The sequence below is a fragment of the Bradyrhizobium sp. USDA 3311 genome, from assembly GCF_054062495.1.
In genome coordinates this window covers 7,386,898-7,444,266 of the sequence record NZ_JBSSFI010000001.1, presented here as the reverse complement: position 1 = coordinate 7,444,266, position 57,369 = coordinate 7,386,898, and the positions used below count along the sequence as shown (strand labels likewise).

At 65.8% G+C, this 57,369-nt stretch carries 53 protein-coding genes and 1 pseudogene (2 of these 54 cut by a window edge); 41 read left to right on the top strand and 13 right to left on the bottom strand.

Features of this window, described 5'->3' with window-relative positions; genetic code table 11:
• The 3 genes in view from ACVWW6_RS35710 to ACVWW6_RS35700 are tightly spaced (at most 15 nt apart) and all read right to left on the bottom strand, a layout consistent with a single transcriptional unit that may run on beyond the window.
• Positions 1-467: the 5' end (the start) of an acyl-CoA dehydrogenase family protein gene (locus tag ACVWW6_RS35710; RefSeq protein WP_028172101.1), read on the bottom strand. 676 nt of this gene lie to the left of the window's left edge; the window shows 467 of its 1,143 coding nt (coding positions 1-467); its start codon is at positions 465-467; its stop codon lies beyond the left edge, outside the window.
• Between the two features lie 15 nt (positions 468-482).
• Positions 483-851: a tautomerase family protein gene (locus ACVWW6_RS35705; protein WP_011086084.1), complete on the bottom strand. Its 369-nt coding sequence runs from the start codon at positions 849-851 to the stop codon at positions 483-485.
• A gap of 3 nt (positions 852-854) precedes the next feature.
• On the bottom strand, positions 855-1,940 hold the full coding sequence (locus tag ACVWW6_RS35700) for a LacI family DNA-binding transcriptional regulator (RefSeq protein WP_456682382.1): 1,086 nt from the start codon (positions 1,938-1,940) through the stop codon (positions 855-857).
• A gap of 184 nt (positions 1,941-2,124) precedes the next feature.
• Between ACVWW6_RS35700 and dapA the strand changes: the two genes are divergently transcribed.
• The 11 genes from dapA to ACVWW6_RS35645 all read left to right on the top strand — a co-directional run bounded on the left by dapA (position 2,125) and on the right by ACVWW6_RS35645 (position 10,972).
• Positions 2,125-3,033 (top strand): 4-hydroxy-tetrahydrodipicolinate synthase, encoded by a 909-nt coding sequence (dapA, locus tag ACVWW6_RS35695; protein ID WP_271556134.1) that lies wholly within the window; start codon positions 2,125-2,127, stop codon positions 3,031-3,033.
• A 14-nt stretch (positions 3,034-3,047) separates the two neighbouring features.
• Entirely contained in the window at positions 3,048-4,238 is a 1,191-nt protein-coding gene (locus tag ACVWW6_RS35690; RefSeq protein ID WP_456682381.1) for a CaiB/BaiF CoA transferase family protein, read from the top strand.
• Entirely contained in the window at positions 4,235-5,398 is a 1,164-nt protein-coding gene (locus ACVWW6_RS35685) for an acyl-CoA dehydrogenase family protein (protein ID WP_456682380.1), read from the top strand. Before ACVWW6_RS35690 ends, ACVWW6_RS35685 begins: the two co-directional genes overlap by 4 nt.
• Positions 5,399-5,409: 11 nt before the next feature.
• The gene (locus ACVWW6_RS35680) at positions 5,410-5,817 is read left to right on the top strand and encodes a MaoC/PaaZ C-terminal domain-containing protein (protein ID WP_028172095.1); all 408 of its coding nucleotides are present in this window, start codon (positions 5,410-5,412) and stop codon (positions 5,815-5,817) included.
• A gap of 3 nt (positions 5,818-5,820) precedes the next feature.
• On the top strand, positions 5,821-6,252 hold the full coding sequence (locus ACVWW6_RS35675; RefSeq protein ID WP_011086090.1) for a MaoC family dehydratase: 432 nt from the start codon (positions 5,821-5,823) through the stop codon (positions 6,250-6,252).
• An 8-nt stretch (positions 6,253-6,260) separates the two neighbouring features.
• Positions 6,261-7,202, top strand: a complete 942-nt coding sequence (locus tag ACVWW6_RS35670; protein WP_370204067.1) for a dihydrodipicolinate synthase family protein — start codon at positions 6,261-6,263, stop codon at positions 7,200-7,202.
• 11 nt (positions 7,203-7,213) lie between these two features.
• Positions 7,214-7,516 (top strand): hypothetical protein, encoded by a 303-nt coding sequence (locus tag ACVWW6_RS35665; protein ID WP_404523053.1) that lies wholly within the window; start codon positions 7,214-7,216, stop codon positions 7,514-7,516.
• 121 nt (positions 7,517-7,637) lie between these two features.
• Positions 7,638-8,474 carry an ABC transporter substrate-binding protein gene (locus ACVWW6_RS35660; RefSeq protein WP_060911315.1) on the top strand — a complete coding sequence of 279 codons (837 nt, stop codon included), beginning with the start codon at positions 7,638-7,640 and terminating at the stop codon, positions 8,472-8,474.
• 19 nt (positions 8,475-8,493) lie between these two features.
• A complete protein-coding gene (locus tag ACVWW6_RS35655) occupies positions 8,494-9,225 on the top strand; it encodes an amino acid ABC transporter permease (protein WP_304567904.1) in 732 nt (243 codons plus the stop codon).
• On the top strand, positions 9,222-10,013 hold the full coding sequence (locus ACVWW6_RS35650; protein WP_456682379.1) for an amino acid ABC transporter ATP-binding protein: 792 nt from the start codon (positions 9,222-9,224) through the stop codon (positions 10,011-10,013). Before ACVWW6_RS35655 ends, ACVWW6_RS35650 begins: the two co-directional genes overlap by 4 nt.
• A 26-nt stretch (positions 10,014-10,039) precedes the next feature.
• Positions 10,040-10,972: a dihydrodipicolinate synthase family protein gene (locus ACVWW6_RS35645; RefSeq protein WP_456682378.1), complete on the top strand. Its 933-nt coding sequence runs from the start codon at positions 10,040-10,042 to the stop codon at positions 10,970-10,972.
• Between the two features lie 210 nt (positions 10,973-11,182).
• Here the strand turns inward: ACVWW6_RS35645 and ACVWW6_RS35640 are convergent, their stop codons facing one another.
• Genes ACVWW6_RS35640 through ACVWW6_RS35615 form a run of 6 tightly spaced genes read right to left on the bottom strand, consistent with a single transcriptional unit; the run spans position 11,183 to position 16,749 of the window.
• On the bottom strand, positions 11,183-12,487 hold the full coding sequence (locus tag ACVWW6_RS35640) for an LLM class flavin-dependent oxidoreductase (RefSeq protein ID WP_456682377.1): 1,305 nt from the start codon (positions 12,485-12,487) through the stop codon (positions 11,183-11,185).
• A 4-nt stretch (positions 12,488-12,491) separates the two neighbouring features.
• Entirely contained in the window at positions 12,492-13,250 is a 759-nt protein-coding gene (locus tag ACVWW6_RS35635) for an ABC transporter permease (RefSeq protein WP_456682376.1), read from the bottom strand.
• Positions 13,247-14,062 (bottom strand): ABC transporter permease, encoded by an 816-nt coding sequence (locus ACVWW6_RS35630; protein WP_456682375.1) that lies wholly within the window; start codon positions 14,060-14,062, stop codon positions 13,247-13,249. Before ACVWW6_RS35630 ends, ACVWW6_RS35635 begins: the two co-directional genes overlap by 4 nt.
• Positions 14,059-15,075, bottom strand: a complete 1,017-nt coding sequence (locus ACVWW6_RS35625; RefSeq protein ID WP_456682374.1) for an ABC transporter substrate-binding protein — start codon at positions 15,073-15,075, stop codon at positions 14,059-14,061. Before ACVWW6_RS35625 ends, ACVWW6_RS35630 begins: the two co-directional genes overlap by 4 nt.
• 22 nt (positions 15,076-15,097) lie before the next feature.
• The gene (locus ACVWW6_RS35620; RefSeq protein WP_456682373.1) at positions 15,098-15,889 is read right to left on the bottom strand and encodes a class II aldolase/adducin family protein; all 792 of its coding nucleotides are present in this window, start codon (positions 15,887-15,889) and stop codon (positions 15,098-15,100) included.
• On the bottom strand, positions 15,886-16,749 hold the full coding sequence (locus tag ACVWW6_RS35615; RefSeq protein WP_011086102.1) for an ABC transporter ATP-binding protein: 864 nt from the start codon (positions 16,747-16,749) through the stop codon (positions 15,886-15,888). Before ACVWW6_RS35615 ends, ACVWW6_RS35620 begins: the two co-directional genes overlap by 4 nt.
• A 17-nt stretch (positions 16,750-16,766) precedes the next feature.
• Between ACVWW6_RS35615 and ACVWW6_RS35610 the strand changes: the two genes are divergently transcribed.
• The 13 genes from ACVWW6_RS35610 to ACVWW6_RS35550 all read left to right on the top strand — a co-directional run bounded on the left by ACVWW6_RS35610 (position 16,767) and on the right by ACVWW6_RS35550 (position 32,693).
• Positions 16,767-17,690 carry a GntR family transcriptional regulator gene (locus ACVWW6_RS35610; RefSeq protein ID WP_456682372.1) on the top strand — a complete coding sequence of 308 codons (924 nt, stop codon included), beginning with the start codon at positions 16,767-16,769 and terminating at the stop codon, positions 17,688-17,690.
• A gap of 68 nt (positions 17,691-17,758) precedes the next feature.
• Positions 17,759-18,538, top strand: coding sequence for an SDR family oxidoreductase (locus ACVWW6_RS35605; RefSeq protein ID WP_011086104.1), 780 nt, complete (start codon positions 17,759-17,761; stop codon positions 18,536-18,538).
• Between the two features lie 7 nt (positions 18,539-18,545).
• Entirely contained in the window at positions 18,546-19,691 is a 1,146-nt protein-coding gene (locus ACVWW6_RS35600) for a pyridoxal phosphate-dependent aminotransferase (RefSeq protein ID WP_028172081.1), read from the top strand.
• Between the two features lie 11 nt (positions 19,692-19,702).
• On the top strand, positions 19,703-20,584 hold the full coding sequence (locus ACVWW6_RS35595) for an alpha/beta fold hydrolase (RefSeq protein WP_456682371.1): 882 nt from the start codon (positions 19,703-19,705) through the stop codon (positions 20,582-20,584).
• Positions 20,585-20,588: 4 nt separating this feature from the next.
• Positions 20,589-21,842 carry a Zn-dependent hydrolase gene (locus tag ACVWW6_RS35590; protein ID WP_456682370.1) on the top strand — a complete coding sequence of 418 codons (1,254 nt, stop codon included), beginning with the start codon at positions 20,589-20,591 and terminating at the stop codon, positions 21,840-21,842.
• 8 nt (positions 21,843-21,850) lie between these two features.
• A complete protein-coding gene (locus ACVWW6_RS35585) occupies positions 21,851-22,381 on the top strand; it encodes a flavin reductase (protein ID WP_456682369.1) in 531 nt (176 codons plus the stop codon).
• Positions 22,368-23,993, top strand: a complete 1,626-nt coding sequence (pdxR, locus tag ACVWW6_RS35580; protein ID WP_456682368.1) for a MocR-like pyridoxine biosynthesis transcription factor PdxR — start codon at positions 22,368-22,370, stop codon at positions 23,991-23,993. Before ACVWW6_RS35585 ends, pdxR begins: the two co-directional genes overlap by 14 nt.
• 409 nt (positions 23,994-24,402) lie before the next feature.
• Positions 24,403-26,412 (top strand): hydantoinase/oxoprolinase family protein, encoded by a 2,010-nt coding sequence (locus tag ACVWW6_RS35575; RefSeq protein WP_456682367.1) that lies wholly within the window; start codon positions 24,403-24,405, stop codon positions 26,410-26,412.
• Entirely contained in the window at positions 26,409-27,989 is a 1,581-nt protein-coding gene (locus ACVWW6_RS35570) for a hydantoinase B/oxoprolinase family protein (RefSeq protein WP_456682366.1), read from the top strand. Before ACVWW6_RS35575 ends, ACVWW6_RS35570 begins: the two co-directional genes overlap by 4 nt.
• Before the next feature lie 11 nt (positions 27,990-28,000).
• Positions 28,001-29,296 (top strand): class-III pyridoxal-phosphate-dependent aminotransferase, encoded by a 1,296-nt coding sequence (locus ACVWW6_RS35565; protein WP_456682365.1) that lies wholly within the window; start codon positions 28,001-28,003, stop codon positions 29,294-29,296.
• A complete protein-coding gene (locus ACVWW6_RS35560; protein ID WP_456682364.1) occupies positions 29,293-30,975 on the top strand; it encodes a long-chain fatty acid--CoA ligase in 1,683 nt (560 codons plus the stop codon). The genes ACVWW6_RS35565 and ACVWW6_RS35560 overlap by 4 nt, the downstream gene beginning before the upstream one ends.
• A 111-nt stretch (positions 30,976-31,086) precedes the next feature.
• Positions 31,087-32,019, top strand: a complete 933-nt coding sequence (locus tag ACVWW6_RS35555; RefSeq protein WP_456682363.1) for an N-carbamoyl-D-amino-acid hydrolase — start codon at positions 31,087-31,089, stop codon at positions 32,017-32,019.
• Between the two features lie 5 nt (positions 32,020-32,024).
• On the top strand, positions 32,025-32,693 hold the full coding sequence (locus ACVWW6_RS35550) for a flavin reductase family protein (protein ID WP_202633034.1): 669 nt from the start codon (positions 32,025-32,027) through the stop codon (positions 32,691-32,693).
• Here the strand turns inward: ACVWW6_RS35550 and ACVWW6_RS35545 are convergent.
• Positions 32,690-33,352 carry an aspartate/glutamate racemase family protein gene (locus ACVWW6_RS35545; protein ID WP_456682362.1) on the bottom strand — a complete coding sequence of 221 codons (663 nt, stop codon included), beginning with the start codon at positions 33,350-33,352 and terminating at the stop codon, positions 32,690-32,692. The genes ACVWW6_RS35550 and ACVWW6_RS35545 overlap by 4 nt on opposite strands.
• Positions 33,353-33,408: 56 nt before the next feature.
• Between ACVWW6_RS35545 and hydA the strand changes: the two genes are divergently transcribed.
• From hydA to ACVWW6_RS35480, 13 genes and pseudogenes are all read left to right on the top strand, one after another.
• The gene (hydA, locus tag ACVWW6_RS35540; RefSeq protein WP_456682361.1) at positions 33,409-34,878 is read left to right on the top strand and encodes a dihydropyrimidinase; all 1,470 of its coding nucleotides are present in this window, start codon (positions 33,409-33,411) and stop codon (positions 34,876-34,878) included.
• 16 nt (positions 34,879-34,894) lie between these two features.
• Positions 34,895-35,869 carry an NAD-dependent epimerase/dehydratase family protein gene (locus ACVWW6_RS35535; protein WP_456682360.1) on the top strand — a complete coding sequence of 325 codons (975 nt, stop codon included), beginning with the start codon at positions 34,895-34,897 and terminating at the stop codon, positions 35,867-35,869.
• Between the two features lies 1 nt (position 35,870).
• Positions 35,871-36,620 carry an SDR family oxidoreductase gene (locus ACVWW6_RS35530; RefSeq protein WP_456682359.1) on the top strand — a complete coding sequence of 250 codons (750 nt, stop codon included), beginning with the start codon at positions 35,871-35,873 and terminating at the stop codon, positions 36,618-36,620.
• Positions 36,617-38,053, top strand: a complete 1,437-nt coding sequence (locus ACVWW6_RS35525; protein ID WP_456682358.1) for an NAD(P)-binding domain-containing protein — start codon at positions 36,617-36,619, stop codon at positions 38,051-38,053. Before ACVWW6_RS35530 ends, ACVWW6_RS35525 begins: the two co-directional genes overlap by 4 nt.
• Positions 38,054-38,171: 118 nt before the next feature.
• The gene (locus tag ACVWW6_RS35520) at positions 38,172-39,791 is read left to right on the top strand and encodes an ABC transporter substrate-binding protein (protein WP_456682357.1); all 1,620 of its coding nucleotides are present in this window, start codon (positions 38,172-38,174) and stop codon (positions 39,789-39,791) included.
• Positions 39,792-39,819: 28 nt separating this feature from the next.
• Positions 39,820-40,854 (top strand): ABC transporter permease, encoded by a 1,035-nt coding sequence (locus ACVWW6_RS35515; RefSeq protein ID WP_456682356.1) that lies wholly within the window; start codon positions 39,820-39,822, stop codon positions 40,852-40,854.
• On the top strand, positions 40,851-41,699 hold the full coding sequence (locus ACVWW6_RS35510) for an ABC transporter permease (RefSeq protein ID WP_304552120.1): 849 nt from the start codon (positions 40,851-40,853) through the stop codon (positions 41,697-41,699). The genes ACVWW6_RS35515 and ACVWW6_RS35510 overlap by 4 nt, the downstream gene beginning before the upstream one ends.
• Positions 41,696-43,366: a nickel ABC transporter ATP-binding protein NikE gene (nikE, locus tag ACVWW6_RS35505; RefSeq protein ID WP_456682355.1), complete on the top strand. Its 1,671-nt coding sequence runs from the start codon at positions 41,696-41,698 to the stop codon at positions 43,364-43,366. Before ACVWW6_RS35510 ends, nikE begins: the two co-directional genes overlap by 4 nt.
• Before the next feature lie 142 nt (positions 43,367-43,508).
• Positions 43,509-45,113, top strand: a complete 1,605-nt coding sequence (locus tag ACVWW6_RS35500; protein WP_011086125.1) for an ABC transporter substrate-binding protein — start codon at positions 43,509-43,511, stop codon at positions 45,111-45,113.
• A gap of 17 nt (positions 45,114-45,130) precedes the next feature.
• Positions 45,131-46,072, top strand: a complete 942-nt coding sequence (locus ACVWW6_RS35495; protein ID WP_027548944.1) for an ABC transporter permease — start codon at positions 45,131-45,133, stop codon at positions 46,070-46,072.
• Positions 46,069-46,993: pseudogene (locus ACVWW6_RS35490) on the top strand (ABC transporter permease). The gene ACVWW6_RS35495 and the pseudogene ACVWW6_RS35490 overlap by 4 nt, the downstream one beginning before the upstream one ends.
• 19 nt (positions 46,994-47,012) lie before the next feature.
• A complete protein-coding gene (locus ACVWW6_RS35485) occupies positions 47,013-48,002 on the top strand; it encodes an ABC transporter ATP-binding protein (protein WP_060911336.1) in 990 nt (329 codons plus the stop codon).
• Positions 47,999-48,985, top strand: a complete 987-nt coding sequence (locus ACVWW6_RS35480; RefSeq protein WP_456682354.1) for an ABC transporter ATP-binding protein — start codon at positions 47,999-48,001, stop codon at positions 48,983-48,985. Before ACVWW6_RS35485 ends, ACVWW6_RS35480 begins: the two co-directional genes overlap by 4 nt.
• A 2-nt stretch (positions 48,986-48,987) precedes the next feature.
• Here the strand turns inward: ACVWW6_RS35480 and ACVWW6_RS35475 are convergent, their stop codons facing one another.
• The 3 genes from ACVWW6_RS35475 to ACVWW6_RS35465 form a co-directional block, all read right to left on the bottom strand.
• Positions 48,988-49,932 (bottom strand): acetamidase/formamidase family protein, encoded by a 945-nt coding sequence (locus tag ACVWW6_RS35475; protein WP_011086130.1) that lies wholly within the window; start codon positions 49,930-49,932, stop codon positions 48,988-48,990.
• Between the two features lie 4 nt (positions 49,933-49,936).
• Entirely contained in the window at positions 49,937-51,355 is a 1,419-nt protein-coding gene (locus ACVWW6_RS35470; RefSeq protein ID WP_456682353.1) for a cytosine permease, read from the bottom strand.
• 289 nt (positions 51,356-51,644) lie between these two features.
• Positions 51,645-52,139, bottom strand: a complete 495-nt coding sequence (locus ACVWW6_RS35465; RefSeq protein WP_456682352.1) for a MarR family winged helix-turn-helix transcriptional regulator — start codon at positions 52,137-52,139, stop codon at positions 51,645-51,647.
• A 181-nt stretch (positions 52,140-52,320) separates the two neighbouring features.
• Here ACVWW6_RS35465 and ACVWW6_RS35460 point away from each other — a divergent pair, with 181 nt between their 5' ends.
• The 4 genes in view from ACVWW6_RS35460 to ACVWW6_RS35445 are tightly spaced (at most 9 nt apart) and all read left to right on the top strand, a layout consistent with a single transcriptional unit that may run on beyond the window.
• Entirely contained in the window at positions 52,321-53,598 is a 1,278-nt protein-coding gene (locus ACVWW6_RS35460; RefSeq protein ID WP_456682351.1) for an amidohydrolase/deacetylase family metallohydrolase, read from the top strand.
• 9 nt (positions 53,599-53,607) lie between these two features.
• On the top strand, positions 53,608-56,001 hold the full coding sequence (locus ACVWW6_RS35455) for a xanthine dehydrogenase family protein molybdopterin-binding subunit (RefSeq protein ID WP_456682350.1): 2,394 nt from the start codon (positions 53,608-53,610) through the stop codon (positions 55,999-56,001).
• Positions 55,998-56,834 (top strand): FAD binding domain-containing protein, encoded by an 837-nt coding sequence (locus ACVWW6_RS35450; RefSeq protein WP_456682349.1) that lies wholly within the window; start codon positions 55,998-56,000, stop codon positions 56,832-56,834. The genes ACVWW6_RS35455 and ACVWW6_RS35450 overlap by 4 nt, the downstream gene beginning before the upstream one ends.
• Positions 56,831-57,369, top strand: the 5' portion of a protein-coding gene (locus ACVWW6_RS35445) for a xanthine dehydrogenase family Fe-S subunit (protein WP_456682348.1). The gene runs 667 nt beyond the window's last position; only the first 539 of its 1,206 coding nucleotides appear in the window; it begins with the start codon at positions 56,831-56,833; the stop codon falls past the right edge of the window. Before ACVWW6_RS35450 ends, ACVWW6_RS35445 begins: the two co-directional genes overlap by 4 nt.

Here is a 57,369-nt window from a genome sequence, read left to right as displayed (position 1 = left end):
GTCACCCAGGCCTTGGTGCCGTTGAGCCGCCAGCCGTTGCTCTCGCGCACCGCATGGGTGCGGATGCCGGCGACGTCGGAGCCGTGGTCGGGCTCCGAGACGGCGGTCGCAGGAATAATGTCGCCGCTGAGAATTTTCGGGATCAGTGCCTTGTGCGCGTCGGTGCCGTGATGGTCGAAGAACAGCACCGCCTCGACGGGGATCGCGAAGGCATTGGCGACTGCGCCGGAGCATCGCGCCAGCTCCTCCATCGCGATGCAGGCCGCGACTGCATCCAGGCCGGCGCCTCCGGCGCCCTCGCGCAGGCAGATGCCAAACAGGCCGAGATCGGCCATGCCCTTGTAGAGCGTGCGGTCGAAGCGGTCCTCGCGGTCGATCGTGGCGGCGCGCGGGAGGATCTCAGCCTCCGCGAATCGGCGCGCTGTCTCGCGCAGGGCTTTCTGGTCTTGAGAGTAGAAGCGGTCCATGGCGTGCGGCTCCCGTCAGTCGCTGGCGAGCTTGGAATCGTGGGAGACCTCGCTGCGGTCGCGATCGAGGAAATAGACCGCGACGTCATCGCCGGGCACGCCATAGGCGCTGCATACGCCGCGGGTCAGCGCGATGGCGGCGGCGCGGCGCTCGGCCTCGCTGCGGCGGAACGCATGCACCTTGAGCAGGATGCGCTGGCCGGTGGCCTGCGCGCCGAACGTGCCGGCATGGGCGTAGTCATCGGGCGCAATGTTCAGGAAATAGAGCGTGACCGTATCAGCGGTGACGCCGAACGCCGACATCAGGCCGTCGGTCACGGACTTCGCCAGCGCAGCCTTGCGCTGGTTTGGGGCTTGCGGGGCGAGCACTTCGACATAGGGCATCGATCAGACCTTCGCGGATTTGGCCGCAGATGATTTGGATGAAGATGATTTGGACTTCGCGGATCTCGCAGGGGGCGGGGCATCGAACTGGCGGCAGGAGTCGCGCTTGATCAGCCGGGCGCCGACGCGATATTCGCGAACGCCGTCATTGCCGTTGCCCTTCGCATCCATGCGTTGCAGCAACCGGTCGACGGCGAGATTGGCGAGATCGCGCGCGCCGTTATCGACGATGCTGATCGCGGGGCGATGCCATTCGAACCACGGCATGTCCTCGTAGCAGAGCAGCGAGAGGTCGTCGGGGATCGCGATGTTCCGCTCCGCGGTCACGCGCAGCACGCCGAGCGTTGCCTCGTGGTTGGCCACGAAGATCGCGCTCGGCGGGCGCGGGAGGTCCAGCAGCTTGCGGCAGCCCGTCGCACCGGTCTCGGGGACGAAATGGCCGGCATGAATCAATGTGTCGTCCCTGGCGATACCGGCCTCGCGTAGCGCGCGGACATAGCCGGACAGCCGCTCGCGGCCGGACGTCGTGTCCTGGCGGCCGACGATCAACCCGATGCGCTTGTGGCCAAGCTCGATCAGGTGGCGCGTGCCGAGATAGGCGCCCTGCGGATCGTCGGCGAGCACGGTCTCGAGATCGGTTGCGTCGTCGCGCCGCACCAGGCAGACGATCGGGACGTCCTTCGCCAACGCCTTGAGCTGCGGGCCGTTCTTGCCGGTGGGCACCACGATCAGCCCGTCGATACGATGGTCGACCAGCGTGGTGAGGGTGTCGCTCTCCTGCTGCGGATCGTCGCCGCCGATGCACAGAAGCATCTGATAACCCAGCGCCTTCAGGCGCGCCTGCACCACTTCGGCCATCACCTGGAACGAGGCGTTGGTGAGGTTGTGAACCAGAAGCGCGACGAGCCGCGATTGTCCGGTCTTCAGTCCGCGCGCGATGGGGTTCGGCCGATAGCCTAGCTCACGCGCGATGCGCGTCAGGCGCTGCTGCGTGCGCTCGCTGGTCAAGCCGGTTCCAGTCAGTGCGCGCGAGGCGGTACTGACCGAAACGCGGGCCGCCTGTGCCACATCTTTGAGCGTGACGGTCATCAAACCTGCCGATAGACTGCAATCGATTGCAGAAACGCTATGAGCTTATTCCACGCGGATCAAGCTCAAAAAATGGATGGTGTTGCCCAATGCAGAGCCATTTATGCAAACGATTGCATAAGGCGTGCGGATATTCCGCAGGCGGCACCCATCGCCTGAATTCACCCGAGCACCCGGCAGTTCCCTGATGAAGACGTTCCGCGGCACCTACACCGTCATGATCACCCCGTTCACGGCAGCGGGCGAGGTCGATGTCGCAGCCTTGCGCGCCTTCGTCGACTGGCAGATCGCGGAAGGCATTCATGGGCTGATCCCGCTCGGTTCGACCGGCGAATTCCTGTCTCTCGACGACGACGAGAAGGCGCTGGTGGCGGAGGTCGTCATCGGCCAGGCCGCGGGGCGCGTGCCCGTGCTGATCGGCACCGGTGCGGAGGATACGCGCGAGGTGGTTCGCCTCAGCCGCCGTGCCGAAAAGCTGGGCGCCGACGGCGTCATGATCATTCCGCCGTTCTATTCGACGCCGACCGATGACGAACTCGTCCATCACTACAAGACGGTGGCCGACGCGATCGCGCTGCCGATCATGGTCTACAACAACCCGGCGACCGCCAATGTCGATCTCAAGCCACAGCTCGTGGCACGCATCGCCGAGATCGACAACTGTCTCTATATCAAGGAGTCGACGCTGGAGGTGACGCGGGTGCGCGACATCATCCGGCTCTGCGGCGACAGGATGACCGTGTTCGGCGGCATCCTCGGCTTCGAATCCTTCGTCGAGGGCGCGCAAGGCTGGGTCGCGGTCGCCTCCAATGTCGTGCCGTCCGAGATGGCGCGCATCTTCAGCCTCGTCGCGGACGAGGGCGCCATCAAGGAGGCGCGCGAGCTCTATCTGAAATATCTGCCGGTGATCGAATTCGTCGGCGGTCAGGCCTATGTCGCCGGCAGCAAGGCGCTGCTCGGCCATATGGGCCTTGCGGTCGGCGGCCCGCGCCCGCCGCGACTGCCGTTGCCGGCCGCGCAGGACGCGGCTGCGCTGGCGCTGGTGAAGACGTTCGGTCTCGCGTGGCGCGGCGCGTCCATTGCAGCCGCTTAGACCTGGTGTGATCGATGAACCTGCTCGATGGCGTCAAAATCCTCAGCTTCAATCATTACCTCGCTGGCCCGCTGGCCGCGCAGACGCTCGCCGATCTCGGCGCCGACGTCATCGCGGTCGAGCCGATCGAGGGCGCGTTTCAGCGTAACTGGGCGGTGGCCAATCATTTCGTCGCGGGTGATAGCGTCAATCACCTGGCGACCGGGCGCAACAAGCGCAGTCTCGCGGTCGATCTCAAGCATCCCGACGGCATCGCCGCGGTGAAGAAGCTGGTCGCGACCGCCGACGTCGTGATGGAAAACTTCCGGCCGGGCACCATGGCCAAGCTCGGCCTCGGCTACGACACGCTCAAGGCGATCAACCCCGGCCTGATCTATGCGGTGGCGACCGGGTTCGGATCGGAAGGGCCCTACAAGGATCGTCCCGGCCAGGATCTGCTGCTTCAGGCGATGTCGGGCCTTGTGATGCGGACCGGACGTGCCGACGGCGAGCCGACCGCTGTTGGTGCGGTGATCGTCGATCAGCATGCGGCCTCGCTCTATGCCATGAGCATTCTCGCCGCACTGTTTGCCAGGACCAAGACGGGGACGGGGCAACTCGTCGAGGTCAACCTCTATCAGGCCGCCCTCGATCTCCAGGTCGAGCCGCTGACCGCCTGGCTCAATGGCGCGCCGTCGCCGACGCCACGCGGTCCGGCCGGAATTGCCGCCTGGTTCAGCCCCGGGCCTTACGGCATTCATGCGACGGCCGACGGCCATCTCGCGATCTCCATGGCGGCGCCCAACGCGCTTGCGGCAGGGCTTGACTGCGAAGAGTTGAAGCGGTTCGGCGAGGCCGACAGTTTTTCGAAGCGCGAGGAGATCACGCGGATCGTCGCGACGCGTCTGAAGCAGAAGTCGACGGCCGATTGGCTGCCCTCGCTCGAGGCGGCGCGGATCTGGCACGCGCCGGTACAGGATTATCGCGACCTCGAGGCCGATCCCCAGCTCAAGCATCTCGGCGTGTTCAAGAGCGCCGAGAGTGCCGGGGGCGCGCAATTCCGGATGGTGGCGCATCCCGCTCGCTATGACGGCCGGACGCCGGAGGTGCGGCTGGTGCCGCAGCGGCTAGGTGCGCAGACGCGCGAGGTGCTCGGCGAGATCGGCTACGGCGCTGCCGACATTGACGCGATGATCGCCGGCAAGGCGGTGGGAGTGGCGCGATGATCGACTTTTCAATCCCTGAGGATACGCGCCTGCTGGTCGACACCGTCCGCCGTTTCGTTGAAACAGAGGTGCAGCCGCTCGAAGACGTGGTGGAGCAGACGGCCAAGGTGCCGCCCGATGCGCTGGCGGTGACCAAGGCCAAGGCGCAGAAGCTCGGTCTTTATGCCATGAACATGCCGGCGGATGTCGGCGGCGGCGGGCTCTCCTGCGTCGAGCACTGCCTCGTCGAGGAAGAGTTCGGCAAGACCTCCGATGCATTGATCCGCCGCGTGTTCGGCCAGGTCTATCCGATGCTGATGGCCTGCAAGGGCGATCAGGTCGAGCGTTATCTGCTGCCGACGGTGAAGGGCGACAAGATCTGCGCCATGGCGATCACCGAGCCGGGCGCCGGCTCCGACGCCGCCTCGATCAGCACGACCGCTCATCTCGACGGCGACCAGTGGGTGCTGAACGGCACCAAGCATTTCATCAGCGACGGCGACATCGCCGATTACGTGATCCTGATGGCGCTGACCGACAAGGAGAAGCGCGCGCGGGGCGGCATCACGCTGTTTCTGGTCGATCGTGGCACGCCTGGCTTCAAGGTCGCGCGCACGCAGCCGATGATGGGCCACCGTGGCTATGGCCATGCCGAGCTGAGCTTCGAGGACTGCCGCATCCCGAAAGCGGCCGTGCTCGGCGAGGTCGGCGGCGGGTTCAAGCTGATCATGCAGAGCGTGCTCCAGATCCGTCTGGCTCATATTGGTGCCCGGGCGGTGGGCATGGCGCAGCGTGCGCTCGAGATGATGCGCAAGCATGCCGGCGAGCGGCGCCAGTTCGGCCAGCTCATCGGTGACTTCCAGATGGTGCAGAAACTGATCGCCGATTCCGCCACCGAGATCTTCGGTGTCAAGATGATGGTGATGAACGCCGCCTGGGACATCGATCAGGGCAAGGATGCGCGCGACAAGGTCTCGATGATCAAGGTCGCGGCCTCCGAGATGCAGGGCCGCGTCGTGGACCGCGCCATCCAGGTGTTCGGCGGCATGGGCTTCAGCAAGGACCTGCCGCTGGAGCGCATGTATCGCGACGCGCGCGTCACCCGCATCTATGACGGCACCTCCGAAATCCACCGCATGCTGGTCGCGCGCAGCACCATCAAGAACGGCTTGCAGCTCTAGGGAAACGACCGATGTCTCACGCACCTCTCAAGCCCGGCGCCGTCTTCGCCTTCCGCAAGACCATGACGGTCGCGGAGCAGGCGATGTTCACCGGCATCAGCGGCAATCTCGGCGGTCTCTATGTGGACGCCGTCCGCGCCAGGAAGGCCGGCGCCTCCAACATGGTCGCCTTCGAGCTCGCGGTCGGCGGCCTTGCCACGACCTGCCTCAGCCAGCTCGGCGGACCGACGCGGCGGATCGGCAGCATCGCGCTGAACTTCGCTGCGCCGGTGATTGTCGGCGAGTCCGTCGAGGCCAAGGCCGAGATCGTCTCGGTTGCCGGTGATGACGCGGTCTGCCGCGTCACCTGCACGCTGTCGCCCTCGGGGGCGACCGTGGTGGACGGCACCGCGACGCTGGTTCCGTTCGCGAAGGGCTGAGCCATGTACGAGCCGAAATCCTTCGACGATCTGAAGGTGAACGACAGGGTCAGCCTCAGCAAGACCATCACCGAGGCGGATGGTGCGCTCTATATTGCTGCGACCGGCGATTTCGGCCCTGTTCATGTCGACGAGGTCTACGCGGGCGCAACGCGCTTCGGCCGCAGGCTGGCGCCGGGGATCATGGTCGCGGGGCTCTGCACCAGCATCCTCACCAGCGAGCTGGTCGGCACGATCGGCGTCTCTGTCGAGGACCGGTTCTGGTTCACCGGCCCGGTGTTCTACGGCGACACGCTCACCTTCGACGTCTGGATCGCCGAGCAGCACGACGAGACCCGCACCATCATCTGGGAGGCGAGCGCCCGCAACGAGGGCGGCCTCGAAGTGCTGAAGGCGCGCGCGAGCCTGAAATTTCCACGGCGGAAACCGTCATGAGCAAGCCGATGAGGAAACCTGACCTGCGCGGCGTCACGGTCGCGACCGTGCTGCCCTTCAAGGACGACAGCTCGATCGACTGGGACGGCTACGCTCGCGTGCTCGACTATTGCGCCTGTCCGGACGGAATCGCGGCCGTGTTCGTCAACGGACATGCCGGCGAGGGCGGGTCGCTCTCGGACGACGAGCGGCAGGCGGTGATCGAGCGGACGCGCAAGCACATCGGCGGCAAGCCGCTGCTTTCAGGCATCATCGCGCATTCCACCGCGGAAGCGATCCATCAGGCGCAGCTCGCGGAAGCTGCTGGCGCCGATTGTGCCGTGTTGTTCCCGCCGGCGCCGCTTGGTGGCGGTGCATCGGCGACCTCGCGAGCACCGGTGGCCTTCGTGCAGGCGGTCAGTTCCGCTATCGGCATTCCAGTGTCGATCTTCCAATATCCACTGGCGTCCGGATTTGGCTACTCACCGGAGACGCTGGCGAAGATCGCAGCGCTCGACGGCGTCATCGCCATCAAGGAGGGCAGCGACAGCATCTTCGCCTATGACGAGAATCGCCGGGCGGTGAAGCGGGCCGATCCCTCCGTTGCGATCCTGCCGTCGAACTTCAACTGGTTCCTGCCGCAGCTCGCCATCGGCGGCGACGGCATTCTCTCGGGCCTTGTCAGCCTCGCGCCGGATCTGTTCGTCGCGCTTTGGCAGGCGGCGCTCGCCGACGATCTCACCGCGCTGCGCGCGGTCAACGAGCGGCTCTATCCAATCGTCCGCGCGATCTATGGCCCGGCGCCGATCATGGACATGCACACGCGCATGAAAGTCGGCCTCAAGGCGCTCGGCTTGATCGGTAACGCCGATCCGCGGCCGCCGCTGCTGCCGGTCGTTCCGGCGTTGTGCGAGGCCATCGCAACGACGGTCGGTGCAGCGCGCGCGACCGGCGACATTCGTCTGGCGTGAGGGACGAACCCGTGGCCGACGAAGCCTTCATTCACATCGTGCGGGTCGATATCGATCCCGAGCACGAGGCCGCGTTCAACGCCTGGTACGAGCAGAGGCATTTTCCTGATTTGCTCGCCTGTCCCGGCTGGCTATCCGCAAAGCGCTTCGTCTCGATCGGCGACGGACCGAAATACGCGGCCATGTACGAAGTCGCGGGACGATGGGCGTTCGAAACGCCGGAGTTCCTGAAGGTGAAGGGCTTCGGTCCGTTCGAATCCCTGGTGAAGAACTTCATGCGAATCCAGCTCAAGCCGATGTCGGGACCGGCTTGAGGGGGCGAAGACGATGCTGCCTGTCGTGTCGTGAGATCCGGCCGGCCGCATCCAACAAACATTGAGGGGAATCCCGGGCGAGGGACTGCATCGGTCATTGGCGTCTTACTGGAGGTATCACATGCTCTCGACACTGCTTCGCCTGAGTGCGGCTGCCGCACTCGCTCTTGCATCCACGGCTGCGCATGCGGCCTGTACGCCTGGGATCACCGACGACAATCTGATTGCGCCCGGGAAGTTGCAGCTCTCGATCAATCCGACCAACCCGCCGCAGCAATTCGTCGATAAGGACGGCCAGTTGCAGGGCCTCAACGTGGAACTCGCCGCCGAGCTCGGCAAGCGGTTGTGTCTTCCGGTCGAACTCGTCCGGATGGATTTTCCGGCGATGATACCGGCCATGGCCGCGGGCCGCATCGACGGCATCGACACTGGCATGTTCTGGACCGAGGAACGTTCGAAGCTGATGTACATGGTGCCGTACGCCATTCAGGCGATTTCGGTCGTGGTTGCGCCCGACAGCGGCACAAAAATTGCTACCGAAAATGATCTGATCGGAAAAACATCCGCCGTCGAGGTCAGCACCTACCAGATGAATTGGCTCAAGAAGCTCAGCGATGCGAGCGTGGCGAAGGGCGGCGCAGCCGTCGAGATGCGGACCTTCCCCACCGCCACCAACGTCGTCAGCGCGCTGCTTGCGGGGCAGGTGGACAACGCGCTGCTCGTCGACAGCGTGGCGCGTGATCTCACCGGCCGCGGTCGCGTGAAGGAAGTATTGAGCGGGCTCGGCACGGCGCGCACTACGCTCGGTTTCCGCAACAAGACGGTGGTCGACGCCGTCGTCAAGGCGCTGAACGCCATGCGCGCCGACGGCAGCTACCAGGCGCTGTTCGACAAGTTCGGCCTGACCAGCATGCCGGCCGATCAGCCGCTTGCGATCGCCGGCCCGGGTCCGGCCTGATACCTACGGAGACGAGCCGATGAGCCATTTCAGTCCGACGGCCGCCGTCAACTACTTCTTCAACTACTTCCTGATGAAGGGGGTGCTCGTCACCATCGGCCTGACGGTGGCGGCGGTCATCGGCGGATTGATCCTCGGCATGGGCATCGCTTTGATGCGCATGTCGTCCAACCCGGTGCTGTCGGGCGCGTCGCGCTTCTACATCTGGTTCTTCCGCGGCACGCCGCTGCTGATCCAGCTCGTGGTGATCTACAGCGGCTTGCCGCAGTTGGGGATCAAGTTCTCCGTGATCACCTGCGCGCTGGTCGGCCTGATCCTCAACGAGGCGGCCTACCTCGCCGAGATCGTGCGCAGCGGCTTCATGGCCGTTTCGGCGGGACAGCGCGAAGCCGCCTGGGCGCTCAGCCTTTCGCCCTGGGTGACGTTCCGCCGGGTGACCCTGCCGCAGGCGTTCCGGCTGATGATCCCGCCGCTCGGCAACTCCATCAACTCGCTCTTGAAGGCGACCTCGCTCGCCTCGGTGATCTCGGTCGAGGAGCTCATGCGCCGCAGCGACATGCTGATGCAGGAGCATTTCCAGATCCTCGAAGTCTATGCGGCGGCCACGGCCTATTACCTGATCCTCACCTCGGTCTGGGATGCGATTCAACGCCGGCTGGAGAAGCACTTTGGTCGGTCCAGCGCTGCGAAGTCGAGGCGGGTCGCGGCGAGGGCGCCGGTTGCGCAGGCGAGCGTGGAGGCCCGGGCATGAGCGAGATATCGATGAATGCGGCTGGCGGCGTCGAAGGTGCAACGCAGCTCCGCGATGTGCCTGCGGTTCGCATGGAGGCCGTCTACAAGCACTATGGCGACTTCACCGCGCTGGACCAGGTCGATCTCAGGGTCGCCAAGGGCGAGAAGATCGTGGTCTGCGGTCCCTCCGGCTCGGGCAAGTCGACGCTGATCCGCTGCATCAATCATATCGAGAAGCACGACGAGGGCCTGATCTACGTCAACGGCGTCGAGCTCGATCGCCAGCGCAAGAACATCGACGCGGTCAGGCGCGACACCGGCATGGTGTTCCAGAGTTTTAATCTGTTTCCGCACATGACCGTGCTGGAGAACTGCATCCTGGCCCCGATGACCGTGAACAGCATGAGCGAGGCAGAAGCCAAGGACCTCGCCATGCATTTCCTGACAAAAGTCCGGATTCCGGACCAGGCCGAAAAATTTCCCGGGCAGCTCTCGGGCGGCCAGCAGCAGCGCGTCGCGATCGCACGCGCGCTGTGCATGCGGCCGAAGATCATGCTGTTCGACGAGCCGACCTCCGCGCTGGACCCCGAGATGGTCAAGGAGGTGCTGGAGACCATGAAGAAGCTCGCGGAGGAGGGCATGACCATGCTGTGCGTGACGCACGAGATGGGCTTCGCCCGCGAGGTCGCCGACCGCATCGTGTTCATGAACGAGGGCAAGGTGGTGGAGCAGGCAGCACCGGAGGAGTTCTTCCAGCATCCGAAGTCCGAACGGGCGCGGACGTTCCTCGACCAGATCATTCACTAGCGGGCGCGGCGGCGGTGTCCGGCGAGATGACGCAAACATTCAGCGATCGCCTTCGCGGCATCCATGCCGCCACGATCGTGCCGATGACGCCCGATTTCGAGATCGATGAGACAAGACTGGCGGATCATGTGGCCTCGGTCGCGTCCGCGCCGGGCATCAATGGCCTCCTGGTCAACGGCCATGCCGGTGAGAATTTTGTGCTGTCGCTCGCCGAAAAACAGCGCGTGGTGGAGCTGGCGCGCGAGTACGCACCGAAAGACTGCCTGATCGTCTCTGGCGTCAATCACGAATCGAGCCTGGAGGCCGCGCGCGAGGCGGCTGTGCTGGAGCGGGCGGGCGCGGACGGGCTTCTGGTGTTTCCTCCCAACAGCTGGGCGCTCGCACACGCCGATGATTGTGTCATCGCACATCACCGCCATATCCGCGATGCCACCTCCGTGCCGCTGATGCTCTACGCCGCGCCGGTCGGTGCGGGTGCCATGGCTTATGCACCGTCGCTGCTGGAGCAACTGGTTGCCGACCCTCGCTTCGTTGCGATCAAGGAGGGCAGCTGGGAGGTCGCGACGTACGAACAGAATCTGCGACTGATCCACAAGCTGCGGGCGGAGTTCGTCGTGCTCGGCTCGGGAGATGAGCACCTGCTGACGAGCTATCTCGTCGGCTCGGCCGGCAGCCAGGTCAGCCTTGCCTGCGTCGTGCCGGAGCTTGTCGTCAGCCTCTGGAATGCGGCTGAAGCCGGTGACTGGGAGCAGGCGCGGGCCGCGCACGAGAAGCTCTATCCGCTTGCGGTCGCGATCTATCGCGATGCGCCGGGAGGACGCGCGACGGTGCGGCTCAAGGCCTGCCTGAAATTGCTTGGGCGTCTTTCATGCGACGCGGCGCGACCGCCGCAGCCACCGGCAACTTCAAATGAGTTGCGGGCACTCGAGCAAGCGCTGCGGAGCGCCGGCGCGCTCTGAAGCCTGATGGCTTTTGGTTGACACGATCTCGCGGCGGGATCGGTCACCTCTCCCGCTTGCGGGAGAGGTCGGCGCACTTGCGCCGGGTGAGGGTTCTATCCTCTTGGGGAATCCCACCGCGGAGACACCCTCTCCCCAACCCTCTCCCGCAAGCGGGAGAGGGAGCGTACCTGCCTCGCGGCTCGCAGTCAGACCTAACTTCATCATCTTCTAAGCCGCGAAGAACGGATTGGCCGGCCGCGCAAGGCCGAGGTGATCCCGCAGCGTCGTCCCCTCATAGTCCGCGCGGAACAGCCCGCGCTCCTGCAGGATGGGTACGACGAGCTCGACGAAATCCTCGAACCCTTCGTGGAAATAAGGCGGCATGACGTTGAAGCCGTCGGCGGCGTGCTCCTCGAACCATTGCTCGAGCGTGTCGGCGATGCGCTCGGCCGAGCCGCACAGCACCCAATGGCCGCGGGCGGCGGCGGTGAGGTTGTAGAGATCGCGCAGCGTCATGTTCTCGCGGCGGCCCTTGGCGAGCATGACGCTGGCGAAACTGTGATAGCTGTCGGACGGTGCGATGTCCGGGATCGGCCCGTCGAGATCGTAGGCCGACATGTCCCGGCCGAAGCGATCGGACAGGATCGCGAGCGCATTGCTGCCGCTGACAAAGCTCTGGAGCACGTTGAGCTTCTCGAACGCCTCCTTGTCGGTGCGGCCGACGACGGGCATCACGCCCGGCAGCACCGTGACGTCGTCGGCTTTGCGGCCGAACGCCGGCAGTCGCGTCTTCAGCGACGTGTAGCCGGCCTTGGCCTCCTCGATATCCTGCACCACCGAGAACACGATATCGGCGGTGCGCGCGGCGAGAGCCTGTCCGGCCTCGGAGCCGCCGGCCTGGAGCACCACGGGGCGACCTTGCGGGCTGCGGCCTATGTTGAGCGGGCCCTTCACCTTGAAGAACGCGCCGTCATGGTCGATCGGGCGGAGTTTTGCCGGATCGATGTAGAGGCCGCTGGCGCGGTCGGCGACGATGGCGTCATCCGCCCAGCCGTCCCACAGGCCCTTGACCACGTCGAGGAATTCGCCGGCCATCTCGTAGCGGCGGGCGTGGTCGGGATGGGTGGTGCCGAAATTCGCGGCGGTCGCCGGATTGGCCGTCGTCACCGCATTCCACGCCGCGCGGCCCCTGGAGATGTGGTCGAGCGAGGCGAACACGCGCGCGACCGAGAACGGATCGCTGTAGGTGGTCGAGACGGTCGCGCCGAGCCCGATATGGCTGGTCGAGGTCGCGAGCGCGGCGAGCATCGTCAGCGGCTCGAGCCGCAGCGTGTAGGAGGGATGGGCGGCGGCATCGGCATAGAGATTGTCGCCCATGAAGATCAGGTCGAACTTGCCGCGCTCGGCGGTGCGGCCGATCTGCTGGATCGCTGCAAAGTCCTGGAAGCTGTCGACCGCGCCCGGATAGCGCCAGCCGGCGACGTGGCTGCCGGTTCCCAGGATGAACAGGCCGAGATGCATCTGTCGTTTCATGGCGTCATGTCCAGAACAGGATCTTGCGTTCGAGGAAACCGATCAGGCCGAAGAAGGCGAGGCTCGCCGCCGATGCGACGAAGATCGCCGCCCAGACCTGGACGAAGTCGATCTGGAGCACGGCCTGGTAGATCACCCAGCCGAGCCCGCCATGTGCGCCGAGCATCTCGGTGACGATCGCCACGATCACGCTGCGCACCGTCGAGACGCGCATGCCGGCGAGCAGCAGCGGCAGGGCCGTCGGCAGGCGCAGGCGCCACAGCACACCGAAGCGGCTTGCGCCAAAACTCTTCATGAGATCGACGGCGCGGCGGTCGACACGGTCGAGCCCGGCCAGCATCGAGAGCAGGATGGTGAAGCTCACCGCCATCGCCACCATCACGATCTTCGAGCTGACGCCGATGCCGAACCAGAGCAGGATCAGCGGCGAATAGCCGACCACGGGCACCGAATTGATCGCGGTGGCCAGCGGCAGGATCGCGCTGCGAAGCGCCGGAACCAATGCGATTGTGACGGCGAGGCCGATACCGATCAGGCAGCCGAGCCCGTAGCCGACCAGCGCTTCGAGCAGGGTATAGCCGGCGGCGTCAATGAGGATGGCGCGCTTCGACCAGAGGCCGGCGAGGATGTCGCTGACGGCGGGCAGAACATAGGCCGGCAGATGCAGTCCGCGCGCCGTGCCTTCCCAACACGCGATCAGCAGGACGGCACCGAGAATACCGCGCTGGACGGCGAGCGAGGGGGAGGCGATCGCGCGGCTCATTGCTCGGCGTTCCAGAACACGAGGCGCCGCTCCACCGCGGCGACCACCGCATAGAAGCCGGTGCCGAGCAGCGCCGCGGCGAGCAGGGCGGCCCAGATCGCGACGACGTTCTCGGTGAACATGGCCTGGAGCAGCAGCACGCCGAGCCCGGTAGTGTCGCCGAACCATTCGCCGACGATGGCCCCGACGAGGCTCAGCGATGCAGCAAGGCGCAGCGCGACGAAGATCTGTGGCAGTGCGGTTGGAAGCTGCAAGCGGAGCAGGAGCTGGCGGTTGGAAGCGCCAAAGCTGTGCATCAAGGCGACCTGCTTGGGATCGACGGTTTCGAGGCCCAGCAGCGTGTTCACCGTCACCGGAAAGAAGGTCAAATAGAACGCGATGATCGCCTTGGCGAGCAGTGTATTGCCGAACCACAGCACCACCAGCGCCCCGAAGGCGATGACCGGAATGGTCTGCGACACCACGAAGATCGGAAAGATCATCTCGCGCAGCGCGCGGACGCGGAAGAACACGACGCCCATCAGCACGCCGAACGCGCCGCCGGAAGCAAAGCCGATCAGCGTCTCCGCCAGGGTGCGCAGGAAGCCATCGACATAGGCGCGAGGCGTCGCCGCGATCGCCATCAGGATCGTGCTAAGGCGCGGCAGGTAATAGGGCCGGATGCCGAACAGCAGCACCGCGCCTTCCCATATCACCGCGGCAATGGCGAGGCCAAGCAGCAGCCGGATCAGCTTGCGCAGCGAATCCGGCATCGTGAGCGACCGCGCAGTCGCGCGGCCGCTACCAATCGATGTCGCCGCAGGGCTGCTCACGGCAGCCGGTCCGCCAGCGGAACGCTCTGGATGAAACTTGCATCATACGCGGCGGCAAGATCCAGCGGCTTCGAGATGACGCCGTACTTCAGGAAGAAGTCGTGGGCGGTCTTGACCGCGTCGGCATCGATCCAGAACATGCCGTTCTTCGCCGCCGCGCCTGCGGTCATCAGGCGCTTCACTTCGGTGAGCATGAATTCCTGCTGCGCACGGTCGAGCGTCGGGGCTGCGGCCATCACGGTATCGACGGCACCCTTGGGATCGGAGAAGGCGTCCTTCCAGCCTTTGAGCGAAGCGCGCAGGAACGCCTTGACCAGCTCCGGCTTCTCCTTGGCGGTCGCCTCGGCCACGATCAGCGTGTCGCGCGGGAAGGTGATGCCGTAGTCCTCGGCGACGAAGGTCTTCAGGCTGTCCTTCGGCATGCGCGACTGGATGGTGTAGAACTCGTTGTAATAGGTCGCCGTGACCACATCGACGCTGCCGTCGACGAAGGGTGTCACCGAAACCTGCTGCGGCTGGATCTTCAACTCATCCGGCTTGATGCCTTCCTTGGCCAGCATGCCGTTCAGCACATGGTTGGCGCCGGTAAACCAGGTGGTGACGGTCTTGCCCTTGAAATCCTGGATCGTCTTCACTGGCCCGTCCTTGCGGGTGACGAAGATGAACGGGGTGATCTGGTGCGACACGCCGATGCAGACGATCGGCAGTCCCTTGTCACGCGCCGCGAACACGCTGTCGGTGCCGCCGGAGAGACCGAACGTGTCGGCGCCGGTCGCGACCAGGTTCTCGGTCAGCAGGTTGGGTCCGCCGGGATTGATGGTGAGGTCGATGCCCTCGGCCTTGTAGTAGCCCTTGGCCGCCGCAACGTAGAAGCCGGCGAACTGCGCCTGCGGCAGCCATTTCAGGCGCAGGCTGGCCTTCTGCAATTCGGCGGCGGGCGCGGCCGTGACAAGCGAGCCGGTCGCCAGTGCGATGGCGGAGAGGACGGAGAGGGCGTGGCGTCGGCTCAACATGGTCAAACTCCAGGCGGTGAAATCAATGGCGGTAGGACGGATCGGTGCGGTCGAGCTGGCGCATCAGCGCCGGCCATTCGCGTTCGCCGGGCACGAGGATGTCGCCCTGCAATTCCCAGAACTGACGCGCTGCTTTCTCGCAGACCTCGTGCGGGGGCATCACCAGCTTGGCGCCGGCTGCGGCCGCCGCCTGCATCTGGAGCTGGATCCGCGCGGCGCGTTCGAAATAATACAGCAGCATGAAGGCCTCGCCCGGCGTCCGTCCGACGGTGAGGATGCCGTGATTGCGCATCAGCATCACCTTGTGCGAGCCGAGGTCGCGCACCAGGCCAACCTGCTCGTCGAGGTCGATGGCGACGCCTTCGTAGTCGTGAAAGGCCTGGCGGTCGTAGAAGCGCATCGCGAACTGGCTGAGCGGCAACAGGCCTTTCTCTTGCCCTGAGACCGCGACGCTCGCGTCGGAATGGGTGTGCAGCACGCAGGCCGCGTCGTGGTTCGCGGTGTGGATCGCGGCATGGATGACGAAGGCCGCGACGTTGACCGCATGCGGCGTGTCGTCGAGCTTGTTGCCCTTGGTGTCGATCTTCACCAGGCTGGATGCCGTGATCTCGTCGAACAGCAGGCCGTAGGGATTGATGAGGAACTGGTCCTCGTGGCCGGGCACGCGCAAGGAGATGTGGTTGTAGATCAGGTCGTCCATCCCGAGCTTGGCGACCATGCGATAGCAGGCCGCGAGCTTGACCCGGGCATCCCACTCGGCCGGTTCGATGCCGCGCGGCGCGGCTTGCGGCTCTCTCGCTGACATCGCATTCACGGCGTCTTCTCCTGCGCGATGGAGGATTGGAACGACTTCATGCTTTCCTCCTCGATCGCATCGAGCAGCGTGCGCTTGAGGCGCACGAATTCGGGGGAGGTGACGATTTCGGGCCGGCGCGGGCGGGGCAGGTCGACGACCTGTTCGAGCTTCACCGAGCCGGGACGCGCGGTCATCACCAGCACGCGGTCGCCGAGGAAGATCGCCTCGTCGACGTCATGGGTGATGAAGAGAATGGTGCGGCGGTATTTCTGCCAGACGTCGAGCAGCCAGCGCTGCATCATCGCCCGCGTCAGCGCATCGAGCGCGCCGAACGGCTCGTCCAGCAGCATCAGGTCGCGTTCGAACAGGAAGGTGCGCATCAGGGCGACGCGCTGGCGCATGCCGCCCGACAATTGGTTGGGATATTGCTTCTCGAAGCCGGCGAGCCCGAACTCGGGCAGCATCTTCAGCGCCTTTGCGCGCGCCTGCTCGCGCGGCATGCCCTCGACCTCGAGCGCGAGGATGGCGTTGTCGACGACATTGCGCCAGGGAAACAGCAGGTCGCGCTGCGGCATGAAGGAGACGCGGCCGAGCAGGTCGGCGGCGTGGCAGCTCTTGCCTTCGAAGCGCAGGATGCCGCCGGCGTCGGGCTCTTCCAGGCCGGCGACAATATTAAAGAGGGTGCTCTTGCCGCAGCCGCTCGGGCCGACGACGGTGACGAACTCGCCGGGGGCGACGCTCGCCTGAAGTCCGGACAGTGCCGCAACGGAGCCGAAGGTCTTGTCGATCGCGCGCAGCTCGAGCAGCGGCCCAGGCTTCGGGTGAGCCTGCGGGGCCTCGATGGCCGGTCCGGGATCGGGGAGGCGGGCAGCCTGCACCGGGATGTCCTTGTATAATGGCGGCGGCCATTCGCATACGAAAGCGGACCGCGTCGAAATCTCTTAGCAACTCGTGTGCCAGTGCGATTTCGCGGCAAATCAGGCATAAGATTTGCGAGTTGGCAGGTGGATATCCCGGAGATGCACGCGTCTCCGCCAGAAAATCGGCCGGTTCACTGGAAGATTGGTGCCATTTTGTATACGTATATCGACATCGGAGAAACATGATGGCGGATATTGGTGCACATGCCGGAGGCAGGCGCGTGAAAAATGGGCACGAAACCCTGGCGGCAGGCCCCGGCATGACGCTCGCCGAGAGCCTGCGCCAGAAGCTCGAAGGGGCGATCGCGGCGGGGCATCTCGAGCCGGGCAGCCGGCTCGACGAGCAGGAGATCGCCCAGCGCTTCGGCGTCTCGCGCACGCCGGTGCGGGAGGCATTCCGTCTGATGGCCGCCAACAATCTGGTCGAACTGCGCGGCCGGCAAGGGGCGACGGTCCGCAGCATCAAGGCGCAGGCGCTGATCGAGATGTTCCAGGTCATGGCGGAGCTGGAAGGGCTCTGCGCGCGGCTCGCCGCGCGGCGCGTCTCCCAGGCCTGGGGGACTGAAATTGGCGAGATTCACCAGCGGCTTGTGGCGGCAGGTGAAACCGGCGACATCGATGTCTTCTACGACATCAATCAGGAATTTCACGAGGCGATCTACGAGGCCTCGCGCAACGCTTTCCTGGCCGAGCAGACCCGCAAGCTGCGCAACCAGGTGGCGGCCTATCGCCGCCGGGTGACGCGCATGCCGAACCGGATTGCCGACACCGTTCGCGAGCATGAGGCGATCATGCAGGCGATCCTGGCCCACGATCCCGAGCGGGCGCACAGCGCCATGCGTGATCACGTCAACCTGCTCGGCGACAACCTTCTGGACTTCCTCGCCGCCTTCGAATGACCCCCGATGTCGCTTGGTATGCAAATTGCTAGACCTTGTATATCTAGCTTGCATCCTGGAGACCCGGAGTGGACCTGAAGCTGACGAACAAGACCGCCCTGATCACCGGCGCGTCGAAAGGAATTGGACTTGCGGTGGCCGAACTCTTCGCCGCGGAGGGCTGTCACCTGCATCTGGCCGCCCGCAATGGCGAGGCGATGCTCCAGGCCAAGCGTGATCTGGAAGCCCGCTTTGGCGTGAAGATCACCATCCACGCGCTCGACCTGTCGAGCACGGCCGCGATGGAGAAGCTCGCGGCCGAGGTCGGCGACATCGACATCCTCGTCAACAATGCCGGCGACATCCCGGCCGGCTCGCTGGAAATCCTCGATGATGCTGCCTGGCGGCGCGGCTTCGATCTCAAGGTGTTCGGCTACATCACGCTGTCGCGTCTTTATTATCCGCGCATGAAGGGCAAGGACGGCGTCATCATCAACATCATCGGCAATTCCGGTGAGAACTGGGACGCGAGCTACATCGCCGGCTCGACCGGCAACGCGGCGCTGATGTCCTTCACCAAGGCGCTCGGCGGCCGCAGCCTCGATCACGGCGTGCGCGTCGTCGCGGTCAATCCGGGGCCGGTTGCCACCGACCGCATGCTCAAGATCATGAAGCGCAAGGCGATCGACATGCTCGGCGACGAAAGCCGCTGGGAGGAGCTGTTCGACAAATATCCCGGCAAGCGCCCCGCGACGTCGGAGGAGGTCGCCGATCTGGTCGCCTTCCTGTCCTCGCCGAGGTCCGGCTACATCACTGGCACCGTGGTGACGATCGACGGCGGCATCGCCGCACGCGGCTCGGTGATCTGAGGCCTCGATGTCGAAGCCTCAATCCGCGGCACTGCTCCGCAACCGCTATTTCGATGAGCTCTCGGCGACGCCCGGGCTCTACTGGCTCGGGCAGAACACCAACCATATCGAGAGCCACCCCGCCGTGCGCGAGGCGATGCTGCGCTCGATCGAGGCTGGCGAGTTCAATGCCTATGCCCCGCCGCTCGGCTTCGAGGCGCTGCGTGCCGCGATCGTCGCCGACCTCGGTGTGCCCGGCGCAGAGGCGCTGGTGACCGAGGGCGGCGTCAACGCGCTGGCGATGATCTGTCGCGCGCGCTGCAAGCCCGGCACGACGCTGGTGACGACCGATCCGACCTGGAAATGGCCGTGCCTGTTCGCGCGCCAGCAGGGCGCCGAGGTGATCGAGATTCCGATCTACGATCCGGCCTGCAACTACCGCCTGACGCCCGAGGCGTTGAAGGCGAATGTCGATGAGCGCACGGCGATCATTTATCTCGTCGATCCCAACAATCCGCTCGGCATTCGCTACACCCGCGAGGAGATCGAGAGCTTCGCGGCGATTGCGCGCGATTGCGGCGCGCTGCTGGTGCACGACTGCACCTACCGCGATTTCGCCGACGGCCACACCCCGGCGCTCCACGTGGCGCCGCAAGGCTCGGTGGTCTCGACCAGCTTTTCGAAATGGCTCGGGCTTGCCGGCCTGCGGATCGGCGCTCTGGTCGCAGCGCCTGACCTGTTCGAGGAACTGGCGCTGACATCCACGAGCGTGCTCGGTGCGAGCGTCATCGCCCAGCGTGCGGCGCAAGCGGGACTTTCCGTCAAGGCCGAATGGATGAAGAAGGTCCGCAGCACCGACCGGGCCAACAAGGCGATGATCCAGGAGGCGGCGGCCGCGATCGAAGGGCTGGCGCTGCCGATCATGCCCTCGCACGGAAACTTTCTCGTGCTGGAGACCATCGCGGCGGGCATCCGTCCCGAGGCGCTGGTCGAGTGCTATCGCCGGCAGGGCATCATGATCCGCCAGGGCACCTATCACACGCAGCGCTTCGGCGACCGCTTCGTCAAGATCAGCACCTCCGTGCCGCAGGCGTGGGTCGAAAAGCTCTGCACGCTGCTGCCGGACATGGTTGCGCAGGCGCGCACGCTCAACGACCTGCCGCCGCAATTCTAGGGAATATGCCGATGACGATGATCACCACCAAAGACGGTGTGAAGCTTCATGTGGAAGAGGCGGGCGAAGGCACGCCGATCCTCTTCATCCATGAATTCGGCGGCAATCACCAAAGCTGGGAGCCGCAGTTGCGCTATTTCAGCCGGCGCCATCGCTGCATCACCTACGCCGCGCGCGGCTATCCGCCGTCGGATGTGCCCGACAGCGTGGAGGCCTATTCGCAGGCGATCGCCGCTGACGATGCGGTCGCCGTGCTCGACGCGCTCCGAATCGAGAAGGCGCACATCGTCGGCCTGTCGATGGGCGGTTTCTGTACGGTGCATTTCGGCCTGCGCACGCCGGAGCGTGCCTTGTCGCTCACGGTGGCCGGCGCCGGCTATGGCTGCGAGAAGGAATTTGAGGACTATTTTCGCGGCGTCTCGCTCGAAGTTGCCGACAATTTCGAGAAGCAGGGCGCCAAGGAATTTTCGAAGATCTACGCGCTCGGCGCGAGCCGGGTGCAGTTCCAGAACAAGGATCCGCGCGGCTGGAAGGAATTCGCCGATTGCCTTGCTACCCATTCCGATCGCGGCGCCGCCAACACCATGCGCGGGGTCCAGGCACGGCGGCCGTCCTTCTACGATCTCGAAGACGGCCTGAAGAAGATGATGGTGCCGACGCTGGTCGTCGTCGGCGACGAGGACGATCATTGTCTCCAGCCCGGCATCTTCCTGAAGAAGACCATTCCGGCCTGCGGTCTCTCGGTCTTCCCCAAGACCGGCCACACGCTCAATCTCGAGGAGCCGGCGGCGTTCAACGCGCTGCTTGCCGAGTTCATCGCCCAGGTCGAGGCCGGGCGCTGGCTGCCGCGCGATCCGCGCGCGCTGCCGGGCCAGATCATGCGCACGAAGTAGGTCGATGGGATCGAGCACCTTGATCAACGCCGATCGGCTCTGGACGCGCCTGATGGCGCTCGCCGAGATCGGCGCGACGCCCGCCGGCGGGGTCAACCGCCAGGCACTGAGTGACGGCGAGATTGCCGCCTGGCGCCGTGTTATCGGCTGGGCGCGCGAGGCGGGCTTGACGCCGTCGACGGATGCCGCGGGAAACCTGTTCCTGACGCTGGCCGGGCGCGATCGCGCCGCGTCGCCGGTTCTGCTCGGCAGTCATCTCGACAGCCAGCCGACCGGCGGGAAATTCGACGGTGCGGCCGGTGTCATGGCGGCGCTGGAGGCGGCGGTCTCGCTCGCCGAGCAAAGTGACAGGCCGGCACGCGATGTCATCGTCGTCGCCTGGATGAACGAGGAAGGCTCGCGCTTCGCCCCGGGCATGATGGGTTCGGAGGCCTTTACCGGCGAACGCAATATGGATGCGATCCGCGCCGCGCGCGATGCCGACGGCATCAGCGTCGGCGAAGCGCTCGACCGCCTCCACCAGGCTTTCCCTGATGTGCCGCACAGGCCACTCGGCTTCGCGGCCGGAGCGTATCTCGAATTGCACATCGAGCAGGGACCATTGCTCGAGGCAGCCGACTGCGCGATCGGGGTCGTCACGGGCATCCAGGGCAAGAAGACGTTTCAGTTGGTGGTCGAGGGCGCCGAAGGACACGCCGGCACGCTGGCGCAGCAGGAGAGGCGGGATGCGCTCGCGGCCTTTGCGCGGATGGCGGCGGCGCTCCATGCCGAGATCGGCACGGTCGATGCCGACATCAAGTTCACCATCGGCCGTGTTGCCGTGGTTCCGAACGCGCCGTCGGTGGTGCCTTCGCGCGTCAGCTTCAGCATCGATCTGCGTCATCCTGATAATGCGGTGCTCGATCGGGCCGGCGCGCGGATCAACGCTCTTTGCCAGCAGAACGCCGCACCGTGCGCGGTCACGGTGACACCGCTCGTCGATGCACCGTCGAACGCCTTCGATCCGCGCCTGCGGGCAAGCATCGCAGAAGCGGCGCGCGCGCAGGGGCATCCCGCGATGGCCATCCTCTCGGCCGCCGGTCACGACGCCCGCCATCTTGCCAAGATCTGTCCCGCCGCGATGATCTTCATCCCGTGCCGCGACGGCGCAAGCCATGTCGAGCACGAATGGGCCGAGCCCGATCATGTTGCCGCCGGCGCCTCCGTGCTGGGCGAGGTGCTGCGCGGGCTCGCGTTTGTGCCCGGCATCGAGGGGTGAGGACGCCGATGCAGGACGTGGCCCCTCAGGATTACCGCGATACGATGGCCTGTGTCGGCGCGGCCGTCAACATCGTGACCACAGACGGCAGCGCGGGTCACGCCGGATTTACCGCATCCGCCATTTGCAGCGTTACCGACGATCCGCCGACGCTTCTGATCTGCATCAACCGCGGCTCCTCTGCCTACTCCAGCGTGACGCGCAACGAGGTGGTGTGCGTCAACGTGCTCTCGGCCCGGCATGAGCCGCTGTCCCGGCTGTTCGGCGGCAAGGTGCCCGCCGAGGAACGGTTTGCCGCGGCCGCGTGGTCGACACTCGTAACCGGTGCACCGGTGCTGGCCGACTGTTCCGCCGCGTTCGACTGCCGGATTGCCGATATCGTCAATGTCGGTACGCATGACGTGCTGTTCTGCCGCGTCGTGGCCCTGCAAAGATCCGGTTGCACCGACAATCTGATCTATTTCGGCCGCGCCTACCACACGGTCGGGGTGACCGATCCAGCCGAGGCTGGACCCGAATCCGCTCTTGACGCATCCTGAGGTGAGGCTGGCGATCGCCGGCCGTTCCAACAATCACCTCTGCGCGATGGACAAGAGCCGTCAACCGAACAAGCGCGTATCTCTCGCCGGGATGCACATCGACCGGACGTCGGCCGTGCCGCTGCACTTGCAGATCGCGGCCCACATCCGCGGCTGCATTCTGCGCGGCGTCTTTCCGGCCGGAACGCAATTTCTGGGCTCACGGGAGATCGCGCGGGAGCTGGGCTGCTCGCGCACGGTGGTGTTGACCGCGTGGGATCTGCTCTACGCCGAGGGCTATCTTGAATCGACGCCGCGCGGCAGCGTCATGGTGGCGTCAGTCGCAACACCGCATGCGGAGCCGCCGTCGGTGGCGTCGCCCGCGGCCGTGCCCGCCCATATGTCGAAGCGCTGGCAATCACTGCTGGCGTTCGACTACGAGACCAACTGGCCGTCGGAGTTCAGTCCCGGCGCACCTGATATCTCGACGTTCCCCTTCAAGGACTGGTCGCGCCTGCTGCGCCAGACCTGGCAAAATCCGAGGGAGCAGGAGTGCCTCGATCTCCCTCCCGAAGGCCATCCGCGCCTGCGCAGCGAGATCGCAAATTTCCTCGGCTCGGTGCGCGGGCTGGTCTGCTCGCCGGAGGAGGTCGTCGTCACGTCAGGCACATCGGGGGCGCTCGATTTCTGTAGCCGGATGATCCTCGATCCCGGCGACGAGGTCTGGGTCGAGGAGCCCGGCTTTGTCGAGGCCCGGTGGGCGCTCACGGCGGCCGGCGCAAAGCTCGTTCCGGTTCCGGTCGACGACAAGGGGCTGGTGGTCTCGGAAGGGATTCGACGCGCGCCGGGTGCCCGGCTGATCGTGGTCACGCCGTCGCATCAATATCCGCTCGGCGTCAGCATGGGCCTGGAGCGGCGTCTCGAGCTGCTCGACTGGGCCAACAAGAACGATGTCTGGGTGATCGAGGACGACTACAATTCGGAGTTCAGGCACCAGGACAGCATGATCGCCTCCTTGCGTTCGCTCGATCGCGAGGGGCGGGTGATTTATTTCGGCACCTTCTCGAAGATCATGATGCCGAACCTGCGGCTCGGCTACATCGTCGCCAACAGGCATTTCATCGATGGCTTCTCCAAGGGCCGCGCGCGGATCGACGTCCATACCTCCGGCGTCGGTCAGCTCGCGCTCGCCGAATTCATGCGGGAGGGGCATCTGCTGCGGCACCTGCGCGGGATGCGCCGGGCCTATGCCACCAGGCGCAAGGCGCTGATCGATGCGATCGCCACGCTGATGCCTGACGATCTGACCGTGTCCGCGGCGGTGACGGGACTGCATCTGGTGGCGCTGTTCACCGAGGCGATGCGGGCGCGGATGAGCGACCGCGAAGCGGCTGCAAGCCTGAAGCAGGCCGGCATCCATGTGCAGCCGCTGTCGCAGAATTTTCTGGAGCAGCCGACGTTGCAAGGCCTGGTGTTCGGATACGGGCGGCTGCGCGTCGAGGATGCATCTCCGCTGCTTGCGAGAATCGCGGCTTGCATCGGCAGCGGCTCCCGCAATGCATCATCCGATCCGGCAATATCGTCTCGTACTGTTCGTACAATAAAGAGAGGCAGAGCCGATCGTGGTGCATAGCTCATAGGCACCCGACGATCCCGCAGCGCCGTTCGATCGCCTGCAGATTAGACAGACGATTTCAGACGTTCGGATTGCAGCGCAGCAGGAGTTGCGATTTGCCCGGAGAATTCCGTGGTGCGCTGCACGTTTCTCGCGTGAGCCGGCCCGTGTTCGCGTGCTCTCTCTGCGGGCACGACTGCACCAAAACGTGCAGCAGGTGGCGTGGCGCACGGCGCCGGTCGCGCGCTGGTCTAGTGGTTTGCGACAACTCTGGCCCTATCCCGTGCCCATCGCTCTGTCGCACGCTCTCGGTCGGTGGCATGACAAGGGATGCATGATGAGCGCTCTGGTTTCGGCATTGGACGTTGCGATGAACGGCAAGGACCCGGCGTCCGGTTCGGACGTCACGCGTAGCTGATCCCTGCACATGAGGTCTTCTGAACATCACTGGGAAGTCGGCACCGATATCGGCGGCACCTTCACCGATATCATCGCGATCCGGCGCGACTCCGCGGAGGCGCGGATTGCGAAGGTGCCGTCGCGCCCGCAGGCGCCCGTTCAGGCGATGCTTGAGGCCATCGAGGCCGTCGGCCTGCGCAAGAGCGAGGTCAAGCGCTTCGTCCACGGCACCACCCGCGTGACCAACGCCATCGTCGAGGGCCGGCTGCCGAAGGTTGCGCTGGTCGCGACCGAAGGCTTTGCCGATGTGCTCGAGATCGCGCGCTATCGCCGCCGCGATCTCTATCGGCTCGACATTCCCCCGAAATCGCCGCCTCTGGTGCCGCCCGAACGATGCTTTGGACTCGCCGAGCGCCTCGATCACGAAGGCAGGGTGCTGAAGGCGCTTGAGGACGCCGAGATCGAGCGTCTGGTGGCCTGGCTCAAGCAGACCGGCGTTCAGAGCGTCGCGGTGGCCTTGCTGCACGCCTACGCCAATCCGGTGCATGAAAAGATTCTCGGCGAGCGGCTCAAGGACGTCGTCGCCCACGTCTCGCTCTCGCACGAGGTCAATCCGGAAGCCCGCGAATATGAGCGGACCTCGGCAACCGTGTTCAACGCGGCCGCGATGCCGATCGCGGTGGAATATCTCAGCGAGCTGGAGCAGCGGTTGCCGATCGGAGCCGGCCTGCAGGTGTTTCATTCGGCCGGCGCCATGATCCCGATCTCGGCGGTGAAACGGCGGCCACTCGTGATGGCGATGTCGGGTCCTGCGGCCGGCGTCTCGGCCTCGGTCAGTATCGCGCGCCAGCTCGGCACGTCGCGCATGCTGACCTTCGACATGGGCGGCACCACGACCGACGTGTGCCTGATCGTGGACGGCCAGGCCGAGATGACCGACGGCCGCATGCTCGGCGACAAGCCGCTGCGCCAGCCGATGCTCGCGGTTCATTCCATCGGCGCCGGCGGCGGATCGATCGTGCGCAACGGTCCCGGCGGCCTGACGGTCGGGCCGGAGAGCGCCGGCTCCGAGCCGGGGCCGGCCTGCTACGGCCGTGGCGGAGCCGAGCCCACCATCACCGACGCCAACGCCGTGCTCGGCTATCTCAATCCCGAGACCAAGCTTGGCGACCGCATCGGGATCGATATCAAGGCGGCCGCTGATGTCATCGCGCCGATCGCGCGTGCGTTGGGGATGAGCCTGACCGAGACGGCGCTCGGCATCATCAAGGTCGCGAACGCGACGATGGCGCGCGCGCTCCGCCGCGTCACGGTCGAGCGTGGCATCGACGGGCGCGATTGCACGCTGCTCGCCTTCGGCGGCGGCGGACCGATGCATGCTGCGGGTCTTGCCGATCTCTACGGGATTGCAGCGGTCGTCGTGCCGAGCGCATCGAGTGCGTTCTCGGCGCTGGGCTGTCTTACCGCCGATTTCAGCTTCCTCCAGCAGCAGACGCTGCGCGCCGCCCTCGACGGCATCGATCTCGCCCGCGTGTCGGAGCGGATCGGCACTCTGATTGACGATGCCTCCGCGCCGCTGATCGCCAATGGCGTTGCGCAGGCGGAGATCCAGGTCGAGCTGGTGGCCCTAATGCGCTACACTGCGCAGAATGATGCCATCCCGGTATCCTTCACGCTTCCGCTCGACGTCGCACAGTTGAAGAGAGACTTCCTGACGCGGCATCACGAGCTTTTCGGCTATGCGACCGGCGAGCCCTGCGTCATCGAGTCCGTGCGGGTGCAGGCGCGCCGTCCGTCGACGACCGTCGTCAGTCGGCCGGCGACAGCGGTGAGGGCCGTGTCCTCAGGTACGCGCATCTGCTCGTTCGACGGCTTCCACGAGATCGCGGCAGCAATCATCGACCGCGCTGCACTGACCGAAATCGTCAGCGGTCCGGCCATCATCGAAGACGCGTGGTCAACAGTGGTGGTTCCGCCCGGCTGGCAAGCGAGGCCAGACGCCGCCGGCAATCTGTTCCTGACGCGGAGGGCGGCATGAAGCTCGACCCGTTCGTCGTCGAAGTCATCAGGCACGGGCTTTCCGCCGCGGCCGAAGAGATGAGCCTGGTGATGACGCGCTCGGCGCGCTCGCCGCTGTTGCGCGAGGCCGGCGATCTGTCGTCCGCGATCACCGACGGTCGCGGCGGTCTGGTCGGGCAGGGCCGCGACATCCCGATCCATCTCGGCGCGATGGCCTACACCATCCCCGAATTGCTGAAGGTGATGCCGCGCGATAGCCTGAATGACGGCGACGTGGTGATCTACAATGTCGGCGCGCTCGGCGGCAACCATCTCAACGACGTCAAGGTTGTTCGTCCTGTCTTCGTCGACGGCGAGATCGTGGCCTTCGCGGTCAGCCTCGCGCATTGGCCGGATATCGGCGGCACCTGGCCCGGCAGCTATTTCGCCAAGGCCATCGATACCTTCCAGGAGGCGATGCGGATTCCGCCGGTGCTGATCGCAACCTCAGCCGGCGTCAATACGCCGATCGTGCAACTGCTCAAGGCCAACGTCCGCGACCCCGAGTCCTGCGAGGGCGATCTTTTGGCCCAGATCGCGGCGACCAAGGCCGGCGAGAAGCGCATCGTCGAGCTCTGCCGCGAGCACGGCAAGGCGGTTTTCACGGCAACGCAGTCGCGCCTGCACGATCTCTCCGAGATCGAGATGCGCGAGGCGCTGCGCGCGCTGCCGGATGGCGTCTACGAAGGCGAGGATTATCTCGACGATGGCAGCGAGAACAACGCGCCCGCGCGCATCCACGTCAAGATCACGATTCGCGGCGATGAGGCGACCTTCGACCTCTCCAGAAGCTGCGACCGCGTCTCGAACTTCTGCAACACGACGCCGTTCATGGCCCGCTCGGCCGTCGCCTATGCCGCGCGCATCATGAGCGGACGCGACATGAACCAGAATGCGGGTGCACTCCGGCCCCTGACCATCATCACGCGCCCGGGCTCGATCCTGGAGCCGGGCTGGATGGCTTCGGTTGCCGCCGGCAACCACGAGACGTCCATGCGCATCGTCGATGCGATCTTTCGCGCGATGCAAGACACGATCCCGGAACGTCTGTCGGCAGGGGGCGCGACCACCGCGGGCGTGCTGTTCTTTGCCGAACCGCGTCATAACGGTTCATGGAAGATGCTCTACGAGGTCCATGGCGGCGGCGAGGGCGCGCGGCACAATCGCGCCGGCATGTCGGCAACCCGGGTGCATCTCTCCAACACCTCGAACACGCCGGTCGAGGTTATCGAGGCGAACTACGCGATCCGCCTGGAGCAGCAGGCCATTCGCCGGCAGTCCGGCGGCGCGGGTGCCTATCCCGGCGGTGACGGTTCCGTCCGTACCTATCGCATCCTGGCGCCGGCGATGCATCTCACGACTTGCATCGAGCGCATGGTGATTCCGCCATTCGGCATGCAGGGCGGCGAGGCCGGCAAGACCTGCCGTATCTCGCTGATCCGGCAGGGGGCGCATGTTGCGATCGACGGCAAATCAAATCTGGTGCTGCAGCAAGACGATCTCGTCACGATCGAGATGTGCGGCGGCGGTGGCTACGGCGCCGCGGCTGCGGAGTGAGAGGACCCGCGATGAGCAGATTGTTGCGAACCGGACTGAATGCGGGCGAGGCCGCGCCGATGGCCGTCGTCGGCGGCGAGGGCGTCTACTTCCACCTGTCCGACGGCCGCCGCCTCATCGACGGCAGCAACACCGGCGGCGGCCTCGGGCATCGTCATCCGGCGATGGTGGAAGCGATCCGCCGTGCGGCGGATACGCCTGTCGTGAACGAAGGCTGGACCTGGGTCGGCCGCGAGCAGGCCGCCGACGACCTGATGGCCACCGCGTTTAGGGGCGAAGAGGATTGGGTCGGTGCGGTCCGCTTCTGCATCAGCGGCAGCGAGGCCAACGACATGGCGCTTTCGCTCTGCCAGGCGCTGACGCAGCGCTCTGCATTGGCGACGCGTGAGCGCGCCTATCACGGCATCACCGGCCTGTCGCGCAGCATGACGGTGCAGCCGCAATGGCATGGCGGGCTCGCGGTGCACTCAGGCGGCTCGCAGCTGCCGGCACCGATGGCGCCAGTACGGATTTTGCCGGCACCGAATGGCGCGATCTACGGCGCACCGGCCAATAATACGCCGCCTAGCGAATATCTGGCGGATGCCACGCGCCTGCTCTCCGACACGGCGGCGACGATCATCGACTACACCCAAGGCGGCATCTACTACGACGGCGCCTATCAGGACGAGGTGGCGCGCCGCGCGCGGCAGGCGGGCTCGTACTGGATCGCGGACGAGGTCGTCACCGGCGCGGGCCGCGCGGGACGTTGGTTCGCATTTCAGGGTGCCGAAAGCCGCCCCGATATCGTGACGCTCGGAAAGTCGCTCGGCGGCGGTGCGGCGGCGGTGGCCGCGGTCGTGGTGTCCAAGGACATCGTCGAGCGGCTCAAGGGCACGAGCTGGCAGAACTATGGCACGCTGCGCGGCCATCCGATCAGCATGGCGGCCGTCAGCGCCTATCTGAAGGTCGTCAGCGACGACAAGATTCTGGAGCATGTCCAAGAGCTCGAAAGGCTGTTCAGCCGCCGCCTGCTCGCGATCGCGCAGAAACATCCGAGCGTGCAGCGCGTGGCGGGGCAGGGACTGCACTGGACGGTGGAGCTGCACGGCCCGGACTGGCGCACCTGGCATGCCGACACCACGGAGGTGCCGATCGCCTCGCGCGTGGCGGAGCGGGCGCTGGAGGCCGGTGCCGTGATCGGCACCAGCGGCGAGCAGACTTCGCTGTTCCTGGCGCCGCCACTCGTGATCTCCGAGCGCGAAGCTGAGCAGCTTCTGGATGCGCTCGACCACGGTCTCGACGTCGCGGACGAGGAGCACGGGTGAGTATAGATCACGCAGCATCCCGTCGTTCGCCGGCCTGGCCGGTGGATGAGCCCTGGCATCTCACGATGCCGGAAGGGACGCTGTACGACGCGCTGGCACGCGCGGCGAACGACCGGCCGTCGCATCCGGCGACGGTGTTTTACGGTGCAAGCCTGAGCTACGCCGAGCTGCGCGAGCGCGTCGATGCCCTGGCGGGTTTCCTGCAAGACGCTTGCGGCATCAAGCGCGGCGACCGCGTCATGATCGCGCTGCAGAACTCGCCGCAATATGTCATCGCCTATTATGCGGTGATGCGGGCGGACGCCGTGATCGTGCCGGTCAATCCCATGAACAAGACCGCCGAGATGGCGTATCTCGCCGCGGACAGCGGCGCGAAGGTCGCGATCATCGGCAGCGAACTGAGCGATGTGTTTGCTCCGCTGGTCGGGGATGCCATTGCGTATGCAATCGTCGCGCAGTATCGCGACGAGGTTCCGGTCGCCACGCCCTATACGCCGCCGTCCTGCGTGACCGAAGCGCCGTCGGAGATGCCGTCGTCGCCGGGCTGGCACTTTTGGTCGTCCGCGATCGCGCAAGGCTTGCGGCCGGGTGCGATGGCCGCCGGGCCGGACGACCTCATGATCCCGCCCTACACGTCGGGAACGACAGGCAAGCCCAAGGCCTGCATGCACAGTCATCGCAGCGCGCTGTTCACCGCGGCCTTGCAGGCGCGCTGGTACGGGCTCGACGGCGGCGACGTGATGACTGGATTCATGCCGCTGTTCCACGTCGCGGGCATGCAGGGTTCGATGAATGCCGCGATCGTCGCCCGCGCCACGTTGCTGTTGATGGCGCGCTGGGACAAGGATCTGCTGCCGGACCTGTTCGAAACCTATGGCGTGACGTTCTGGAACGCGGCCCCGACCATGATCGTCGACGTGCTCGCAAGCGTCCGATTCCGCGACCGGTGTTTTGCGAAGCTGAAGGTGCTGACCGGTGGCGGCGCGGCGATGCCGACGGCGGTGGCCGAGCGGCTGAAGGGACGCTTCGGTCTCGATTTCGTCGAAGGCTACGGCATGACCGAGACCATGTCACCGACGCACCTCAATCCGATGGCGGCGCCGAAGCGGCAGTGTCTCGGCATCGCCGTGCAGGAGACCGACGCGCGGATCGTCGATCCCGAGAGCCTGATCGAGCTGGACGACAACGTCGTCGGTGAGATCGTCGTGCACGGACCGCAGGTGCTGCAAGGCTACTGGAACCGCCCCCAGGCCAATGCTGAATCCTTCATCGAACTCTCAGGCAAACGGTTCCTGCGCACGGGCGATCTCGGTTATCGCGATGCTGACGGCTATTTCTTTGTGGTGGACCGCCTCAAGCGGATGATCAACGTCAGCGGCTTCAAGGTGTGGCCGGCCGAGGTGGAGGCGGCCATGTACCAGAACCGCGCCATCCGGGAGTGCTGTATCGTCTCGGCGCCGGACGATTATCGCGGCGAGACGGTCAAGGCGCTGGTGGTGCTGGACGAGGCGATGCGCGCGACGACGTCGGCGGACGATATCATCGGCTGGGCGCGCGGCGTCATGGCGAGCTACAAGGCGCCGCGCGCCGTTATCTTCGTCGATCATTTGCCGCGGACCGCGAGCAACAAGATCAACTGGCGACTGCTGCAAGACGCCGAATGGGGGCGGACCGCATGAGAAGGCGCCCGGCTGGAAATTCCGGACGCGGCTGCGCTATGCTGCCGGCGCCGGCAAATCGTTGAGGCTGCGATGTTCAGCTTCGTCCAAGAGGTCACCAGGAACCCGCTTATGCGTATTGTCAATGTTGCCGCCGCCCAGATGGGCCCGATTCAGAAAGCCGACAGCCGCGAGGCCGTGGTCAAGCGCATGATCGCGCTGATGGACGAGGCGAAAGCAAAAGGCGCCGATCTGATCGTCTATCCGGAGCTGGCGCTGACGACGTTTTTTCCGCGCTGGTACGTGGAGGACCGGGCCGAGTTCGACAACTGGTTCGAGCGCGAGATGCCGAGTGCGGCGACGAAACCGCTGTTCGAGCGCGCGGCGCAGCATCAGATGGCGATGAATTTCGGCTATGCGGAGCTGACGCCGGACGGCCATCACTTCAATACCGCCATCCTCACCGACAAGTCCGGCAGGATCGTCGGCAAATATCGCAAGATCCATCTGCCGGGCCATGTGGAATACGACACCAAGCGTTCGCACCAGCACCTCGAGAAGCGCTATTTCGAGCCGGGTGACCTCGGCTTCAAGGTCTGGCGCGAGCTGGGCGGCATCATCGGCATGGCCATCTGCAACGACCGGCGCTGGCCCGAGACCTATCGCGTCATGGGCTTGCAGGGCGTCGAGATGGTGCTGATCGGCTACAACACGCCGTCCGTCAATGCGGAGAAGAGCGAGGAGGGCGTCGAGAAGCGCCTGTTTCACAATCGCCTCTCCGTGCAGGCCGGCGCCTATCAGAATGCAACCTGGGTCGTCGCAGTGGCCAAGGCCGGCAATGAGGATGGCCACCCACTGTTTGGCGGCAGCCTGATCGTCGACCCCAACGGCGAGATCGTCGCCGAGGCCAGGACTGAGGACGACGAGGTTCTGGTTCACGCCTGCGACCTCGATGCCACCTCCTTCGGCAAGACCACGATCTTCGATTTCGCGCGGCATCGCCGCATCGAGCATTACGGCCTGATCACCAGCCAAACCGGCGCGGTGCCGCCGCCGGAAAAGTGACGCCGATGGCCGACAAGGGCACATCAGGCATTCCCTTAGCCGAGCTCGATCCGCGCGACCGCTACAAGCTGCTCTGCGGCGTGGTGGTGCCGCGGCCGATCGCGCTGGTGACGACGCTGGACGAGAACGGGGCGGTCAATGCCGCGCCGTTCAGCTTCTTCAACGTCTTCTCCGAAAGCCCGGCGCTGATCGTGCTCGGGCTCCAGCACAAGCCGGATCACTCGCCGAAGGACACGACCCGCAACATCCATCGCGACGGCGAGTTCGTCGTTCACATGGTGGATGAGGCGCTGTCGGGGGCAATGAACGACTGCGCGGTCGATTTTCCGTCCGGTGACAGTGAGGTTGCGGCGACGGGGCTTGCCACGCTGCCCTCGGTCGACGTGAAGGTGCCGCGCCTCGCGGCGGCGCCCTTTGCGTTGGAATGCCGGCGCCATGTCGTGCTGAATTTCTCGCCGGATCGCGAGCTACTGGTCGGCGAGGTGCTCAGGGTTCACGCCCGCGAGGGCCTCGTCGATGAGGCCAACATGTATGTCGATCTCGACGCCTACCGGCCGATCGGCCGCATGTTCGGCAATCTCTACACGACGCAGCGGGACACGTTCGCACTGGTCCGCGAGAGCCACGCGCAATGGCGCGCGCGGCAGGACGCCAAAGAGCTGAAGGACGCCTAGTGAGCCGAGAACTGCACCGTACCCAGCGCCATGGTGACGGCCGCCTGTGTCGGGTCGATCACCGGAATACGCAGCGCGTCTTCCAGCGGGCGGCGATGGCGCGCCATGCCGGCGCAGCCCATCACGATGGCGCGGGCGCCGTCCTCGTCGCGCAGCGCGCGGCCGATGTCGATCATCTTGGCCAGCGTGCCTTCGCCCGAGGCGGTTTCCGCAACGCTCATGTTGAGCGGCCGCTCGCCGGCGAGGCGGCCGGTCAGTCCCATCTGCCTGAGATAGCGCATGTGCCGCGGGATCGAGCGCTGGGCGATGGCGATGACGCCAAAGGTTTCGGCGCGCGCCAGCGCCGTCAGCACGCCGCACTCCGCGATCCCGAACACGGGCCGGTCGGTGCCCTCGCGGCAGACCTGAAGCCCGGGATCGCTGTAGCAGGCGATGACGAAGGCGGCGGAGCTGTTGTCGCTTTCGACCAGCCGGCGCAGCGGCATCGCGACGCTGTCGACGTCGGCCTGGCTTTCAATGCCGAACGGACCTTCCGCCAGCGTCCGGCAAACCACTTCCGGTCCGCCCTCGAAATCGAGCGGCCTCAAGGCGTCCTCCAGCCCCTGCGTGACGGTGGGGTTGGAGTTCGGATTGATGACGAGAATGCGCGGCCGGGGCATGATGGTCTTTCCAAGAAATTGCGATCACGTGCGTTGAGCCTATCACGGAGTGCCTCATGACTGAACCCACCTACGACCTGATCATCCGCGGCGGCCGCGTCGCCACCACGACTGACGTCTTCGAGGCCGACGTCGCCATCTCCGGCGAGACCATCGCAGCCGTCGGCCGCGGCCTTCCGGCCGCCAAGCGCGAGATCGACGCGCGCGGCAAGCTGGTGCTGCCGGGCGGCGTCGACAGCCACGCCCATATCGAGCAATTGTCCGCGGCCGGCATCATGAATGCCGATACGTTCGAGAGCGCGACCGTGTCCGCCGCGTTCGGCGGCACCACCACGGTGATCCCGTTCGCGGCCCAGCATGTCGGCATGAAGCTGCCGCAGGTGGTGGAGGACTATCACGCGCTGGCGAAGAAGGGCGCCGTGATCGACTACGCCTTCCACATGATCATTGCGGACGCGACCAAGGAAACGGTCGAGGAGCACATCCCGGCGCTGGTAAAGCAGGGGCATGCGTCGATCAAGATCTTCATGACCTACGACCGGCTCAAGGTCGACGACGAGCCGCTGCTCGACATCCTCCTTGCCGCGCGCCAGTCCGGCGCGATGCTGTGCGCGCACGCCGAAAACCACGGCATCATCGCCTGGATGGTGAAGCGCCTGCTCGCGCGCGGCTACACGCTGCCGAAATACCACGCCGTCAGCCACGCCCGTGTGTCGGAGGCCGAGGCGTTCACCCGGCTGATCGGAATGGCGGCGCTGATCGACCAGCCGATCATGATCTTCCATGTCTCCACCGCCGAAGGCGCCAAGGTCATCCGCGACTCGCGCGGGCAGGGGCTCAAGGTCTTTGCCGAGACCTGTCCGCAATATCTGTTCCTGACGGCTGCCGATCTCGACAAGCCCGGCGCGGACGGCGCCAAATGGATGTGCAGCCCGCCGCCGCGCACGCATTCGGACCAGGAGGCGCTGTGGCAGGCGCTGTCGCTCGGCGATCTCCAGACCATCTCGTCGGATCACGCGCCGTATCGATTTGACGAGACCGGCAAGCTGCGCGCCGGCCCCAATCCAAACTTCAAGCAGGTCGCCAACGGCCTGCCGGGGCTGGAGCTGCGGCTGCCGCTCTTGTTCGACGCGATGGTCTCGAAGGGCCGGCTCGGCTTGGAAAAGTTCGTCGAGCTGACTGCGACGGCGCCGGCCAAGATCTACAATCTGCATCCGCGCAAGGGCTCGATCGCGGTCGGCGTTGACGCCGATATCGCGATCTGGGATCCCAATCGCGAGACCGTGATCGCCGACGAGATGATGCACGACCTCGCCGGTTACACGCCGTTTACCGGGCGGAAGCTGAAGGGCTGGCCGGTGTCGGTGCTCTCGCGCGGCCGCGTGATCGTCGAGGGCAACAAGTGCCTCGCGAGCGCCGGCAGCGGAAAATTCCTGGCGCGCAGCGGCGGCGAGGCGGCGAAGCCGACGGGCCGGCTGGTCGCGGACATGGATCCGGAACGGAACTTCGGAGCAAAGTTGCTGTGATGGTGGATCGCGCGCGATGAAGATCGTCATCTTCGGCGGCACCGGCTTTGTCGGCCTCAATCTCGCCGAGGTGTTGCTTGCGCGCGGCCATGAGGTGACGCTGTATGATCGTAAGCAACTTCCGGCTGGCGCGGAGCGGTTCTTTGCTGACCACCGGGAGCGGCTCTCGATTATTCAGGGCGAGATCACGGACATCGAGAGGATCGACGCCCTGGTAAAGCAAGGCTTTGATGCGATCATCCTTGGCGCTGCCATAACCGCCGGGGACCAGCTCGAGCGGACCACGACCTCGAGCATCCTCGAGATCAATGTGATGGCTCAGATGCCGATCCTGAGCGCTGCGATCCGCCGTGGCGTTCGGCGCGTGATCAATCTCTCCTCTGCGTCCGCCTATGGTGCCGCGGGGCAACGCTATCCGGTACTGGACGAGGAGACGCCGTGCGATCCCGTCTCATTTTACGCGATCAGCAAATTCACGTCAGAGAGATCCGTGGCGCGGCTTGCCGAGTTGTGGGGAGGCGATTTTCTGAGTGTGCGGTTAAGCGCCGTGTTCGGTCCGTGGGAGCAGATCGGGAAGGTGCGCGATACGCCGAGCCTCCAGTTCCAGATCCTTGCTGCGTTCGCCCGCGGCGAACCGGCCCTTCTCCCTGCGCCAGGCATCAAGGATTGGACCTACGCGCCCGACGCCGCCGAAGCGGTGGCGGTGCTGATCGAAGCCGAGCGGCCACGCCACCGGCTCTACAACATCTCAAGCGGCGCGGCCTGGTCTGCGCTGCAATGGGGTGAGGCGTTCGCAGCCCTTCATCCCGGGCTGGAGTGCCGGCTCGCGTCACCCGGAGAGAAGACCTTCATCAAGCTCCACGGCGGGGATCGTGCGCCGATGTCGGTCAAGCGGATGGCCGATGAGTTCGGCTGGCGCGCCCGGTTCGGCTGCGTGGAGTCGGCCGCAGCGATGAGCGCCTGGTGGATGCAGCACAAGGAAGGGATCTGACATGCGGCTGCAGGGGCGCACGGCCATCATCACCGGAGCGGGCTCGGGCATCGGCCGGGCCAGCGCAAAGCTGTTCGCGGCGGAGGGCGCGCGTCTCGCGCTGGTCGATCGCGATGCCGCGGGTCTTCAGGAAACGCTCGGCCTCGTGAGCGAGGCAACGGCGCATGTCGGGGACGTCGGCGATGCCGCATTGGCCGAGACTGTTGTCGGCGATGTCGTGGCGCGCCACGGCCGGCTCGATATCCTCATGACCGCTGCCGGCTTCTCCTGCGGCGGCACGGTGCTGACGACGAGCCCGGACGACTGGGACGCGGTGTTCCGCGCCAATGTCGGCGGCACCTGGCTGTGGGCGCGGGCCGCGGTGCCTCACATGCAGCGGCAGAACAGCGGCTCGATCATCACGCTGGCATCGCAGCTCGCCATCGCCGGCGGCAAGAGCAACAGCGCCTATATCGCCGCCAAGGGCGCTATCGTGAGTCTCACGCGGACGATGGCGGTGGATTTCGCCACCGACGGCATCCGCGTCAACGCCATCGCGCCAGGCGCGATCGACACGCCGATGCTCCGCCGCAGCTTCGCCCGTCACGCCAATTCGGACGAGGTGCGCGAGGCCTCGCGCAACCGCCATGCCATGAAGCGGTTCGGCCAGGCCGACGAGATTGCGCAGACCGCGCTGCATCTCGCCAGCGACGCGTCCTCGTTCACGACGGGCACCGTGATGGTGGTTGACGGAGGCTGGCTCGCGGCATGAGTGACGCACTGACCGAGCTTGAAGCTGACGTTCGCGCTGATCTCGCCATGATCGCGCATCCGGGCGCGGCATGGCTTGAGCCGAAGATCGGGCCTGACGGCAAACCGGCGCTGGACGTGCTCGTCGTCGGTGCCGGCCAATCCGGCATCGCCATCGGTTTTGGTCTGATGCGCTCCCGCGTTAGCAACATCCTGCTGCTCGACAAGGCCGAGGAGGGGATGGAGGGTCCGTGGCTCACTTACGCCCGCATGCCGACGCTGCGCAGCCCCAAGGACTACACCGGTCCCGACCTCGACATTCCGAGCCTGACCTACCAGTCCTGGCACGAAGCCCGCTTCGGCAAGGAGGGCTGGCAAGAGCTCGGCCTGATCGAACGCGGCCATTGGGCCGAGTATCTGCTGTGGCTGCGCCGCACGGTCGGCTTGCCGGTGCGCAACGCTTGCGAACTCCTGGAGATCGCGCCTGCGTCTGACGGCTTGCTCACCGCGCGCGTGAAACGGGCAGGAGAGGTCGAGACGCTCTACGCCCGCAAGATCGTGCTGGCGACAGGGCAGGAGGGCATGGGCGGCTGGATGATCCCGGAGCCGCTCCGCCATCTGCCGTCAGGTTCGGTCGCGACCGTCGCCGACGACATCGACTTCGAAAAGCTGCGCGGCAAGCGCGTCGCCGTGATCGGCGCCGGCGCATCCGCCTTCGACAATGCGGCGACCGCGCTGGAGACTGGCGCCGCCGAGGTGCATCTGCTGTGCCGCCGCGCGCGGATCCAGGTGATCCAGCCCTATCGCTGGCTGACCTTTCGCGGCTTCCTGCGTCATCTCAGCGATCTCGACGATGCCTGGCGCTGGCGCTTCATGCGCACCATCCTCGAAATGCGGGAAGGCTTTCCGCAGCCAACCTATGATCGCTGCGCGCGTCACGCCAATTTCACATTGCACGAGGGGGCGCCGGTCGAGGCGGCCCGGGAGACGGGGAAAGGCATCGAATTGCAGACGCCGCGCGGCGCCATCCGTGCTGATTTCGTCATCTGCGGCACCGGCATCGACATGAGCTTTGCCGGGCGCGGCGAGCTCGCTGCATTCGCCGGCAACATCGCGACCTGGGCCGACCGCTATCAGCCGCCTTCGAGCGAGCGCAACGAACGGCTCGGCCGCTTTCCCTATCTCGCCGACGATTACGCCTTCACCGAGCGTGTGGCAGGCGAGACGCCCTGGATTTCCGACATCCATCTCTTCGCCATCGCCTCCACCATGAGCTTCGGTCCGTCGGGATCGTCGATCAACGCGATGACGACGGCCGTCCCGAAGCTGGTCCACGGCCTGACGCGCGGCCTGTTTCGTGCCGATATCGCGCGGCACTGGGCTTCGCTCAGCGCCTATGACGTGCCGCAGGCCGTGGTCACGCGGCCGGCGCGAAAGACGGGGGAATCGCGATGATCATCCATGCGCCGCCGCGACGAAGCGTCCCCACGCGCGACCCGTGAGACTGGCGCGCAACTTGCTTGTTTCTTAACCTGCCTTGCTGGCGTTCTTGTCGAAATTCAGGGAAAAACGAATGCGTTTTGTGTCTTTCAGGCCGGCGTCCTCGATGCTCGCCACCGTCGCGCTTCTGCTCATCGCGAACGCGCCTTCGCAGGCCCAAACCAGGGCGGAAACGCTGCGCTATGTGACCGGCGCATCCGTCAACACGCTCGATCCCAACATCCCCGGCTCGACGCGCGAGTCCTTCGCGCTGAGCATGAGCACCTACGACCGGCTGGTGGCGTTCGGCCGCAAGCAGCTCAACGGCAAATGGGTGTTCGATCTCGACACGATCACCGGCGAGCTCGCCGAATCCTACGACGTCAGTCCCGACGGGCTGAAGCTCACCTTCCGCCTGCGCAAGGACGCCAAGTTTCAGGACGGCTCGCCCGTGACCGCCGAGGACGTGAAATGGTCGCTCGATCGCTGCGTCACCGCGCCGATCCTCGGCAAGGCGCAGCTCCTGACCGGTTCGTTGACGTCGGCCGATCAGTTCAAGGTGATCGATCCCCTCACCATCGAGGTGACGCTGCCAAAGCCCGACAAGCTCGCGCTGCCGAATTTGGCGACCGTCTATCCCATGATCATCAACTCGAAGGTCGCCAAGGAGCACGCGACCGCGGATGATCCCTGGGCCACCGCCTGGCTGAAGGAGCACACCGCCGGCAGTGGCGCCTATGTGGTCGAGACTTTCAAGCCGGGTGAGCAGGTGATCCTCAAGCGTGACGAGTCCTGGAACCGCGGCTCGGCCAACAAGCCCGCCTTCTTCAGGCGTGTGATCGTGCAGTCGGTGCCGGAGCCGGCGACCCGCGCCAACCTGGTCGAGCGCGGCGATGCCGACATCGTCGTCGATCTCCAGGCGAGCGACGTGCAGTCGCTCGAGGCCAAGGGCAAGCTCAAGGTGATCTCGACGCCGCAGTACAATGCGATCACCTTCGTCTCGATGAACAACCAGATCCCGCCCTTCGACAACGTCAATGTCCGCCGCGCCATCGCCTTCGCGCTGCCGTATGACGACATGTTCAAGGCCGCGCTGTTCGGCCGCGGCGCGCCGCTGTTCGGCGCGAGCTGGCCGGACGGCAAGCCTGTGAACGGCATCTATCCGTTCCAGGCACCGGTGAAGACCGATCTCGACAAGGCCCGCGAATATCTCAAGGCCGCCGGCCTTCCCGAAGGATTTGCGACCACCTTCAGCTTCAACGTCGGCCAGGCCTCGACGGCCGAGCCGATGGCGTCGCTGGTGAAGGAATCGCTTGCGAAGATCGGGATCAAGGTCGACATTCAGAAGCTGCCGGATGCGCAGATGTCGACGCAGATCAACGAGAAGAAGCTGCCGTTCTTCACCGAAGGCATCGTCGCCTGGCTGCCGTCGACCGACTATTTCTACCGCAACTTCTATACCGGCAATCAGCGCTGGAACTACAGCTCCATCAACAATCCCGAGCTCGCCGCGATCGCGCAGGAAGCCCGCTTCGAGCCGGACAAGGCCAAGTACGAGGAAGACGGCCGCAAGCTCAACGCGATCCATTTCAGCGAGATGCCGCAGATCCCGCTGTGGCAGCCGAACCAGGACGCGGTGATGGCGTCGTCGATCGAGGGCTATACCTACGAGTTCCACCGCCAGGTGGATTATCGCGACGTCAGCCGCAAGTGAGATCGGCAAACGAGAGGGGCTCTGAAAGGTGATGACCGGTCTTGGCGCAGCGATGATCCGGGCGGGCAGGCGGCTTCTGTCGTCGCTGCCGGCGCTGTTCGGTGTGCTGGTCTTCACCTTTCTTCTGATGCGCGTCCTGCCCGGCGACCCCGCGGTGTTCTTTGCCTCGGGGCCCAACGCCGGCAAGGAGGAGATCGAGCAGATCCGCAAGCAGATGGGGCTCAACAGGTCGGTGCCGGAGCAGCTCGTGTTCTATCTCTCCGACATCGGCCACGGCAATCTCGGCCGCTCCATGATGACCGGGCAGCCGGTGCTGAAGGATCTGCGCGAGCGGCTGCCGGCCTCGCTCGAGCTTACCTTCACCGCGCTGCTGATCGCGCTGATCGCGGCGGTGCCGCTCGGCGTGGTCGCGGCGCTGCGGCCGGGATCGATCGTCGATCACGGCGTGCGGCTGTTCTGCGCGCTCGGCGTCTGCGTGCCGACCTTCGTGTCGGGCCTGCTGCTGATCTACGTGTTCTACTATCTGCTCGGGCTTGCGCCTGATCCCACCGGGCGGATTGACGTCTTCACCTCGCTGCCGCCGCAGCGCACCGGCTTCCTGTCGATCGATTTCCTGCTCGCAGGAGATTTTGAAGGCTGGTGGGCGGCTTGCAAGCAGCTGATCCTGCCGGCGGTGAGCATGGCCCTGTTCGTGATCGCGCCGCTGGCGCGGATCACGCGCGCCTCGATGCTGGTCTCGCTCGGCAGCGATTTCGTGCGCACCGCGCGCTCCGTCGGGCTGTCCTGGCGCAAGGTGGTCGTCACCTATGCGCTGCGCAACGCGATCCTGCCCGTCATCACCATCGCCGGCATCGTATTCTCGACCATGCTGGGCGCCAATGTCCTGGTGGAGAAGGTGTTCTCCTGGCCGGGCGTTGCTTCCTACGCGCTCGATGCGCTCTTGTCCTCCGACTATGCGCCGGTGCAGGGCTTCGTGCTCCTGATGGCCAGCCTCTTTGTGCTGGTCAATCTCGTGGTCGATGTCTGCTACGGCATCGCCGATCCCAGGGTGTCGATCGAATGACCAGCGCAACCCTCCGCCATTCGGTCTGGATCCTGCGCGGCAATCCGCTTACGGCCGTCGCCGCGGCCGGCGTCCTTCTGTTCGTCCTCCTCGCGATCTTCGGCCCCTGGATCGTGCCCTATGATCCCGTGGTCTCCAATGTCTCGGAAGCGCTGCTGCCGCCAAGCGCGGCGCACATCGCCGGCACCGACCAGCTCGGGCGCGACGTCTTCAGCCGTCTCATCATCGCCGCGCGGCTCGATCTCGCCATCGCCGTCTCCGCGGTCGGCATTTCCTTCATCATCGGCGCCGTCGTCGGCGCGTTCTGCGGTTATGCCGGCGGCAGGCTCGACCGCGGCGTCGGCCGCTTCGTCGACGTGATGATGGCCTTTCCGCTGTTCGTGCTGGCGATGGCCATGGTCGCAGCCCTCGGCAACCGCATCGAGAACATCGTGATTGCGACAGCGATCATCAATCTTCCGTTCTACATCCGCTTCGCCCGCGCCGAGGTGAACGTCCGCCGCAATGTCGGCTGGGTCGAGGCCGCGCGCGCCTGCGGCGAGAGCCATTTCTCCGTGGTGCTGCGTTTCCTGCTGCCGAATATCCTGCCGGCGATGGCGGTGCAGATCTCGCTCAACCTCGGCTGGGCCATTCTGAATGCCGCGGGCCTTTCCTTCATCGGTCTCGGTGTCAAGCCGCCGACGCCGGAATGGGGCATCATGGTCGCGGAAGGCGCGCGCTTCATCTCGACCGGACGGTGGTGGCTGGTGGCCTTCCCCGGCCTTGCGCTGATGCTGGCCGTGCTCTGCTTCAATCTCCTCGGTGACGGGATGCGGGACATTCTCGATCCCCGCATGCGCACATGAGCAAGGAACTGCTCAGGATCGACGACCTCCACGTCTCGTTCTCGACGCGGCGCGGCATGGTCGAGGCCGTGCGCGGGGTCACGCTCACCGTCGAAGCCGGCGAGATGCTCGGCCTGGTCGGCGAGAGCGGCTCGGGCAAGTCGGTTACGGGGTTCGCAACGACAAGGTTGCTCGATGCGGCCGGCCGCGTCACCGGCGGCAAGATCCTGTTTCGCGGGCAGGACGTGACAAAACTCCGGGGCGACGATCTCCGTCAGCTCCAGGGCGCCGCCATGTCCATGATCTTCCAGAACCCGCGTGCGGCGCTCAATCCGATCCGGGCGATCGGCTTGCAGATCGCAGACGCGATCCTCACCCACAAGCGCATCTCGAAGGACGCCGCGCGCGCCGAGGCGCTGGAGCTGCTGCGCGCGGTCCAGATCCGCGACCCCGAGGCGCGGATGAACGCCTATCCGCACGAGCTCTCCGGCGGCATGTGCCAGCGCGTGATGATCGCGATCGCGATCTCCTGCAATCCCGCACTGCTGATTGCCGACGAGCCGACCACCGGCCTCGACGTCACCACGCAGAAGGTGGTGATGGATCTTCTGGCGGACATCGCCGCCGCGCGCGGCATGGCGACGATCCTGATCACGCACGATCTCGGGCTCGCGGCGCGCTACTGCCGTCGCATCGCGGTGATGGAGCGCGGACGCATCGTCGAGGAGGCCAGTCCCAGGACTCTCTTCACCACGCCGCAGCACGCCTACACCAGGCGCCTGGTTGCGGCATCGCCGACCGCGACGTCGCGGATCGAGGACCTCGTGACGGAGGACGAGCGGGAAGGCTACGCGGCGGTTGTCAACATGCCCAGGCAGGAGCCCGCGCACGGTACGCCGCCGCTGCTGGAAGTGCGGAAGCTCGCGAAACGTTTCGATCAGGGCTCTGCGGCGGTCGCGGACTTCTCGATGACGATGGCCGGCGGCGAGAGCGTCGGTCTCGTCGGCGAGTCCGGCTCGGGCAAGAGCACGACGTCGCGGATGATCTGCCGCCTGATCGATCCGAGCGAAGGCGACATCGTGTTCGACGGGCAAGCGATCGGTCATGTGGCGTCGCGTGATTTTCACCGCTCGTCCTTGCGCAAAGACATTCAGATGGTCTTTCAGGACCCGAACGAGAGCCTCAACCCGCGCTTCACCGCCTTCGACTGCATCGCCCATCCGCTGATGCGGCTCGACGGCATGCGGGCGGGCGAGGCGCTGCGCGCGCGGGTCGAGGAATGCGCGGAGCGCGTGGGGCTGCCGCTCGATCTCTTGCCGCGCTTCCCGCACCAGCTCTCCGGCGGCCAGAAGGCCCGCGTCGGCATCGCCCGCGCCATCGCCTGCCGGCCCCGGCTTCTGGTGCTGGACGAGCCGACCGCCGCACTCGACGTCTCCGTGCAGGCGGTGGTGCTGCAATTGCTCGATCGCTTGCGCCGCGAGAACGACATCGCGCTGCTGTTCGTCAGCCACGATCTCAACGTGGTGCGCATGCTCTGTGATCGCACCATCGTGCTGCGCAATGGCGGGATCGTCGAACAGGGCGAGAGCCGGGCGCTGTTCGACAATCCGAAGACCGACTACACGCGCAAGCTGGTCGAGGCGATCCCGCATATCGAGATCGGGCCGACGCTGGCGGCGGCGCTTTGAGGTCTCGATCGACCAAAAGTGACGATGAGATCCCGCTGGCGAAGGCCTGGTTACTGGCATACCATTTGCACGCCAATGGGCTTCGGTTTCACTGCTCTTGGCCAATGATTGGCCGGCATCACGGCATTACTGGGAGGACTTCATGGATCGCAGGACCGTATTGAAGGGACTGGCTGGCGCAAGCGGCCTGGCATTGACGGGCGGCCTTTCGGCCCCGGCGATCGCCCAGGGTGCCGCGGCGCGCACCCTGCGCTTCGTGCCGCAGGCCAATCTCGCCAATTTCGATCCGATCTGGGGCACGCAATATGTCGTGCGCAACGCTGCGGCGCTGGTCTGGGACACGCTTTACGGCATCGATTCCTCGCTCCAGCCGCAACGCCAGATGGTGGAGTCCGAGGAAGTCACCGACGACGGTACGACCTGGACGTTCAAATTGCGGCCGGGGCTCAAGTTCCATGACGGCGAGCCGGTGCTGAGCAAGGACGTCGTCGCGAGCCTTACGCGCTGGTCGGCGCGAGATCCGATGGGGCTCATGATCAAGGCGCTTCAGCAGGAGCTGACGGCCGTCGACGATCGCACCTTCAAATGGGTGCTCAAGCAGCCCTTCCCGAAGCTGCTCTACGCGCTGGCCAAGAACAACTCGCCGTGCGCCTTCATCATGCCGGAGCGCATCGCGCAGACCGATCCGTTCAAGCAGATCACCGACTATGTCGGCTCCGGGCCGATGAAGTTCGCCAAGGGCGAATGGGTGCCCGGCGCGAAAGCGGTGTTCGAGAAGTTCGCCGACTACGCGCCGCGGCAGGAGAAAGCGTCGTGGCTGGCCGGCGGCAAGCAGATCATGGTTGACCGCATCGAATGGATCGTGATGCCGGATCCGGCGACCGCGGCCGCCGCCTTGCAGAACGGCGAGGTCGACTGGTGGGAAAGCCCGATCGCCGACCTCGTTCCGGTCCTGAAGAAGAACAAGAACATCAGCGTCGACATTGGCGATCCCCTCGGCAATGTCGGCTCGTTCCGCATGAACTTCCTGTATCCGCCCTTCAACGACGTGCGGGCGCGGCGCGCGGTGCTGATGGCAATGAGTCAGGAAGACTACATGCGCGCGATCGTCGGCGACGACACCGCGTTGTGGAAGCCGCTGCCCGGCTATTTCACGCCGGATACGCCGCTCTATTCCGAGGCGGGCGGCGAGATCCTGAAGGGCAAGCGCGATCTCGACGCAGCCAAGAAGCTGCTCGCCGAGAGCGGTTATTCCGGCCAGCCCGTGACGTGCCTCGTGGCGCAGGACCAGCCGATCACCAAGGCGCAGGGCGACGTGACCGCGGACCTCCTGAAGAAGCTCGGCATGAATGTCGATTTCGTCGCGACCGACTGGGGCACGGTCGGCTCGCGCCGTGCACAGAAGACGCCGCCGGGACAGGGCGGCTGGAACATGTTCCACACCTGGCATGCGGGCGCGGACTGCATCAACCCTGCGCCGTACACCGCCATTCGCGCCAACGGCGACAAGGCCTGGTTCGGCTGGCCCACCAGCCCCGGCACCGAAAAGGAGGTCGCGTCCTGGTTCGAGGCCAAGAACCTCGATGAGGAGAAAGCCGCCATCGGCCGCCTCAACAAGGCGGCGCTCGATGACGTCGTCTACGCGCCGACCGGCTTCTTCCTGAGCTACACCGCGTGGCGCAAGAACGTCTCCGGCATTACCAAGGGGCCGCTGCCGTTCTTCTGGGGCGTGTCGAAATCCGCATGATCGCGCGCTGAGGCCAGATGCTCTCCTACATCCTCCGTCGCATCGTCGCGACCTTGCCGGTGATGGCAATCGTCGCGCTGTTCGTGTTCAGCCTGCTTTACATCGCGCCGGGTGATCCGGCCGTGGTGATCGCGGGCGATCAGGCGAGCCCGGAGGATGTGGAGCGAATCCGCCAGAGCCTCGGTCTCGACCGGCCGTTCCTGATCCAGTTCGGAAGCTGGGTCTGGCGCATCCTGCACGGCGATCTCGGCACCTCGATCTTCACCAATCTGCCGGTCTCGACGATGATCGGGCAGCGTCTCGGACCGACGCTGTCGCTGATGATCGTCACGCTGCTGCTCACCATCGTGGTCGCGGTGCCGCTCGGCGTGGTGGCGGCGTGGAAAGCCGGCAGCCTGATCGACCGCGTCATCATGGGCTTTGCCGTGTTCGGCTTCTCGCTGCCCGTCTTCGTGGTCGGCTACATGCTTGCCTACATCTTCGCGCTCGAACTGGAATGGCTGCCGGTGCAGGGCTACACGCCGCTTGCCCAGGGCTTTTGGCCCTGGCTGGAGAACTTGATCTTGCCGGCGGTCGCGCTGGGCTGTGTCTACATCGCGCTGATCGCGCGCATCACCCGCGCCACCATGCTCGAAGTGCTGCAGCAGGACTATATCCGCACCGCGCGGGCCAAGGGCCTCGGGCAGGGCGGCATCCTGTTTGTTCACGCGCTGAAGAACGCGGCGGTGCCGATCGTCACCGTGATCGGGATCGGCATCGCGCTCCTGATCGGCGGTGCCGTCGTCACGGAAAGCGTGTTTGCGATTCCCGGCCTCGGCCGGCTCACGATCGATGCGATCCTGCGCCGCGACTATCCCGTCATCCAGGGGATCGTGCTGCTGTTCAGCTTCGTCTACGTCCTCGTCAATTTGATGATCGACGTCATCTATACGCTCGTTGACCCGAGGATTCGCTATTGACCGACACCACCGTCAACCCGCAATCGCTCCCGGCCGGTCTAGTCCTCGCGCCGCAACTGCCGGAGATCCTTCGGCCGGTCAAGATCCGGCGCGGCTTCATCGGCTTCCTGCGCGGTCATCCGACGGTCGCCATCGGCGGTGCGCTGCTGCTGACGCTGGTCCTGATCGCGATCTTCGCGCCTTATCTCGGAACGGTCGATCCGACCGCGCTCGCGCCAGCCAAGCGCACGCGCGCGCCGTCGGCGGACTACTGGTTCGGCACCGACGTGCTCGGCCGCGACATCTATTCGCGCGTGCTCTTTCGGCGCGCGGGTCTCGCTCACGGTCGGCCTGTCGGTTGCGATGTTCGCGTCTGCGGTGGGCCTTGCCATCGGCATCGTCTCCGGCTTCATCCGCTGGGCCGACGGCATCCTGATGCGCTTCATGGACGGCTTGATGTCGATCCCGCCGATCCTGCTGGCGATCGCGCTGATGGCCTTGACCCGCGGCAGCGTCGGCAACGTCATCCTGGCCATCACCATCGCCGAGATCCCGCGCGTCTCGCGCCTCGTCCGCAGCGTGGTGCTGTCGCTGCGCGAGCAGCCCTATGTGGATGCGGCGGTGGCCTGCGGCACGCGCACGCCGATGATCATCCTGCGCCATATCCTTCCCAACACGCTCGCGCCCATGCTGGTCCAGGCGACCTACATTTGCGCCAGCGCCATGATCACGGAGGCGATCCTGTCCTTCATCGGTGCGGGTACGCCGCCCACCATTCCGTCCTGGGGCAACATCATGGCCGAGGGCCGCGCGCTGTGGCAGGTCAAGCCCTATATCGTGTTCTTTCCGGCGGCCTTCCTGTCCGTCACCGTGCTTGCCGTGAATCTGCTCGGCGACGGCCTTCGCGATGCGCTCGATCCGCGCATGGCCAAGAGCCTCTGATGTTGCGAGGCTGATCACGATGGCGCTGCTCGAAGTCGAAGACCTTCAGGCCCACTTCCGTACGCCCAGCGGCATCAACCGCGCGGTCGACGGCGTGTCCTTCCATGTCAACGAGGGCGAGACGCTCGCCATCGTCGGCGAATCCGGCTGCGGCAAGTCGGTGACCTCGATGTCGCTGATGCGGCTGATCCCGGAGCCGCCGGGCAAGATCGCAGGCAGCATCCGCTTCGCGGGCAAGGACCTCCTCAAGCTGTCCGACCGCGAGATGCGTGCCATCCGCGGCAACGACATCTCGATGATCTTCCAGGAGCCGATGACGAGCCTCAATCCGGTCCTGACCGTCGGCCGCCAGATCCGCGAGACGCTGATGATCCACCAGGGCCTGGACAAGCAGGCCGCCGAGGCGCACGCGATCGAGATGCTGACGCTGGTCGGCATTCCCGAGCCGAAGCGGCGCGTGCGCGAATATCCGCACCAGCTCTCCGGCGGCATGCGCCAGCGCGTGATGATCGCCGTTGCGCTGGCGTGCAATCCAAAACTTCTGATCGCGGACGAGCCGACCACGGCGCTCGACGTGACCATCCAGGCGCAAATCCTCAAGCTGATGCTCGACCTCAAGAGCCGGGTCGGTGCTGCGATCATCCTGATCACGCACGATCTTGGCGTCGTTGCCGAGATCGCCGAGCGCGTCATGGTCATGTATGCCGGCCGCAAGGTCGAGGAGGCGCCGGTCGCCGAGCTGTTTCGCTCGCCCCGGCATCCCTATACGCAAGGTTTGCTCGGTGCCGTGCCGCGGCTTGGTTCGTCGCTGACAGGCACCGCAAGACGGCTGGCCGAGATTCCCGGGCAAGTCCCCGATCTCCGCAAGCCGATCACGGGCTGCGTCTTCGCCGGACGCTGCGCGCTCGCGACCGATCTCTGCCGCCAATACGCGCCGGGGCTCGAGGAGAAGGGCCCGCGCCATGTCGCGGCCTGTCACTACGCGGCGAAGGGGGCGGTCGCGGCATGAGTCCTCCTCTGCTCCAGGTCAACGACCTCAAGAAGCATTTTCCGGTCAACAAGGGCCTGTTCGGCCGCAAGTCCGAATGGGTGTATGCGGTCGACGGCGTGTCTTTCGAGATCGCGCGCGGCGAGACGCTGTCGCTTGTCGGGGAGTCCGGCTGCGGCAAATCGACGGTCGGCCGCGCCATCCTGCGGCTGTTCGACATCACTTCGGGGCAGGTGATTCTCGACGGCCAGCGCATCGACGATGCCGCGCCGGCCACGATGCGCCAGATGCGCCGGCGCGTGCAGGTCGTGTTCCAGGATCCGTTCTCCAGCCTCAATCCGCGCATGCGCGTGCGCGACATTCTCGCGGAGCCGATCCGCAATTTCGGCCTCGCCAAATCCGCGGAAGATCTTGAGGTGCGCGTCACGTCTTTGATGGACACCGTGCGTCTGCCGCGCGAGGCGCTGAACCGCCGGCCGCACGAATTCTCCGGCGGTCAGCGCCAGCGCATCGGGATCGCGCGGGCGCTGGCGGCCGAGCCCGAGCTGATCGTCTGCGACGAGGCGGTCTCCGCGCTCGATGTCTCGGTCAAGGCGCAGATCGTCAATCTGCTCCAGGATCTCCAGCAGAAATTCGGCCTCGCGCTGCTATTCATCAGCCATGACCTCGCCATCGTCGAGCACATGACCCATCGCGTCGCGGTGATGTATCTCGGCAAGATCGTCGAGGTCGCGCCGCGCCGGGAGATCTTTGCCGCGCCGAGGCATCCCTACACCAAGGCGCTGCTCTCAGCGGTGCCGCTGCCCGAGCCGGGCGCCCAGCGCAACCCGATCATCCTCGGCGGCGACGTGCCGAGCCCGATCAATCCGCCGAGCGGATGCCGCTTCCACACCCGTTGTCCGTACGTGTTCGACCGTTGTCGCACGGAAGAGCCGGTGCTTCGGACGACTGGACCCGAGCAGTGGGTGGCGTGCCACCTCGACGAGGCACTAGAGGCACCATAAGTTTAGAGGCACGGCATGCGGGATTTCGCCAGCACGCAGTGAATGCCCTTGTTGCCGTCGACCATCTGCGTGACCCTGAGGTCCGCGGCGATCGAGCAGAGCGTATAGGCATCCTGTGCGCCGAGGCCGCTGTGCTCGCGGATCAGCGCGATCATGTCGCGCAGCGCGGCCTTGGCCGCGTCGTCGAGATCCTCGTCAAAGCCCATGGTGATCCAGTCGGACGCCGTCTCGGCGCGGGGCGAGGTGAGGCGGAGATCGCGGCGGACGTGGAATTCGAAGGTGCCGGTGAGCGCCGCCTCGATCGCGGTCAGGCAGACTTCGCCGTCGCCCTGGAGCGCGTGGCCGTCGCCGGCGGAGAACAGCGCGCCCGGCACGAAGACCGGAAAATAAAGCGTGCTGCCGGCACCTAACTCCTTGTTGTCCATGTTGCCGCCGAATGCCCGCGGCTCCTTTGAGGACAATCGGCCCCAGGCGAGCGGCGGCGCGACGCCGAAATTGCCGAAGAAGGGGGAGAGCGGCAGCTCCTGGCCCCAGGGGAGTTTTGCGACGTTGCGCGCGCGGTCCAGCGGAATGTGGATGCGGCGGAACTCGGGAAAATCCTCAGGGAGAGTGCCGAGCGTCGGGACCTGCAGATTCCAGCCCCAATTGCAGCGCAGCTCGATGCTCAGCACGCGCACTTCGAGGACGTCGCCGGGCTCGGCGCCCTCGATGTAGACAGGCCCGGTGAGAAGGTGCGGCCCCGGACCGCGGAAGGCGCTTGCGAGCACCTCCGCATGTCCGGGCACGACGTCAAAACCGAGCGACGGATCGGGCAGGTCGTCCGGCTCGCCCGAGAGCGTCTCGATGGTCACGCGGTCTCCGGATGCGATCCGGAGCACCGGCTTCAGCCGTCCGTCCCAGAGTCCCCACTGGACGTTTCCAGGAGTGGATCGCAGAACGTAGTCCATGCCTTCACCGGCCTGCGCTGCTCGCAACGATCGAGGAGGGCGACGTGACGTGCTTGCCCAGCGCCAGATAGACCAGCCCCGAGACCCCGATCCCGAACAGCCAGCTCAGATCGGCCCCACCCAACAGGTTGATCGAGACCGGCCCCTGAAGCGCGCCGACCAAGCCGTCTTCCACCAGCCATCCGGCGACAAGGCCGGCGAAGAACGCGATCATGCCGGCCCAGTTGATGTCGCCATAGGCGCCGGTCTCCGGCGAGCGATAGAGCTCGGCGACGTCGATCTTGCCCTTCCGCTTGAGGAAGAAGTCCGCGAGCACCACGCCGGCCCACGGGCTCATCCACAACAAGAGGCTGATCATCCAGTTGTCGAACGCCTTGGCGAAGGACGGCGCGAAGATGAAGTACAGCGTGACCAGATAGCCGGCGACGCCAACGATGACGGTGAGCCAGAAGCGCGAGAACTTCAGCCCCGCGCTCAGCGCCGCCAGCGTCGCCGAGTAGACGTTGAGGATGTTGGTCGCGATCGGGCCGTGCAGCACCATCAGCAAAACGAGGATGCTGACCGGCCCGCCGAACACCGCGCTGACCATTTTTGCGGGATCGGTGTCCAGCGTGGTCGAGGCGATGGTCGCGCCGAGGATGCCGAGCCAGACCGTCGGCACGAACATGCCGATATAGCTGTACCAGAAGACGGATTTCGACGGCACGCTTTTCGGCACGAAGCGCGAATAGTCGGAGGCCCAGGTGACCCAGGAAATGCCCCAGCCGACGCCGATCGCCGTCATCAGCAGGGTCAGCATCGCCAGATGCGCGCCCGGCGGCAGCGAGGTCGTGAGGCTCCAGTTGACGACACCGGGGCGCGTCCAGGCCAGCACGCTCATCAGCACCATGATGGCGATGGTCGGTGGCACCGTGTATTTCTCGAAGGTGCGGATCGCGTAGAATCCGTAGACGCCGATCAGGACCTGCGCCGCCATCACCAGCGTGATGATGACGATCTCGATCAGCCAGGTGTCGGGCACGCCGAACTGGCCAAGGATTCCGATCGAAACCTTCACCGGGAAGTAGGTGTTTACGCCGATCCAGCCGAGCGTCATCACGAACATCAGGATGCTGGGTAGGTAGGCGCCGCGGACGCCGAACGCGGACCGGCTCAGCACCATCTGGTTGACCCCGGTCTTGTGCCCCATCACGGTGAAGGTTGCGAAGATCGCGCAGCCGACGATGTTCCCGAGCACGATGACCGCGATCGTCTCCATCAGCCCAAGCTTCAGGATGATCCCGAGCGCGCCGAGCGCCCAGTTGACCGGCGCGATGTTTGCGCCGGCCCAGATCCACATCTGCTGCGGTCCGGTCGAGTCCCGGTCCGCATCGGGAATTGGCTCGATGCTGTGAATATCAGCGCGAAGTTCGGAATCCGTCATGACATCCCCCAATACGAAGCACGCTTCGCATCGTTGCAGCATAAATCGTGCCATTGGTTGCACAACCGCCGGAGCAGGGCGTGCGCCGATGCCGGATGCAATGAGGTTTGCGCCGGATTGTCATTGGAATTTCAAGCGTGCCCTGAACTCACGCGCCGGTTCGCCACCGTGCCCGCGAGACGCTGATCTCCTCCGCGCGCTTGCGGGCGAGAGGCAAAAGATGTTGCACGGTCGTGCAGCGGTACGATGATAAATTAAGCAGCCCCACCCAAAAGCGCAGCAGCCGCTTCTAATCGAATAGGGCAGCGGCGCTGCCGCGACTTGGGTTGCCGGCCACGATGCGCTGCATCATTTCGATGAAGAGCGCCTGTTCCCGCTCGCTCAAATCGCCGAGCGTCGCACGATGCGCCCGCCGTGCCGCGCCCTCGATCTTGACCAGAAGCGCCGCGCCGGCCGGCGTCAATCGGCACAGGCGCGCGCGGCGATCGTCCTTGTTGATGGCGCGCTCGACCAGGTTCCGTGCGGCGAGCCGCTTCAACGCGCCGGTCGTCGTGGTCCGGTCGAGGGCGATATCGGCCGCCAAAGTGGTCTGATCGGCGGTTTCGCGCACGGCCAGTGCCGAGAGCAGGCTGTATTGCAGCGGCGTGACCTCGAACGCGCCGCACGCTTCCTGAAACAGCGCGACGTGAATCTGGTGCAGCCGCCGGATCAGATAGCCGGGACGTTGCGACAATGGCCAGGGGCGGTGCTTGCCCCCGCTGCGACGCTTCTGTGCTTGCCGCAATGCACGCTCTCCCAACCAAAACTCCGTCGCGCTTAGCTCGATTCGAACGCGGCTGCCACCGCCTGATCATGGCATGATGCTTGCTTTTGTCAAAATACGAAGCATACTTCGTATTCAAATGCGAAGCATGCTTCGTAATCCGGGGCGGAGCAGCCGCCTGCGCGGGACCGAGGAGAGCGTCATGTCAGTTACTGCCAGCTTCGACCTTCTGCTGCGAGGCGGTCGCGTGATCTGTCCGGCCTCGGGCGTGGACGGCATCAAGGACGTCGCCATCCGGGGCGGCAAGATCGCAGCGGTCGCGGCGGATATCCTGCCGACCAGCGCCAAGGAGGTCGTCGACGTCGGCGGCAAGTTGGTGCTGCCCGGCCTGATCGATACCCATGCGCATGTCTATCAATATGTCTCCGGCCGCTTCGGCATGAACCCCGACATGGTCGGCGTGCAGTCGGGCGTGACGACGTTGGTCGATCAGGGCGGCCCGTCCTGCATGACGCTGCCCGGCTTTCGTCATTTCATCGCCGAGCCCTCGGCCTCGCGCGTCTACGCCTTCTTGTCGGCCTATCTCGTTGGCGGACTGGAAGGACATTATTATCCGCAGCTCTATAGCCCCGACGGCGTCGACATCGATGCGACCGTCAAGGCGGCGACGGCCAATCTCGACATCGTGCGCGGCATCAAGGCCCATGCCGAGATCGGCGGCTTCGCGCGCTGGGGCATCCGCGTCATCGAGATGGCGGCGGAGATCGGCAAGCGCGCCGATCTGCCTGTCTATGTCCATTTCGGCCAGCTCTGGGGCCTGCCCGAAAGCGGCGCCAACGGCGAAGATGCCGACACCATCCTCACCCGCGTGATCCCGCTGCTGCGCGAAGGCGACGTTCTCGCCCATCCGTTCACGCGCCACCCCGGCGGCTTCGTCAACCGCGAGGGCGAGGTGCATCCGGTGATCCAGGCGGCGCTCGATCGCGGCCTGAAGGTCGATGTCGGCCACGGCAGCCATTTCTCGTACCGGCTTGCGAAGAAGGCGATCGCCGCCGGCATCATTCCGACCACGCTCGGCGCCGACATCCACGGCTACAACACCCATGTGCCCGCGCCGGCCGGAACGCCCGACCAGCACGAGGACGAGGAGAACCATCCCTTCGCGGGGCAGGCCAAGTTCAGCCTGGTCCAGGCGATGAGCTCGATGATGGCGCTCGGCCTGTCGCTCGAGCAGGTGGTGCCGATGGTCACCGCCAATCCGGCCAAGATGCTCGGCCGCAGCGCGGAGATCGGCGCGCTCAAGGTCGGCATGGACGCCGACGTCTCCGTGCTCTCGGAGAAGAAGGGGCGCTTCATCCTCAAGGACAACGAGCAGAACGAGGTGATCGCCGAGCGCCTGCTTCAGCCGGCCTTCTGCCTGCGTGCCGGCACGCGCTTCGACGCGGTCGCCCCGATCCTGCCGCAGGCCGTCGCGGCGTAAGGCCGGGCGGTGAAGGAGGGCGCGGAGTTGCGCAACGAGCGAGAGTTTCCTTCTGGAAGGTCCGGGCAGGGCGTCGGCGTGCGCCTGCCGCGGAAGGAGGACGACCGCCTGATGCGCGGCCGCGGCCAGTTCGTCGCGGACATCAGGCTTAGCGGCCTTCAGGACGTCGCCTTCGTGCGCAGCCCGCTGGCGCACGCACGCATCCGCGCCATCCACGTGTCCGAGCGCCATCGTGGCAGCGTCTTCACGGCGGCGGACCTCGTCGGCATCAAGCCGATCCGCGCAGTGTCAGGACTTCCGGGCTTCAAGATCTCGGAGCAGCCGGTGCTCGCCACCGGCAAGGTGCGCCAGGTCGGCGAGCTCGTCGCCATGTGTCTTGCGCCGACGCGGGCTGAGGCCGAGGACATCGCGGCCTCCGTGACGCTGGATCTGGAGGAGCTGCCCGCGGTCTATGACATGCTGAAGGCGCGCGAGCCCGGTTCGGGGCTGGTGCACGAGCATTGGGGCGACAACGTTTTCCTCGAGACCAACTTTGAGGTCGACATCTCCGCCGCGCTCGATGCGCCGATCAAGGTGACGCGCGAGATCTCGACCGCGCGGCAATGCATGTCGCCGCTGGAAGGCCGCGGCGTGGTCGCGACCTTCGACCGCCGGCTCGACCAGCTCACGCTGCATTCGGCGGCTCAGATGCCGCACATCACGCGCAGCGGCCTTGCCGAATGCTTGGGCATGGAGGAGGGCCAGATCCGCGTCATCTCGCCCGATGTCGGCGGCGGTTTTGGCCACAAGGGCATTCTGCTGCCTGAAGAGGTCTGCCTGTCCTGGCTGACCATGCAACGCGGCCACCCCGTGCGCTGGACCGAGGACCGCCGCGAGCATCTCGTCGCCAGCTCCAATTGCCGCGAGCACCATTACAAGATCACGGTCTATGCCGATCGTGACGGGACGTTGCGCGGCATCGATTGCGAAGCGACGGTCGATTCCGGCGCATACTCGTCCTACCCGTTCTCCGCCTGTCTCGAAGCCGCGCAGGTCGCGAGTATCCTGCCCGGTCCGTACAAGATGCCGGCCTATCGCTGCCGCACCTTTTCGGTTGCCACCAACAAATGTCCGATCCTGCCCTACCGGGGCGTCGCGCGCACCGGCGTCTGCTTTGCGCTGGAATTGATGCTCGACCTCGTCGCGGTGGAGGCCGGGCTCGAGCCCGGCGAGGTGCGACTGCGCAATCTGGTGCGCCCCGAACAGATGCCGTTCGACAACATCACCAGGAAGCATTTTGACAGCGGCGATTATCCGGAAGCGATGCGCCGCGCGCTCGCCGCGATCGATGTCGACGCCATTCGCGCGAAGCAAAAGCAGGGCGGGGCGGATAGCCGCCGCATCGGCGTCGGCGTCTCCATCTATTGCGAGCAGGCGGCGCACGGCACCTCGGTCTATTCCGGCTGGGGCATCCCGATGGTGCCGGGCCACGAGCAGGCATCGGCACGGCTGACGCCGGATGGCGGTCTCGAGCTGCGTGTCGGCGTGCATTCGCATGGGCAGGGCATGGAGACGACGCTCGCCCAGGTCGCGCATGAAATGCTGGGAATAGACGTCGCAAAGATCCGCATCATCCTCGGCGACACCGCGATGACACCCTATTCGACCGGCACCTGGGGCTCGCGCTCGATGGTGATGGCGGGCGGCGCGGTGGCGACCGCCTGCCGCGAGCTCGGCGAACGTGCGAGGCGCATCGGTGCCAAACTGTTGCAGCATGATCCGGCATCGGTCGTGTTGCAGAATGGCGAGGTGCGCGGCGTCAATGGCAGCGTCAGCCTCCGGGCGATCGCCCACACCTGGTATCGCCGCCCGCAGGATCTTCCTGTTGACGTCGATCCCGGTGGGCTCGAGGTGACGCAGGGCTACAAGCCCGTGCGCGACAGCGGGACGTTCAGCTACGCCGCGCATGCGGCCGTCGTCGCGGTCGATCCTGATCTGGGTGAGGTCGAGATCCTCGATTACGTGATCGTCGAGGACGGCGGCGTGCTGGTCAACCCGCTGGTGGTTGACGGCCAGATCTATGGCGGTCTCGCGCAGGGAATCGGCACCGCGCTCTACGAGGAGATGCCGTTCGACGCCTCCGGCCAGCCGCTGGCGACGACGCTGGCCGACTATCTGCTTCCCGGCGCGACCGAGGTTCCGGCGGCGCGCCTCGATCACATGGAGACGCCGTCGCCCTATACGCAGTTCGGCGTGAAGGGCATCGGCGAGGGCGGTGCCATCGCGCCGCCGGCCGCGATCGCCAATGCCGTCAACGACGCGCTGCGGCCACTCGGTGTCGAGCTGATGCAGTCGCCGATCACGCCGCATCGCGTCGTCGCGGCCGTACTGGCCGCTCGCGCGACTGAGAGGAGCGCGGCATGAAACCGGCGCCCTTCGCTTACGAACGCCCGCGCGATCTCAATTCGGCGCTGTCGATGCTGGCAGCGGCAGGCGGATCGGCGAAGATCATCGCCGGCGGCCAGTCGCTTGGGCCCATGCTCAATCTGCGGTTGGTGCAGCCGGAGCTGATCGTCGACATCTCCGGGCTTGCCGAGCTCAAGCGCGCGGAGGTGTCCGGCGGCGAGCTCGTGCTGGGTGCCCTGGTCACCCATGCCGATATCGAGGACGGCCGCACCGCCGACGTGACGCGTGGCGCGATGCGCGGCGTCGCGGCCAACATCGCCTATCGCGCGGTGCGCAACCGCGGCACCATCGGCGGCTCACTCAGCCATGCCGATCCCGCCGCGGACTGGATTTCCGCGCTCGCGGCCCTAGGTGCGCAGGTGACACTGCGCAGTCTTGCCGGTGCGCGCACGATGGCGATCGAGGCGTTTGTCGTCGGTGCGCTGGAATCGGCGTTGCACGCCGGCGAAATCGTCGAGGCGATTCACGTGCCGGCCCGCGCGGCCTCCGCGCATTGGGGCTATGCCAAGAGCTGCCGCAAGACCGGCGAGTTCGCCCATGCCATTGGTGCGGTCCTGGTCGACCCGGCCACCGCCACCGCGCGCATCGTGATCGGTGCGATCGATACAGCGCCGATCGTCGTGACCGATGCCGCCGGGTTGTTCGGCGGCCGGATTGCGGCCGACTACAAGCAGCGTTTCGACATCCGCGTCGCCGATGCGCTTCTGATGAAGGCCGGCATCGACGATGCCGCGCAGCGCCATATCCATGTCAGCGTGTTGAAGCGCGCCGTCCTGGAGGCCGCGGCATGAACACGGTCTCGCTTCATGTCAATCGCCGTGCGGTGGAGCTATCGGCCGAGCCGCGCACCAGCCTTGCCGATTTCGTGCGCGACAAGCTCGACCTGACCGGCACGCATCTCGGCTGCGAGCACGGCGTTTGCGGCGCCTGCACCGTGCTGCTCGACGGCGTGCCGGCGCGCTCCTGCATCACCTATGCGGTGGCCTGCGAAGGCGCCGACATCACCACGATCGAGGGCCTCGACGAGGACGAGGTCACGACCGAGTTGCGCGCCGCCTTCACCCGGGAGCACGCGCTGCAATGCGGCTATTGCACGCCCGGCATGCTGGTCTCGGCGCGCGACTTGGTGTTGCGCCTGCCTGACGCCGACGAGCGGCGCATTCGCGTCGGCCTCAGCGGCAATCTCTGCCGCTGCACCGGCTATGTCGGCATCGTGCGGGCGGTGCAGTCCGTGATCGAGGCGAGGCGCGCGCGCAACATCGCGCCGCTGGCCGGTGGCGGCAGGACCAGCCTCGGCCCCGCCGGATCGGGGCGAGCTGCATCCCA

Coding starts and splice junctions, on each gene's coding strand:
- ACVWW6_RS35705 (WP_011086084.1), bottom strand. CDS start 851: ATGCCCTATGTCGAAGTGCTCGCCCCGCAAGCCCCAAACCAGCGCAAG.
- ACVWW6_RS35700 (WP_456682382.1), bottom strand. CDS start 1,940: ATGACCGTCACGCTCAAAGATGTGGCACAGGCGGCCCGCGTTTCGGTC.
- ACVWW6_RS35690 (WP_456682381.1), top strand. CDS start 3,048: ATGAACCTGCTCGATGGCGTCAAAATCCTCAGCTTCAATCATTACCTC.
- ACVWW6_RS35685 (WP_456682380.1), top strand. CDS start 4,235: ATGATCGACTTTTCAATCCCTGAGGATACGCGCCTGCTGGTCGACACC.
- ACVWW6_RS35680 (WP_028172095.1), top strand. CDS start 5,410: ATGTCTCACGCACCTCTCAAGCCCGGCGCCGTCTTCGCCTTCCGCAAG.
- ACVWW6_RS35675 (WP_011086090.1), top strand. CDS start 5,821: ATGTACGAGCCGAAATCCTTCGACGATCTGAAGGTGAACGACAGGGTC.
- ACVWW6_RS35670 (WP_370204067.1), top strand. CDS start 6,261: ATGAGGAAACCTGACCTGCGCGGCGTCACGGTCGCGACCGTGCTGCCC.
- ACVWW6_RS35660 (WP_060911315.1), top strand. CDS start 7,638: ATGCTCTCGACACTGCTTCGCCTGAGTGCGGCTGCCGCACTCGCTCTT.
- ACVWW6_RS35655 (WP_304567904.1), top strand. CDS start 8,494: ATGAGCCATTTCAGTCCGACGGCCGCCGTCAACTACTTCTTCAACTAC.
- ACVWW6_RS35650 (WP_456682379.1), top strand. CDS start 9,222: ATGAGCGAGATATCGATGAATGCGGCTGGCGGCGTCGAAGGTGCAACG.
- ACVWW6_RS35645 (WP_456682378.1), top strand. CDS start 10,040: ATGACGCAAACATTCAGCGATCGCCTTCGCGGCATCCATGCCGCCACG.
- ACVWW6_RS35640 (WP_456682377.1), bottom strand. CDS start 12,487: ATGAAACGACAGATGCATCTCGGCCTGTTCATCCTGGGAACCGGCAGC.
- ACVWW6_RS35635 (WP_456682376.1), bottom strand. CDS start 13,250: ATGAGCCGCGCGATCGCCTCCCCCTCGCTCGCCGTCCAGCGCGGTATT.
- ACVWW6_RS35625 (WP_456682374.1), bottom strand. CDS start 15,075: ATGTTGAGCCGACGCCACGCCCTCTCCGTCCTCTCCGCCATCGCACTG.
- ACVWW6_RS35610 (WP_456682372.1), top strand. CDS start 16,767: ATGGCGGCGGCCATTCGCATACGAAAGCGGACCGCGTCGAAATCTCTT.
- ACVWW6_RS35600 (WP_028172081.1), top strand. CDS start 18,546: ATGTCGAAGCCTCAATCCGCGGCACTGCTCCGCAACCGCTATTTCGAT.
- ACVWW6_RS35595 (WP_456682371.1), top strand. CDS start 19,703: ATGACGATGATCACCACCAAAGACGGTGTGAAGCTTCATGTGGAAGAG.
- ACVWW6_RS35590 (WP_456682370.1), top strand. CDS start 20,589: ATGGGATCGAGCACCTTGATCAACGCCGATCGGCTCTGGACGCGCCTG.
- ACVWW6_RS35585 (WP_456682369.1), top strand. CDS start 21,851: ATGCAGGACGTGGCCCCTCAGGATTACCGCGATACGATGGCCTGTGTC.
- ACVWW6_RS35575 (WP_456682367.1), top strand. CDS start 24,403: ATGAGGTCTTCTGAACATCACTGGGAAGTCGGCACCGATATCGGCGGC.
- ACVWW6_RS35570 (WP_456682366.1), top strand. CDS start 26,409: ATGAAGCTCGACCCGTTCGTCGTCGAAGTCATCAGGCACGGGCTTTCC.
- ACVWW6_RS35565 (WP_456682365.1), top strand. CDS start 28,001: ATGAGCAGATTGTTGCGAACCGGACTGAATGCGGGCGAGGCCGCGCCG.
- ACVWW6_RS35555 (WP_456682363.1), top strand. CDS start 31,087: ATGCGTATTGTCAATGTTGCCGCCGCCCAGATGGGCCCGATTCAGAAA.
- ACVWW6_RS35550 (WP_202633034.1), top strand. CDS start 32,025: ATGGCCGACAAGGGCACATCAGGCATTCCCTTAGCCGAGCTCGATCCG.
- ACVWW6_RS35545 (WP_456682362.1), bottom strand. CDS start 33,352: ATGCCCCGGCCGCGCATTCTCGTCATCAATCCGAACTCCAACCCCACC.
- hydA (WP_456682361.1), top strand. CDS start 33,409: ATGACTGAACCCACCTACGACCTGATCATCCGCGGCGGCCGCGTCGCC.
- ACVWW6_RS35535 (WP_456682360.1), top strand. CDS start 34,895: ATGAAGATCGTCATCTTCGGCGGCACCGGCTTTGTCGGCCTCAATCTC.
- ACVWW6_RS35530 (WP_456682359.1), top strand. CDS start 35,871: ATGCGGCTGCAGGGGCGCACGGCCATCATCACCGGAGCGGGCTCGGGC.
- ACVWW6_RS35525 (WP_456682358.1), top strand. CDS start 36,617: ATGAGTGACGCACTGACCGAGCTTGAAGCTGACGTTCGCGCTGATCTC.
- ACVWW6_RS35520 (WP_456682357.1), top strand. CDS start 38,172: ATGCGTTTTGTGTCTTTCAGGCCGGCGTCCTCGATGCTCGCCACCGTC.
- ACVWW6_RS35510 (WP_304552120.1), top strand. CDS start 40,851: ATGACCAGCGCAACCCTCCGCCATTCGGTCTGGATCCTGCGCGGCAAT.
- nikE (WP_456682355.1), top strand. CDS start 41,696: ATGAGCAAGGAACTGCTCAGGATCGACGACCTCCACGTCTCGTTCTCG.
- ACVWW6_RS35500 (WP_011086125.1), top strand. CDS start 43,509: ATGGATCGCAGGACCGTATTGAAGGGACTGGCTGGCGCAAGCGGCCTG.
- ACVWW6_RS35495 (WP_027548944.1), top strand. CDS start 45,131: ATGCTCTCCTACATCCTCCGTCGCATCGTCGCGACCTTGCCGGTGATG.
- ACVWW6_RS35485 (WP_060911336.1), top strand. CDS start 47,013: ATGGCGCTGCTCGAAGTCGAAGACCTTCAGGCCCACTTCCGTACGCCC.
- ACVWW6_RS35480 (WP_456682354.1), top strand. CDS start 47,999: ATGAGTCCTCCTCTGCTCCAGGTCAACGACCTCAAGAAGCATTTTCCG.
- ACVWW6_RS35475 (WP_011086130.1), bottom strand. CDS start 49,932: ATGGACTACGTTCTGCGATCCACTCCTGGAAACGTCCAGTGGGGACTC.
- ACVWW6_RS35470 (WP_456682353.1), bottom strand. CDS start 51,355: ATGACGGATTCCGAACTTCGCGCTGATATTCACAGCATCGAGCCAATT.
- ACVWW6_RS35460 (WP_456682351.1), top strand. CDS start 52,321: ATGTCAGTTACTGCCAGCTTCGACCTTCTGCTGCGAGGCGGTCGCGTG.
- ACVWW6_RS35450 (WP_456682349.1), top strand. CDS start 55,998: ATGAAACCGGCGCCCTTCGCTTACGAACGCCCGCGCGATCTCAATTCG.